Source organism: Bacillus cereus group sp. N12 (assembly GCF_016483575.1).
In the GTDB taxonomy this organism is placed as follows: Bacteria; Bacillota; Bacilli; order Bacillales; family Bacillaceae_G; genus Bacillus_A; species Bacillus_A toyonensis.
In genome coordinates this window covers 57672-115342 of sequence record NZ_JAEHBO010000006.1, presented here as the reverse complement: position 1 = coordinate 115342, position 57671 = coordinate 57672, and the positions used below count along the sequence as shown (strand labels likewise).

Here is a 57671-nt window from a genome sequence, read left to right as displayed (position 1 = left end):
TGTTGATCTAGTTTTATTGTATACAATGATTCAGTTTTTTGATATGTAAAAGATAACTTAGAAACAAACATTACATACATCGCCTATTCTCTACCGCTGCATTTCCTGACAAAAGAAACCATCGTCTGTTTTCCATTCTGCATATAATACGTCTTCAAATTTAGTAATTCCTTTTTGCTTTATTTGTTTATAAAGCCATCCTTCATCAAAACCTGCTTCCCTCAAATTATCCTTCACTACTTTCCCATCACTAATTAATGAAATCGGTAAGTATACAGGCTTATGTTTTAAACTTAAGTCATTTATAGTAGGAGATTCATATTTACTTTTTTTCAATACACTTATGTTTCCGTTAGGTTCCAATATCATATACTCAACTTCTCGAATTGAAAATATATCTTTTTGTTGCCTAAGCATTTGCTGTAATTGGTTAATATCCAAATGATTTGAACTTAGTTGTTCCCGGTCAATATATCCATTACGGATAATGATTGACGGAGAGCCTTCAAAAAAACTTCTCGTTCCTCTAAATTTTTGTGTTATTACTTCTATTGTATAAATTAACACTACCCATACAAGTACAGCATATAAAATAGACCATACTTTTATTTCCGGATCATATATAGTATTTCCAACCAATTCTCCGAGAACAATGGCAGAAATAAAATCAAAAGGTGTTAGCTGCGATATTTGTGTTTTACCTAATATTTTAGTAGCAATTAATAAAACAAAAAAACCAACAAAAAGTTCTATCGTTATTTGTCCAAGATGATTCATATATGTTCACCTTTCTGCTTTTCACTCAAATGCTATGTATCCAATTTAGTAAAAAACGGCACATTATCGCTATTATCATGTCCATTCACATCCAATAAATACAAAACAAAAAGAGTCTGATTCAAAATAATATTTGAACCAGACTCTTTCCTTTTTTTCACTTAGAATACACAATCTTTTTAATCGTTTCTCCGGAAAGAAAATATTCTTCTGCAAGTTGATGAATAGCAATTCCGCTTTTAAATGCTGCTTTAATCGCGTTATTTCTTTCATCTAATTGTTTTCTTCCTCCAGATCGTGTACCCCATTTATAATGTTTCGTTTCTTGTTTTGGAATGTAAATTGTTTCACCTTGTATATACTTTTGAATTTCAGCAATTAAACTTTCTGGTAAAACTGCCGCAGCTTTTACGTATTTCATCTCTGCTCGCCCCTTATTTTTTATGATTCATTTCAATAAGGTGCAAAGCCAAATATAAAAAATGATACGAGCTCATTTAGGCGATTGTATATTACTTGTCTACCTCACGCAAAGTATCGCCATTTCCATACTTGGCTTTGCATGAGACGTTGCAGTGTCTGGCAATTGAATTATAATCGCCATATAAACACCTCCTAATATACCTTTTGCATTTTATTATATGATAAATTTCCTCTCCTTGCATCTTCATGCTTTTTCAGCAATAAATAATTAATTTTGATATAATACTTTTTATTGAATCAAAAATCATTGTGAGGTTACATTATGAAGAAAAAAATTATCATTACAATCGTTACACTATTCTTTATTATCACGGCATTATTCGGAACATACAAATTGATGAACGCAAGAAGCTTTCAATTATTTGGAGATTTAACACAACGCGTAGAAACAAATGAAAAAGTGATCGCTTTAACTTTTGATGATGGCCCTACTAACAATGTAAAACAAATATTACCGTTACTGGATAAATACAATGCAAAAGCTACTTTCTTTGTTATCGGAAACGAATTAGAACACAATTTACCATTAGGAAAAGCAATTGTTCAATCAGGTCATCAACTTGGAAACCATACGTATTCTCATAACAGAATGGTTTTTAAAACACCTTCTTTTATTAAAGAAGAAATTGAAAAGACGAATTCGTTCATCCGCCAAACAGGATTTACAGACGAAATTGATTTTAGACCCCCTAACGGAAAAAAATTAATTGGGCTACCCTATTATTTAAATAAAAATAATATTGAAACGATTACGTGGGATCTTGAGCCTGATACTTTTTATAAATCTACAGCTGATAAAATTGACTACGTTAATAAAAATGTAAAACCAGGTTCTATCATTTTATTACACTCTATGTATGATAAATCTAATGAAAATTTACAGACCATTGAAGGTATTTTAGACTCTTTATCTAAAGAGGGATATCAATTCGTCACAGTAAATGAACTGCAAAAAAGAGCAAAATAAGGTGAAACTTTAATCAGTGGGGGGGACCCATCCCCCACTTAACTTCTTCGCTTTCGCTGAGTTTTGAGGTGGGGGTCTTACTGCCCGGCAAATAGAAGGATAAAAAAGGTAGCGTATCATATAACGATACGCTACCTTTCTTATTAAATAATTCCAAGTACATTTAGGAATACGATAATAATCGCAATTGGTGCGATATAGCGAAGTAAGAATAACCATAATACGAATAGTTTATAGCCTTTATTTTTACTTACACCAAGCTCTTTCATTAATACATCTTTCTTCATTTTTAAAGGAACAAAGATAGAAACTAATAGAACACCAAGCGGCATTAATACGTTACTAACTGCATAGTCCGATAAATCAAAAATAGTCTTTCCAAAAATCTTCAGATCACTTAATATACCAAATGATAATGCTGATGGTACTCCAACAACGAAGATTAATAATCCAACGATTAAAGCCATTTTTTCACGTTTCCCTTTACCTTTTGCAGTTAAAGATGCAACGCTAATTTCTAACATCGAAATTGCTGATGTAATAGTAGCAAAGAAGAATAGTAATAAGAAAACGATGAAGAATAATTTTCCGAACGCCATTTTACTGAAAATAGCTGGCAATACGATAAACAATAATCCTGGTCCTTGAGATGGTTCCATTCCAAATGCGAATACAACCGGGAATATCGCAAGTCCTGCAAGTAATGTAATAACGAGCGTTAAAGCTACAATAGAAAATGCTGAACGCGGTAAACTTTCTTCTTTCGGTAAGTATGAGCTATACGTTACCATAACGGCTACACCGACAGATAATGAGAAGAACGATTGCCCCATCGCATATAAAATAATTTCTGACGTTACGTTTGAGAAATCAGGTTGTAAGAAGAAGCGAACTCCTTCACCAGCACCGTCTAATGTAAGTGCACGAACAATTAAGACAAAGAATAAAACGAATAGTGCTGGCATGAAATATTTATTTACTTTTTCAACACCATTTTGTACACCTTTACTTACGATGAAAATAGTAATAAGGATGAATAATAGCTGTGACCCGACTGCTAAATACGGATTGGAAATGATTTCACCGAACGTAGCTTCGTACGCCCCATTTCCTTCCCACAGTCTACCTGTAATTGCATTCCATAAATATAATAAAATCCATCCTCCTACAACACTGTAGAAAGAAAGTAATATGAAACATGTTACAATTCCTAATTTACCTAACCACGGCCATAACGTTTTCGGTGCGATTTCTCTATACGCATCAACGGCCTCTTTTTGTGTACTTCTCCCAATAACGAATTCGGCTAATAATAGCGGTAAACCAATTAATAATGTGAAACCGATGAAAATAAGGAAGAATGCGCCGCCTCCTCCGATGCCGGCCATATATGGGAATTTCCAAATCGCCCCAAGACCAATTGCTGAACCTGCTGCAGCTAATACGAAACCTAATTTCGATGTCCATTGCTGTGAATTCATCTGTTAATCTCCTCTCTTTATCTTTTTCTGTTTTATAATTTGGTATTTATATTGTTCTATCAATACTTTTTTCGAATACGTTCACTTCCTCCCTAATAAAAAAACGTCCCTACGTAAATACGTAGGGACGACAAAAATATCGCGGTACCACCCTAGTTATGAAGATACAACAAAAGTAAGACCTAAATAAAAACGTCCCTACGTAAATACGTAGGGACGATAAAATATCGCGGTACCACCCTAGTTATGAAGCCACAGCAAAGTTAGGACCTATATAAAAAACGTCCCTACGTAAATACGTAGGGACGATAAATATCGCGGTACCACCCTAGTTGTGAAAAAATCTTCACCACTTTATTTGATAACGGTATAAACTACCGTCTTCCATTTCCTCATAATGTGAGATTTATGAAAGATGCTCCAGGACGAACTTCATGAATAATCTATATACTGATTCACACCAACCATCAGCTCTCTGAAATAGGGAGATTTTCACTACTATACCCTTTCATTGCCCAAATATTATTTTCCGAATTGATTACTATCATTTTTATCACACATTAAAAATAGTGTCAACTTATATTTTAAGTTTTTATGTCTTATATTCTATTTAAAAATTTGAAATATGACTTTTGTATGAATAGTATTTGAACTTATATGGTTTATACTGTATTAACTTCTCTAACAGGTTTATAGTAGTATACGGTAAAGTGAAACTTTAATCAGCGGAGGATGCCCCACTGATTAAAGTTTCACCAATTTTGCGTTTACTCGTAGTAGCAGGGCTTCCACTTAACTTCTTTCTCCAGCCTCATTTTGAGGTAGGAGTCTTACTGCCCTCAAAGAGCGAGATACATGCAAGGCAACATGAGTAGGAGGAACAAATTTTGTCTACTTCAAAAGTTTTAAAAGGTACTGCTTTACTAAGCGGTGCAACAATGATTTCACGTATTTTAGGTTTTATATACTTCTTCCCTTTTCAATTATTAGTTGGAACACAAGGGGTCGCTTTATACGGATATGCATATACTTGGTATGGTATTTTATTAAGCTTTTCAACTGCCGGTATTCCTATTGCCGTCTCCAAATTTGTTGCAAAACATAATGCACTCGGTGATTATAGTACAAGTAAAAAATTGTATAGCTCGAGCATAAAATTAATGCTATTTATGGGCTTTTTAGGATTTTTAATTTTATTTATTGGAGCGCCTTACATATCACAATTTATTATTCGCTCTAAAACGCCAAATCCACAATTTATCGCTGACGTAACACTTACAATGCGAGCATTAAGTTTCGCACTTATTATCGTACCGGCTATGAGTGTTACACGCGGCTATTTCCAAGGTTTTCAACATATGAAACCAAGTGCTGTTTCTCAAGTCGTAGAACAAATCGCACGCGTTGTTTTCATTTTAGTTGGTAGCTTCATCGTTTCCAAAATATTAGGAGGTTCCGTAGCCTCTTCTGTTGCTGTTGCTACATTCGGTGCTGTTATCGGGGCACTTGCCAGCGTCTCTATTTTAATGCTGTACTGGAAAAAGTATAACGGATTAAAGCCTCCTGAAGATGAATTAAAGTCAAGGGCATCCGATATTCCATTACGAAATATTTATATGGAATTACTTCGATATGCAATCCCAATTGTATTTGTGGGTATTGCAATTCCACTCTATACGTTAGTAGATCAATATACCGTAGCTGATGTCCTTAGAGCGATGGGAGAGCCTTTAGAAACCGCGAATGCAGTTTTCGCTTATATAACGAACTATGCACAAAAGTTAATTATGATTCCGGCTTCACTTGCAACTGGATTCTCATTAACAATTATTCCGGCTATAACGAAATCATTTACAAGCGGAAAACTAGAAGAATTACAAGAACAAATTTCAAAGATATTCCAAGTATTGTTATTCTTCACTATCCCAGCTGCATTTGGTCTTGCTAGCATCGCTTACGATGCATTCCGAATGATTTATGTAGATCCTAAAATTGCACTTGATGGATCACAATATTTAATTTCATTTGCACCTTCTGCTATATTAGGTGCGATTTTCACAGTTTCTGCAGCTATATTACAAGGCATTGATTATCAAAGAAAAACAATGATTGCATTCTCAATCGGTATTCTTGTGAAGATTGTAGTAAACATACCACTTTTACACTTATTCGGTGGACACGGTGCTGTACTTGGAACAATTCTCGGATACCTCGTTTCGAATATTATTATGTTGTATTGCATCATTAAGTTTGCGAAATTTAAAATTGGTGAAACGGTGAAAACAGTATTTCTTATTACGATATACTCCGCAGCAATGTCTGCTGTTGTAATTGCATTAAAAGCAATTATAAGCTGGATTATTCCTGGCCAATCTTATATCGAATCACTGCTCATTGTATTTATATGTGGTGCGGCAGGGGGGCTTGTTTACCTTTTATTCGTATTAACGAGTGGACTCGCTTCACATATTCTTGGTAATCGTATTCAACGTTTACCTGTACTAGGAAAATTAGTAAAATAAAAAAACAAAAGATGTAACTCGTTGTTACATCTTTTGTTTTTACTTTGCATATTGAATGCGTTTTTGTTGCTCCGCAATATTTAATTCTGGAGTATATTGTTTTACTAAATGTAATACCTCTCCCATTAACAATTCTAACTCTTTCACACTATTCTCTGGATGTCCTATTAAAATATTCGCCATACGCTCATATAAATTTTCAGGCTTAATCCCCATTCGTTCCACATTATATGGCATCCATTTAAATGCAGGATGATGCACGTACATGCGGTTCAGACCAAATAAGACTCCAAATATATTTCTTTGAACTTCACAAATAACATCATATAGCATAAGCCAATCTTTTCGTTTTAAAAGAGCCTCTCGATTATGCCAACGATTGCTTAACCAAAGGTTTTCTGCAATCATTTTTTGCGCCAATTCTTCTGGATACGCTTCAACTCTATCTTTTAGAGTATGTACTTTCACTTCTCCATACAAACTCACACCATCATGAATGGATGATACAATACATTGTTTCTCATAATTGATATCATACCGCTCTACAACTTCTGAAATAATTTTTTCTACGGTCACTGTTAAAAAATTACTAATCTCTAGTTTAATTCCTTCTTTCGTCAAATACGTCTCCGACCATTCTTCTTCCTCGTAAGGATAATATGATAAAATTTCTCCACCAATATGATTAATAGGCTCTTTACGATCCTCATCCTCTGGTGGTTCCGACCATAAAATATGTAATTCAATATCTGAATGTTCATCCTCTAATTTTCTAGCTACTGAACCTGCTAAAATAATAGCTTCGATTTTCGGGTTTTTTCTATAAATCTCCGACATTTCTATCGCTTTCTCTCTTAATCCCATTTCATTCCCCCCTAAAACTGCAGTACTCCCCTTACTCCTCATTTATCTATTTCGATATTGCATATTATATTACCTTTTCAAATTCACACTTAATCAAATTTCTACCCAATAACGCTGAACAACTTCACCAGTACGAGAAGAAACTATCTCATTTTCTAACACACCGCCAACCTTTTGAATCGTTTTAGCAGAACCGATATTGGATTTATCGCAAGTTATTAATACTTTCTGCAATCCTAATTTTTGCGCTTCAGTTAATGCAAGCTTTAGTTGTTTCGTAGCGTAACCGTGGCGACGTTTATTCGGATGGACACTATATCCAATATGACCGCTTTCCCTTAATAATTCTGGATTTAATCTATGTCTAATATTCACAAAACCTATAAGTTCCCCTTTTTCAAAACTTAAAAACTGACTAGATGGCACTCGATTCGCTTGTAAGTTTTCTCCTACTTCTTGTATACTCACTTTTTCAAACCATTCAGCTAGGGAATCAAAATTTTGTAAAGAGCTACTACCGTGTGGTTGTTCTCCTGCATGTAAAAAAGCCTCCCGATACTCTATAATTTGTTCACTATATTCATGCGTTGGTTTTAATAGTTTCATCGTGCTTTCCCCCTCTTAACCCCCTAAAACAAACCCCTTAATAGCTCTATTTCACCATTAAGGGGTTTCTATCATTTTTATTCAAATAACCCCATACTCAAATAACGTTCACCAGTATCAGGTGCAATACATAAAACTTTTTTACCAGCGCCTAGGCGCTTCGCTATCATAATTGCTGCGTACACAGAAGCTCCTGAAGACGGCCCTACTAATAAGCCTTCTTGTCTAGCTAAGTTTCTCATTGTCGTTAAAGCCTCTTCGTCTGCAATTTGAATAATTTCGTTATACACTTCTGTATTTAAGTTTTTCGGAATAAATCCTGGGCTTGTTCCTACTAGTTTATGAGGACCTGGTACACCACCTGATAAAACGGGAGATCCTTTCGGTTCCACTACTGCAATATATAAGTTTGGTAATTTCTCTTTTAACGTTTCACCAGTCCCTGTAATCGTTCCGCCTGTTCCTGCCGTTGCAACAAAAGCATCAAGCTCTCCATCCATTTGTTCGTAAATTTCAAGTGCAGTCGTATAACGGTGAATATTCGGATTAGCTGGATTTTCAAATTGTTGCGGGATAAAACTATTCGGTATTTGTTTTTGCAGTTCTAACGCCTTTGCAATCGCTCCTGGCATTCTTTGTTCTGCTGGTGTTAAAACTACTTCTGCCCCGTATGCTTTCAATAAATTAATACGCTCTTTTGACATATTGTCTGGCATAATTAAAATCGCTTTATACCCTTTAGCAGCTGCGTTCATCGCTAAACCAATTCCTGTATTCCCACTTGTCGGTTCAATAATTGTATCCCCTGGTTTAATGAGACCATTTTCTTCTGCAACATGAAGTAAATTATAAGCAGCACGGTCTTTCACACTACGTGATGGGTTAAACATTTCTAGTTTCACATACACATCCGCTGCGTCTTCCGGAATAAATTTAGATAATCGGACGACAGGTGTATCTCCTATTAATTCTGTTACGTTTTCACATAATTTCATAGTGCATCCCCTATTCTATCGTTTTCTTATCACTTGGTAATAACCATGAAGTAAGTCCAATTAACGGTAAACAACTACATAATATCATAATGAACTGAAGGCTATATATATCAGCTAATTTCCCAAGAACTACAGCACCTAATGCCCCAAGTCCAAACGCAAGACCTACGATTAATCCTGACACCATTCCCACTTTTCCAGGTACAAGCTCTTGCGCGTATACAACAATTACACTAAAACTACTTGAACTAATAAAACCGATACATAAAAATAAAGGTACGACCCACACAAGTGAGACATGTGGTAATAACAGTGCAAGTGGCGCTGAACCTAACATTGAAAATACGATGATGTTTTTCTTACCAAATCGATCTGCTAACGGTCCTCCGAAGAAAGTTCCTAACACACCAGCAATCATAAATGCGAATACGAAATACTGCGCATTTTTTATAGATAAACCGTAATGCTCAATTAAGTAAAATTGATAGAAATTCCCGATACCGGCACCGTACCAAGAGCGCACAAAAGTAAGAAAAACAAGAAGTATAATAACGAATTTAATGTGTGTACTTACAATTGCATTTTCCGCCTCAAGCGCAGCTCTCTTCTTCCTTCTTACAGCGCCGGTTGCTAATTCATTTTTGTACCAATTCGATACGAAAATTAATAATATAATTCCTACTGCTGCAAATGCTGTAAAACCTAAAGAACCAATTTGACCAAGCGGAACGAAAATTAGCGCTGTAAAAATGGGAGCTAAGGAATTCCCCGTGTTTCCCCCAACTTGATAAATCGCTTGCGCTAACCCTCGTTTTGCACCTGCCGCCATATACGCAACACGAGCGCCTTCTGGATGAAAGACTGCAGAACCTAAGCCAATAAATAAAACAGAAATAATAACAACTATAAAGTTCGGCGCAAATGCGAGTCCAATCATCCCAAGCATACTTGAAAACATGCCGAGTGGTAATAAAAATGGTGACGGCTTCTTATCTGAATACATACCAAACACCGGTTGCATAATCGATGACGTCATATTTAACGCAAATGCAATCCACCCTACTTGCATATAGGATAAATTCATCGTTTTTTCCAAAATAGGAAACAACGCCGGCACAACTGCTTGCATTGAATCATTTAAAAAATGTCCAAAGCTTATCGCAAATAATATTCGATATATTGTCGGTGTTTCTACTGTGTTTTTTTGCGAAACTGCCTGCATATGTGAATCTCCCCTTTCTGTACAAAATATTTATTTATTAAAGTAGGTGTAATAAATTCTGACTTTTGAAACATTTCTATTCTATACTGCTTTCATTTCTTTTTCCAGAAATATAACTTAACTTCCGTCATTGGCTTGAATCCTTGTAACTTTCAGCAGCAAAACATTACAGAAAAAGGCAACCCAATCACATACTGGGTTGCCTCTCAAATTAAATCGCAAAACGCTTATACTTTTCGTAATCACTCGTCTTACATTCTAGTTCAATTTTTGTACCTTCGTTTTCATAACTCGTAGATAAAACGTGCGCATGATTGTTGAAATAAGAAACTACCTGTCCTTGATCATACGGAATTAACATTTCACACTTCGTATACTCTTTATAAATATACGAGCGAATCATTTCTACAAGCTCTTCAATTCCAACATGCTTCTTCGCAGATAAATACACGCGGTCTTCTTGTACTTTTGGAATTTCAACATCTATCATATCTGATTTGTTATATGCATATATCGTTGGAATATTTTCTACTCCAATTTTCTTTAACGTTTCATTTGTAATATCAATTAATTGTTCATAATTTGGATTTGCGTAATCTACAACGTGAATAAGTAAGTCTGCTTCTGCTACTTCTTCTAACGTTGAACGGAACGCTTTCACAAGATGATGTGGTAATTTACTTACAAATCCAACCGTATCCGTTAATAAAAATGATTTATTATCTGGTAAATCAATATTTCGTACAGATGTTTCTAATGTCGCGAATAACATATCTTTTTCAAATACTTGTTTTTCTTCCGTACCATTATAAATTTCCAGCATTGCATTCATCGTCGTTGATTTTCCTGCGTTTGTATAGCCTACTAATGCTACAACTGGTACTTCATTTTTCTTACGTTGCTTTCGCTGCGTTTGACGCTGAGCAACAAGCGCTTCTAAGTCTTTATTTAAAACTGAAATTTGCTCTTCAATTTTACGACGGTCTAACTCTAATTTTTTCTCACCGACACCTTTATTTTTCGTACCAACACCTCCGCTCTGTCTTCCTAATGATTCACGAAGACCGATTAAACGAGGCATCATATACTGAAGATGCGCTACTTCTACTTGCAGCTGCGCTTCTTTCGTTTTCGCACGTTGCGCAAAAATATCTAAAATTAAAATGGTACGATCAATAACTTTACAGTCTAAATCTTCCTCTAAATTTCGAATTTGTGAAGGAGATAATTCGTCATTAAAGATTACCATATTCGCATCTACTTCATTTACATAGGCTGCTACTTCTTCAATCTTTCCTTTTCCAATATAATGTGATGGGTTTACTCGTTGTAAATTTTGCGTCACTTGCCCGATTACCTCTACATCACAAGCTTCTGCAAGATTCGTTAACTCTTCCATAGAATATACAAAATCATCTTCATTTCCTAAATTCACTCCAACTAAAACTGCTCTTTGTAATAATTCTTCCATATATTTATTCCTCCATTTCGATTACGTAAAATAAAAAACACAGGTCGCTGCCTGTGTTTTCGTAAACGGATAAGGGTTCACCAAAGAAATAGAAGAAAGTTATACTTCCATCCTATCTCATAGTCAATAAGTCTCAAGATCATATACGAATCCACAACAAGTGTTCACCTATACGATCCCAATCTAATTTTAAAGGCAAAACAAAAAGAGGGCGTATTCGTCCCTCCCTCTTTTTCACATATAAGCTTAATAAAGGGTTCCTTTAAAATAGGCAGACCAATCCCGTTCACTCTGTACACAGACAGAGCCTTTGAGCGCTATTCAATTATTGGCACAAAGTATTGAGACGTAATCTGATTAAGATCAAAGGAAGCCCCTCCGTTCATTTTAAGTTATATAAAGTGTAGCATAAGTAATTCGCTTTCACAAGGTTAACCCCCCTATAGAAACAGAAAGAAAATCTTTATATTTTTACTTTAATCGTCATTTTTTGCGTGTTCTTCTCACAAAAAAACTAACAACAGCAATGATCAATAGCAGACCTATGGATATGATAGCAACTTGCCACCAACTGAAACCACTCACCATTCCACCTTTTAAATTCACTTTCTTCGTCGGAACAGACTCTTTTGCAATATGACTTAAAGCCGCTTTGTCCACCCCTGCCTCATCCAATCTCTTCGTTCCACTACAACTATGTGTGTGTAATTGTTTTTCTGATCCCCTTTGAGAAGAAAACACTAAGTACTCTCCTCCCTCTACAAAGTGAAACACACAATCACAAGCATGAGATTTCTCTGGAAAAATAATAAGAATAAAGCTACAAATAATGACAACAGGCAACATGCGCAAAATTCTTTTCAAGGAGCCCCACTCCCTTCATTATCAATTTCAAAAGCTTCTCGTATATTATTTTTACGCTACTCGTCAAATTCCTCCAGAGTAAATTAAACAGTATCGTTTCCATACAATAAAAGTCTTTATTGACATTTTTTATAACCTGGTATTAGTATAAGGTTATAAAAAATAAGTTAGGAGATGTCCCTATGAATTCTAAATCTCGTATTACCGCAATTGGTACTTATGTTCCAAATCAAATATTGTCTAATAACGATTTAGAAAAAATGGTCCATACGAACGATGAATGGATTGTGCAAAGAACAGGCATGAAAGAAAGAAGAATTGCTAACGAAGACGAATACTCCTCACACTTAGCCATTAAAGCAGTCGAAAATTTGTGTACAACATATAAGAAAAACTTAGAAGATATTGACTGTATCATCGTTGCTACAACTACTGCTGACTATGTTTTTCCTAGTGTCGCTTGCCAAATACAACAATACTTCAACATACCTCATACACTAGCTTTTGATTTAAATGCGACTTGCGCTGGTTTCACATACGGACTGCATGTCGGTAATAGCTTAATCACTTCTGGATCACATCAAAAAGTACTCGTCATAGCGACAGAGACATTATCTAAAGTTACTGATTACACCGATAGAACGACCTGTATTTTGTTCGGTGATGGCGCTGGAGCTATTTTATTAGAAAGAGATGAAAACAAACCAAGCTTTATTGCTGCTCACATGGGAACAAACGGTAACGGTGGTATTCATCTATACAGAACAAACTTATCTACTACTATGAATGGCACACCACTACAAACAAATGAAAAAATCGTTCAAAACGGAAGAGAAATATATAAATGGGCTGTACGAACAGTACCATACGGCATAAAAGAACTATTACATACTGCAAATTTGCAAATAGATGATATAGACTGGTTCATACCACATAGTGCTAACTTAAGAATGATTGAATCTATTTGCGAAAAATCAAAAATATCTATTCAAAAAACATTAACGAGTGTGGAAGATATGGGGAATACATCTTCCGTCTCTATTCCACTCGCTTTAGATTTAGCTAGAAAAAAAGGAAGATTAAATAACGGAGATACACTTTTGCTATACGGATTTGGCGGTGGACTTACGCATTTAGGGCTTATTGTGGAGTGGGATTTAAGTTAAGTATTGAAAAAGAGGTTCTAATTAGTAACTAGAACCTCTTTCTCATTTAATTTCTCGCCCCTTTTCGAGACCATATCACAATAGGAATAAGCAATAATGCTAGCACTCCTCCCGCTAATGATAATGCGGCATAACTGGAATTCGCTACTATCATACCTGACATCGCTCCACCAGAAGCCCCAGCTAACGCAACAAATACATCTATTTTGCCTTGTGTTTTTGCACGTGTAGAAGGTATAGTTGCATCAACAATTTGAGCTGTGCCACTTATTAAACCGAGGTTCCAACCTAACCCAAGTAAAGACAGAGCAACAATTAATAATAGTAAAGAATCACTCGGCGCCATCGCAGCTATGACACCCGCCGCTAATAAAATTATTCCACCAGCTATACTCATCGTAGTTCGTCCGATTTTATCAATTAACATTCCTGTAACGAGAGACGGAAGATACATTGCACCTACATGAAAACCAATTACAAGCCCTACTGCACTTAAACCATGACCATGATGCCCCATATGAACTGGCGTCATCGTCATAATCGCAACCATCACTATTTGAGTAAGTATCATAACGATTGCTCCAACTGTAATACCTCGTTTGTTTTCTTTCACTTCTTCTGTTACTGGTTGCCCTTTATATGTATGTTCTCGTTTATATATTTCTATTATGTTAGCAATAATTAATGGATCTGGACGAAGCATAATAAAAAGGATAAGACCCGCCAGTATAAATGCCGCTGCTGATAATATAAACGGACCTGCAAGGTTAGGAATTCCGATTGAATGGGCAAAATCTCCCATTACGCCTACTAAGTTCGGTCCTGCAACTGCACCGAAAGTCGTCATAACCATCGTAATACTAATAGCAGTTGCTCGTTGTCTCTTATCTGCTAAATCGGTACCAGCATAACGAGCTTGTAGATTCGTCGCTGTACCTGCACCATATATGAGTAAAGAGACTAGTAATAAAATAATACTATTTGTTAAAGCAGCCAATACAACTCCAATAGCCCCTAGCCCCCCTACTATAAACCCTGTTGCAAGTCCTATTCGGCGACCATATTTTTGCGATAACTTCCCAACAAAGAAAGCCGCTACCGCAGACCCCATTGTAAACATAGCAGCCGGTAATCCTGCATGTGCATCTGTCCCAAGCATTTGCTGCGCAAGAAGTGCACCTACTGTAATTCCAGCAGCTAATCCCGCTCCACCGAACATTTGTGAAATACTTACGATTATTAATGTTCGTTTATATAATTTTTGTTGCTCTTCTTCTGTGTACATACGATTACGTATTGAAGCATCTGCTGTCTCTATCATTTCCTCACCCTCTCTATAAAACTAATACCTCTTGTTAATGTACTATAGAACAACAAAATTCCAAAATTTAAAATGCTACAGTTTATTTATTAATGTAAAGAACCCCACGGTTTATGTTTCGCTCATTACCGAGGGGCTCCCAAAATCACAGGGTAGATTTTCCTATATTTTACATTCAAACTTTCGACTATTTTACAACTACATCTTGATTATTTTCAAAGCCCTCTGCCTTACCTTCTTTCATTTCATAATAATAAGAAGGTAATTCTATACCATGCTCTAAGAAATAATCCTCAATTAATGAAATAATCACTTTCAATGTTTTCAAACGTGCATATAATTTATCATTACTCGCGATAATTTGCCATTTCGCATTTGGCTTATTTGTTTTTTCAAACATTTCTTCCATTACTTCAACATACTCGTCCCATTTTTCACGATTACGCCAATCTTCGTCTGTAATTTTCCATCTCTTCAAAGGATTATTCTCTCTATCTTTAAACCTTTTTAACTGTTCATCTTTGCTAATATGATAGAAGAACTTCCCTATTATGTAATAGTCATCTGTTAATAGTTTTTCAAAATCATTAATCTCATCATATGCTCTCATCCACTCTTCCTTTGTAGCAAATCCTTCCACACGCTCAACTAACACACGACCATACCATGAGCGATCAAAAATAGTAATTTGCCCGTACTGTGGAATTTTGCGCCAGAAACGTTGCAAATAATGGTAACGTTTTTCATGAGGTGCAGGCGCTCCAATTGGAGTTACTTGAAAACCACGCGGGTCAAGATGTTCCGTCACCCGCTTAATTGCCCCACCTTTACCAGCCGCATCCCAACCTTCCATAACGAGCATAACCGCGATTTTTTCTTCTTTTAAAATTTGCTGTAATGCTAATAAGCGCCTTTGATATTTTTCGAGTTTCTTATTGTACTTAGATTTTGATTCAATTTTTTTCGTTAAATCTACTTTAGCAAGATGCCCATTTTCCATAAAACAAATCCCCCTTGTTGTATGATAATATTATTTTAACATATTTTTGGTAAATTTTTCATATTACAAAAAACTGTGCAGGAAAATCTCTACACAGTTTTTCACTCTAACTTTACATCTACCTCGATATTCCCTTTTCTATTGCTCACAGCTTTCATAAAGAATATAGCAATTAAAACAACTGTAATAACCGTGCCTGCAATCGGAGATATGTTTAGTGGAATGTTAGAAGCGATTTTCACATTTTACAATCGAATGATTGGGGGAATCCCCCTTCTAGTAAAAAATAAGCAAATACTGTAAAGCCAATGATTACTACTGAAAATTATGTAGTTACAACTCCTATTGGTATTGTAAGCAGCGTAACATTTGAACTTTCTCTTACAGAACTGACAATTGAATATATACCTAAAATAAAACTAAGTATCGCAATACTTATATACACAATTACTGCATACCAAGGATTAAAGTCTAATAAGAGTCCAGAAATAACTATATACAAAAATAATAGTTGCAGAAAAACACTGCTCCCCATACTTATTAATATTCTCAACATACGCTTCCCCTTATGTTCACCATTCCTTTTTTTTCATTGCGTTTGATGTGTATTAGCATATGAATCAAATGTAATAATTCTTAACAATCACCCTTACATTAAATGGTATATCCTCTTATAAAGAGAAGATAATAACAAATAAATCCGTTACAGAATGGGAGTTCTCAAAAAATGAAACGAAAAATATTCTTTCTCTTTGTGCTTATTTGTGTAGTACTACCAATGCAAGCTAGCGCTTACACATTTCAATCGCTACCAATTGTGTTAAAGTCTAAACAATGGTATATCGAAATTGATAAATCTCATAACTCAAATGAACAAGTAATCCGGTCAAAACAAGGTGTATATGATACGTATAGTTTACTCGTAAAAAATATCGGTACTGATGTTTCAAATGTATCTGTAGAAATACTTGATAACACGCCTACATCTAAAGCTACCTTTACACCTACTACATCTGATGAAAACATCTCAAAAAGTCATACAAGCTTTGACCACATGGTATTTCCATTAGACTTTAATAGCCATAATTTTAAAGTCGTTATTACTTGGGAAGAAAAGAATTTCTCTTACAATGGTCATCCGGTAAATGAGGGTAAAAAAATGAAACAAACATTTGTATTTAATGAAGACTAAGCCTTATTTTAAGTATGGCTTAGTCTTTTTTTATGAAACCCGATTGGATCGCTTCTGTCACTTCTTTTGCAATTTCCATTTTCGTTGCTTTCTTGCAAATACATGTTTCCCATATATGTACAGAAGGCTCTTCATTAGAAAGATGCTTCAGTAATATGAGCCGTTCATACTCTAGTTTATTATCAACAGGAGTCACAATATATACAGTAAAATTCTTCGTATCAAATACCTGTTCTTTTACAACATATTCGCCTTGTAGTTCCGATTCTAAAAATTCGTTGAGGCAATCTACAACCATATAAAATAACTCCTTTCATTATTCATTCAAATTATTAATCAAACTTACGAATACTTGGGACAGATAGAGCAATTACAATTGTAAAGATTACGAATAATGCTAGCATTAATATAGTTACCTCTCCGCCTATTACATTCGCTAACCAACCAACAACTACATATCCTAATGGCAATAAAGCAAAAGAACCTAACATATCAAGGCTTGCTACTCTTCCGAAAGCTTCTTCCGGTACGAGCTCTTGTAAACTCGTTTCCCAAATGAGTCCAAATATCATCATACCGAATCCTTCAATTGCCATTAAGAATATTAAAGCAGGCGCCCAAGAAATAAAAGGCATAACTAATAGAGCGAAGCCGCTAATTAAAACACCTCCATAGGCCAGTAACCCTCTCTTGTGCCACCGCTCTTTCCCACCAAATATTAATGCGGCAATTACAGCACCGCCACCAGAAGATGCCATTCCCAGTCCGTAAACGTAAGCTTCAAAATGATGATGAATATTAAATAACCATGGAATTAATACGACGATAATGCCGGCATAACAAATATTTACGCAAGAAAAAACTAAGATTGTAATCCAAAGCCACGGATGACTTTTTAAAACTAAAACACCCTCCATAAACTCCTTTTTATAATCAACCTTACTCTTTTCAATCGATTTTATTTTTTTAAACTTAATTTCTTTTAAAAATAATAAACATAAAAATGATAATAAGTACGTTGCTGCATCTAATCCAAATCCTATCCCAGCAGATGCAACTGAAACGATTAATCCACCAAGTGCTGGTCCAATTAACCGTATGCCTTGATTACTCATTTGCGTTAATGCATTAGCTGCATTGCGAATTTCAGGTACGAATACTTTCGCCCTCACGGCAGAATATGCTGGCTGAAATATCCCTTCCATAAGTCCATATACGGCAACGAGGACATATAACAGCCTAATCGTTAACAAATCCGTAAATATAAGCGATGCAAGTAATAGCATTACTATACAGCGGATTATATCCGTAAATAACATTAATTTTACTCGATCAATTCGATCTACAACTAACCCTGCAAACGGTAAAGCAAGAATATTAGGTAGCATATACATTGCCATAGTCATCCCCATTACAACTGTTGAACCAGTTAGTGAGTAAACAACGACTGGCAAAATAACCATTGTTATAGAACTCCCTAAAGTTGAAAGCAATTGTCCAATCCACAAAAACTTAAAATGCCGTGATACTTTGACTGGCAACAGTAATTTTCCGACATATCCTAAACCTTTTTGGGTTTGTATTTCTCCCTGCATTTTCCTCACCTCTTTTCACTTAACTATAAACTCTATAATAAACATCTGAAAAATATTAATATTCTATTTTAAATTATAATATGAAACTACTATATTTATGGTAAAATTATCAAAAAAATACAAGGGAGAAAATATGGTCATGCCTTCCAATTCACCTAACATCGAGCACCAGATCTATACAATGTGTATGATCCAGCGTAACAATGAAATTTTACTTTTAAAACGTCCCAATCATCGAGGCTTTCCTGGCTATATAGCTCCTGGCGGAAAAGTAGATTTCCCAGAAAGTATCGTCCAAGCTGCTATACGAGAAGTGAAAGAAGAAACTGGACTACACGTTTCTAATTTAACTTTTAAAGGGGTAGACGAATATGTAAATCCTAAGGAGCATGTTCGATATATGGTATTCAACTATTGGACAGACTCATTTGAAGGCGAGCTTCTTATTAATCCTCCTGAGGGTGAATTAGTATGGGTGCCAATCGATACAGCACTCAATCTTCCTATGCAAGATTGGTTTAAAGAAAGATTCCCATTATTTTTTAAAAAAGGCACGTTTGAAATTCAACGTGTTTGGGACCGAGACTTAGATAAACAAGTCGCTATGACAATTACCCATACGTAAAAAAGCTTGGAATCCCTCCAAGCTTTTCTTACTTCACCTCTATTTTCTTAATCTCATAATCAATTTCTAAAAACTTAACTCCGAATATCCACATTTTATGGTGAGCAGTTAGCATGTGACCCTTTCCCTCTTTAATGATAAAAATCTCTGTTAACGGTAAACGGATTGTAAAGAAACCAGTATGTAGATAAATCCCCTCATCTCCCTTACTATTTTCTCTCAACTTACTAGTAATGATTAAATCATTGCTATCATTACATACTTTTAAAATACCTGTCATATTCGAATAAGGTAAAGGCAATGCGATATTCATATATGTCTCGTTCTTATGCGTATGTTTTGAATACAGAGCCAAAAAAATAGACTCTCCTGCTTCATTTTCCCTTAGCCAAGCCCTTACATTCTCTCTTCCATCTTTCTCATCATTTACACCTATGATAGAGCCATACATTGTTTCCCACTTATCGCCCATACCTAAATGTATTTGTCCTACTCGTTTACTCATTTTCGTATAACAAAATGCAAATGGACGGAACCAACGAGCCCATTTAATATTCGATTGTAACTCATACGCTGCTGTATTTTCATAAAAACGAATCATACTTAAAGGAACCTTCGTCACGTCAAATGACTCACTATGAAAATCATTTATTTTATCAACTAAACCGTTGTATTCCTTACTATCTACTAAATTTCCATTCTGTAAAAATGTCCCACCAATTCTCACGCTTCCTCTTAATCTACTCATTGGTTTCCCATAGTACTTATAATTTGGAGCACTCTTTTCAATCATCCAACCTACAAATGCTGGTAATGCTACTCCAATGCCATTTACCACACCGTGAATCCAAACCATTTGAGCAATTGTAATCGTCAGTACTTGTTTTAAATTTCCGTATGAATATATGAGTGAGAACATAATTGTAACCATGAGCGTACTAGACGAAATGATTAAGAGAACCTTTGCACGAATAGCATTAAATTTCGCTTTCCAAACGTAAATACCATATCCATAAATAGCACATAAATATATCACAACTGCAAAAAATTCTAATATCCTCGAATATGTAATTCCTATTGCAACTGTCATAGGTGAAATCATGATGATAAACATAATAGCATCATACACTTTACTTCTCTTTTCTCTTTTTCTCCCTATTAAACCAGCTGATAATGGCAATAAAAACGCCGAATAATGAAAATGTGCAGCTGTGAGTAAAACAATGTCAGAGCTAAAATGCATAATTGAAAGTTTTGCTACTGAAGCAAAAAACCAAAAACCACCTAAAAACAAATAAATAAACGCACTATCTATGACGGTCTCCTCTAACGGCTTCCATCCTCTTTCTAGCAATCTACTTACACCAAATAACGCAACAATTCCTGTATATACAAACCAAACTAGCGCAAATAAATAGTGATTTGTGACGAAAGCTAGCATTGCGCAAATTGCTGCGATTGGATATAAAAACGATACGAATTTATAAAATAATAAATACGATCCATTTCTTGTTCTTTTATCAATAATACAAAAAGACATCGGTATAAATAATAAAACAGATAATAATATAATTGCTTCAACAGGATTTATATTCGACCACTCACATATTAGAAAAACAACATAACAAGCAAGCCCAAATATTATATTTTTCATATCGTTTATTCCCTTTCTACAAATGTTCCCTTGTATGAAAAAAGCGAACCAATTAACGGGTTTCGTACTTGTACATGAATTCGAAAACACTTAAGTGTTTCATCATAACTTTCAACAATTTTTGCCTCACCATACAAAAATTTTGGTAACGGCATTTTTCTTCCAAACATATAAAACCATTGTTCCTTTGAAGAAATATGCATTGCCCCTAACTCATCGATATGAAAATGCAGTGTAGAAACGAGTAAATGTGGTTCGCCAAAATAATCTACAATTTCATTTTCGTTTTCATCCAATTGCATAACTGCGTTAAAATATCTTTTCTTATTATGAAAATAAAAAGTACGGTTCCACCTTACTAATTCTTGTCCATATTCATCTCGCTCAGCTATGTTTTGTATCGTAAATGGAATTTCCTCTCCTCGTTCCGAGAAAAACATTCGAAACTTCGATGCAATTTTCAATATAAATTTTACGAAAAAAGAGCCACCGTAAATTTCATCCATCTTTCCTTCCCCTGTAAAACTATTCTCTTCTGTAATCGCATAACGCTTCTGCAATTCAGGATGAAGATTTTTATAGGTATCCCCTAATAATCGTTCATACATATTAGCCATACACTTGTCCCTTTCTCGCCCTATTGCAATTTTTCGCGCTTGGTAAATCGAAACTATTTATATAACCGACAATTGATAACCCCATTAGAAGAACATTTAATGTAATCGGATTAAACGGCCCTGTAAAGCTTGCGATATTCGTAAATCCTGCCGCTAACGTTAAGGCTATTAACATAAAAATATGTACGACAAATACTTTTCGTTTTTGAAATGGCAACAACCATATGACACCAAAAATAATTTCTAGTAATCCAATTATTTTAAGTACAAAAATACTATGTTCAGTTGAACCAATCATCACAGATAGCATTTTTAGTTCTTCTGAATGAGTAAACACTAGTTTCGGTACTATTCCTTGATACATCCATACAAAAGCAAATAAAAAACATACGAGCCAATACGTCATTGTTCTTCTAATTAGTAACCTAGGATGAAGCCCCTTTTCTAACCATAATTTTAAGGCATCAAAACTCCAAGCAGTCGCCCAACCTAATAATGGACGAAACATATATGAATCAATCACATTTCCTATACGACCATATCTCGTATCATAATCATATTGCGTTTCAAAATGAATACACTCTTTATGCGGTGTATACTTCCAATAACCACGCCCTATTCGTATAAGTGATAATGTATTGTCTGTCCAAAATTTCAAAGAAGAAATCCGTTCACCAGTTTCTTTTCTTATTTCACCTATCGATTCCCCTTCTCCGCCTATTTCAAGCCCAAATCCTATCTTTGTTTTATATAAAAACTTCTGTGGTTCTCCCTCTTTTTTCTCTAAATACGAGATTTCAGTAAAACGAGCATCCCACTCTGTATGTAGGTCTGGTTCTTGCGTATATTCCCATAATTTCTCTATTGTTGTTTTCATTTCTGTCGCAACATAAATAGGCCTTTTTCTTTTCATACTCCGACCTCCTATACTCTATATTTTTAATGTACATGTAATATATGTATTTTGCTACATTTTTCACAAACTTCATCTCTAAAAAGAAAGAATTTTGAAAATATATATAAAACACTTGATTCCCTGAATAATTTAAATTATTATAAAACAAATGTTACCAACAACTTCATAAATCAAACACTCTCGCCTAAAACGTGAGATAGAGGTTGCAATACTTATGAGTATTCTAATGGAGACACAGAGATGTCTATGAAATTGGATGAAAGGAAGTGTTGCCGAAATTGATAAATTTCTCTGCATTTATCAATTGGGGCTGTTTTCGAATAGAAACAGAACTGTCATATGTACAGACGTGTACGTATGAAGAGCTATCTACAAAAAAGAGATATCATTTTCATGGTATTCCTTTTTTGGCGGTTTTTTTATTAGCTCCGTTTTCTGTTTCCCTTTTCCTGTAACAGCACCATCCTCACTTATTTGAGATGGTGTTTTTTGTTTTTCTCTCTGGTAACTACAGGAATATTGGGATTTATATATGTCCTAATCTATTCTTAAAAATGGACGAAAGAAGGAATTCGTAATGGAAACGATTGTACAAAAATTTGGTGGTACTTCTGTCGGAAGTGTTGAGCGCATTCAACATGTGGCAAATTTAATTATTGAAGAATATGAACGAGGACATAGTATCGTCTCTGTCGTTTCAGCAATGGGGAAAAGCACAGATAAACTTGTAGCACTTGCTAACGCTATTGCGGAAAATCCAAGCAAACGTGAAATGGATATGCTTCTATCTACAGGAGAACAAATAACTATTTCATTATTAACAATGGTACTACAAGCAAAAGGTTATAACGCAATTTCATTAACAGGATGGCAAGCTGGTATTACGACAGAATCTGTACACAGTAGTGCACGGATTACTGACATTAACGTTGAGCGTATTCAGTCTTATCTTACTGAAGGCACGATTGTTATCGTAGCTGGTTTCCAAGGAATCAGTGAAAAAAATGAAATTACAACGCTTGGACGTGGTGGCTCTGATACGACAGCTGTTGCATTAGCAGCGGCACTAAAAGCGAACAAATGTGATATTTATACGGATGTAACAGGCGTATACACGACGGATCCACGAGTTGTAAAGACAGCTTACAAATTAGATGAAATTTCTTATGATGAAATGTTAGAACTGGCAAACCTCGGCGCCGGCGTATTACATCCACGTGCTGTTGAATTTGCCAAAAATCATCATGTCGTTTTAGAAGTTCGCTCAAGTATGGAACAAGAAAACGGAACAATTGTAAAAGGAGAATGTAACATGGAACAACAATCAATCGTTAAAGGTATTGCTTTTGAAGATAATATTACACGTGTCACAGTGAAAGGATTAGAGCAAGGTTCACTTTCAACAATTTTCTCTACGTTAGCTAACGCACATATTAATGTAGATATTATTATTCAAAGTATTACAAATGAAGGAACTGTTCATCTTTCCTTCTCTATCCATTCTAATGACTTACAAGAAACACTAGAAGTATTGGAACAGAATCAAGAAGATCTTCACTATGAGTCTGTAGAACATGAAAATCATTTAGCAAAAGTATCAATTGTAGGATCTGGTATGGTATCTAATCCAGGTGTTGCTGCGAATATGTTCACTACTTTAAAAGAAGAAGATATTCATATTAAAATGGTAAGTACATCTGAAATTAAAGTGTCTGTCGTTATTGACCGCCTTCATTTAGTAACAGGTGTGGAAGCACTTCATCAATCATTTATGGCGAAAATTGAGCCTTTAGTGCAAATGAGCTAATTTAATATTTTTATTGTAACTTACAAAAACATATTAATCTATTTCTTTCCTATATAAATAAAAAGCTGTTTGCATAGATTTCAAGACTCTACGCAAACAGCTTTTTAATATATTATCGATATCCAAAAATCATTATAAAACAATGATATTATTCTTTAAACTCTTTCCTAGGAAATATAGTTGACTCTTCTTACTTCTTATCACACATATCGTTTCTCTCTTTCCCTTGAAAAAATGATCTATATTCATTGAAAATAATTTTCTTCACATCCGAGTAAAAGACCATCATGAATAGTGCAATTCCTAATACAACCACCTGTATTTTTTCATACTCAATGAACGCACTCATAATGAGCAAACCACATCCAATATAAAAACCAAACTCATTCTCTTTCTCAAAATCCGCCTCTTCTTCATCAATATGTATTTTCTCTTTAAAGCTTTGATTCCCTTTTATTAACTCATCTAGCGTAACGTTGTACATTTCGCTCAGTAAAATTAAATTATCAATGTCAGGGTAACTTTTATCATTTTCCCACTTATAAACCGCTTGCCTCGTCACACCAATTTTTTTAGCAACATCCTCTTGCGAAAACTCCTTTGATTCTCGTAGTTTTTTTAGCTGTTCTCCTATACTCATAACGCCCCCTCCTTTAACAAATTATTACATAAAAGGAGATAAAAAAGAAAGAAACTATTAGTAACACGCACTGTAAACCACTAGTTTACACAATAAAAAAAGGGAGAGTAACTCTATTTTCAAGCTACTCTCCCTCTCACTTATATTAATTAAAACAGATGAATGTTTTCTTTCTTACAAGCTTCACGTAAATCGTCAGGCCATACAGAAGATTGAACTTCACCGATATGTGCTTTGCGTAAAAAGTACATGCACATTCTTGATTGTCCAATACCACCACCAATTGTTAATGGTAGTACATCTTCTAAAATACCTTTATGGAAATCATACTCACGTTTGAAATCATCACCCGTTTTTGTTAATTGTTCATCAAGTGATTTACTATCAACACGAATTCCCATTGATGATAATTCGAATGAAGCTTGTAATACTGGGTGCCAGAATAAAATGTCACCGTTTAATTTCCAATCATCATAATCGGCTGCGCGTCCGTCATGCTTTTCACCTGAACGAAGTGCATCACCAATTCCGATAATGAAGACTGCACCGTGTTCTTTTGCAATTGCATGTTCACGGTCTTTCGGCGTTAATTCTGGATATTTATCTTCTAGCTCTTGGGAAGTAATGAAAACAACTTCTTCTGGTAAATACTTTCCAAGGAACGGATATTTTTCAAATAAGTGATCTTCCAAATCTTTGAATATTCCATAAATTGTTCGTACTGTTTCTTGTAAGTAATCTACAGTGCGCCATTCTTTTTGAACGATTTTTTCCCAATCCCATTGGTCGACGTAAATGGAATGTGTTGCATCAAGCTCTTCATCACGACGAATCGCGTTCATGTTTGTATATAAACCTTCACCAGCTTCATATCCATATTCATGTAGTGCAAATCGTTTCCACTTTGCTAGTGAATGAACAATTTCTAATTCTTCTCCTGAATGTAACATATCAAATTCAATTGGACGTTCTACACCGTTTAGATGATCGTTTAATCCTGATTTTTTTGTTACGAATAATGGTGCAGATACGCGGAATAGTTCAAGACGTTTTGCTAATTGGTCTTCGAAAAATGTTTTAACTTCCTTAATTGCGATTTGAGTCTCTCTTACTGTCATTAATGATTGATACATGGTGGTTTCCCCCTAAAATGTTTGGATGTTGTGAAAAGAAGCCAACAAAAAAAGCCCTTCTTCCCCAAAAAACTGGGACGAAAGGCTTTGGTTCCGCGGTACCACCCAAATTAGCAACAGAGGTTGCTCACTTATACAGTACGGAGATGAAGATCTCGATACTGTTCTTCTTGTAACGGCGAAGTGCCCGGCTAAGTCTACTTTCCTATAAAGGGTTTCGGTTAGCAACTCCAGGAGGTTCTTCATAATAGGCTTCGTATCAGGCTCACACCACCCCTGACTCGCTTAGACTACGTCCTACTACTACTCGTCCTTTCATAGTCGTTTTGTTGTCACATCTCTGAAACATTTTATTAATGATTATTCTATACAAAAAACAAAGAAAGTCAACAAAAAGTTTTAAAATATTTTTCAATTCTATATTTTACGGCTTTATTGATTGTTGTTAATTTAACATCTTTACTTCTTCTGCCTCGTCAATCCAAAAAATGTTTCACTAACCGAAACTAACGTATACACAACAATTAGTGTAATCGTTCGAAATATAGAATCCGCAGTATTTCTTATTATTTTCATTTTCTTTGTAATTCCTTTCAGTTTACTTGCAATTTCATGATATACTATAGCATTCAAGCAGTTTGTTTTTACTTAAAGCAAACATAGTCATTTATCAAGAGTATTTTCTAATTCATTGACTATTATCAAACAAGATTTTTATATAACGGAGTGATCATATGAGCAAAACGAAAGCGAAACCGAAAAAAGGTGTAGGACAAGGTACAGGAAGTAAAGGATGGAACCGTTGGCAATCAAGTGCAAAGAAAAAGAAAGCAGCAAAGCCATACAAAAGTAAAGGCACAAAGAAGTAATTTAAATACCATTTGATTTCTTTACTTTGTTCAAAACAAAATATAATTATTACAACAAAAAAACTATGCTCTCATAAATTTGAAAGCATAGCTTTTTTTATTTTAAATCATAAGAATTTCTCGAATTTCTTCCTCAGTTATGGAGGATAATTTCCCTTCTCCTGGCTCAATTACTTCAGCAATTAAATTTTTCTTCGTTTCTTGTAGTTCATGCATTTTCTCTTCAATTGTTCCGTGGGCTACTAACTTAATAACTTGCACCGTATTTTTTTGTCCCATTCTATATGCTCTATCTGCTGCTTGTTGTTCGACAGCTGGATTCCACCATAAATCATATAATATCACTGTATCTGCACCAGTTAAGTTAAGACCCGTACCACCAGCTTTTAAAGAAATAAGAAACAAATCGCCTTCACCTTCGTTAAACCGATTGCATAGCTCTACACGTTCCTGCGCTGGTGTACTCCCGTCTAAATAAAAGTATGGAATCGCTTGACGATTTAACTCACGACCAATAATGGAAAGCATCTTCGTAAATTGAGAAAAGATCAAAATTCTCTTCCCAGTACTTCTACATTCTTCTAAAATCTCTAACAGTTGTTCAAATTTAGCTGAACTGCCTTTGTAATCATCAACGAATAAAGCAGGATGATTACAAATTTGTCGTAATCTCGTTAAACCAGCTAAAATTCTAATTTTATTTTTACGTAACGTATCTTTGTCTAAATGTTTTAACGTTTCTTCCCTTAATTTCGCTAAATAAGCTGCATACAATCTCTTTTGGTCTGGTAATAACTCCGATGACTGTAAATGCTCTATTTTATCTGGCAACTCATTTAATACGTCCTCTTTTAATCGTCTTAATACGAATGGTTTCACTCGCTTCGCTATATCCTCACGCCTTAAATCACCGAACTCTTTTCTTCCTGGTAATAATTCTGGGAAGACGACATGGAAGATAGACCATAGCTCTTCTAACGAATTTTCTACAGGTGTTCCTGTTAATCCGAAACGATACTCCGCTTGAATCGTTTTCACCGCTTTTGCAGTTTGCGTTGTAGGGTTTTTAAACGCTTGTGCTTCATCAAGAAATAGTGTATGAAACGGCCTTTCATACAACCTTATATCTCTTCTCAGCAATGGATATGACGTAATTATGACATCAAATTCTGCTATATCTTTTAAAATTTTTCGGCGCTCTATTTGATTTCCATCTGCAATAACTGCTCTAATATGCGAGGCGAATTTTTTCAATTCACTCAGCCAATTATAGACGAGGGACGACGGAGAGACTACTAATATAGGCATGTTTTTCTCTCGAATTTCAGGCAAAACAGAGTCTATAAAAGCAATGCTTTGCAGTGTTTTCCCGAGTCCCATATCGTCTGCTAAAATGCCCCCAAAACGGTAATAGGCGAGTGTTTTCATCCACTCGAATCCATAAACTTGATACTCTCGCATTTCTGCATGTAAAGTATTTGGCACAGCAAATTTCAATTTTTTCGGGTTTTGAATATTTTCTACTAGCTCTTGAACAGAATCATCCAAACTTAAAACATTACCTTCGTGAAGTCCGTTCATCCATTTTACACTCTGGATAAGCGGAACATTCACTTCTTCCCCATGTAAAAATTCTTTCCGAATACCCGTTTCTTTTACAAATTGATTAATTTCATTAAACTCTTTACTCTCCAGTGATAATAAAGAACCGTTCGCTAATCGGTAATATTTCCGTTTCTCTTCAAGAGCTACTAATACTCCTTTAATTTCCGCCTCCGGTATTCCTTTTATATCAAAACGAAATGACAACCAGTCTATCCTCTCTTTTCGTCTAACTCTAATAAGAGGAGCTGTATCTCCTTTATGAATTCGTAATTTGATTGCTGTCGTCGCATAAATATCAAGTAAACCTTTTAATGTTGGAACGACGTGATATAAAAAATTGTACTCAGCTTCTTCATTATGCATAAAGTAACCGCCTTCCGTTTTCGCAAAGGCACTTTCACTCATAATATCTAAAATCTCTTTTTCCTTTTTCTCATCACGATTAAAAACAGACGGCTGTCCATCCTCTTCTAACGGATTAATTATGACGTTTCCATAGTGAAATTCAAGACCTGCTAACAAGCGATTTTTCACTCTATCTAAATATAATTTCACTTTTAATACGGGTGTTTCAACACGATCTGATACTACCTCATCTATTCGTACAGTTCCTAGCTTCATTAAACCTGGTACAACTTTCGCTACAAAATATTCCATCTTATCTGCCGGAATGTATAATTGGTTACTACTAGAGCGGTTCATCATTTTTTGTAATTCGATAAGCCGCTTGCAATCCTCAGCGTTCAACTGATACAGTTTCCCTCCAAATAGAGCATAACTATACGTATCCATTACCTCAACTCGTTGTAAGCCATCAATATAAAGCGTAAACCCACTGTTACTCCCTTTATTAAACTCAAAATGTAATGGAAGGAGTCCTTTTGAAATTTGTAAACCATGAAAAGATTGTCCATTTTGATTCAGTCTCACACACTCAACTTTAGAAAGTAAAGACAGCATATCCCCCCAAGACGCTGGCGGTATTAAAATCATGCTATCATCTTGTTTTGCATGTACTTCTAGCGTATCCTCATACATTTTTTCATTATGATGAATTTTAATAAGTTGCTGAATAATCGCATCTGTATCTTGTTTAAAGCTATGTACATCTGGTGTATATGTAAACTCATTGGAACAATTAAAAAGTTCTCTTCTCTCCACCTTAAAAAGAAATTCTCTAATCTGGTTTACGAAATACGTTTTGGCAAGTTTCAGCTGCATTCCTAGAAGCGCTCCACCTTGTTTCGTAACTACTGGTGTACAAATAAATTCAACATGAAGTATTTCACGTGTATCAAAACGATGTTGTTTACTTTTCGGTCTCAGTGGCTTGTCTGCAAACAACTGAAACATCCCACTTGTTAATTGATCATTTCCGCTCATGTGTTCACTACTAGCTCGGCGCATTCCACCCGTTTGCTGATTATAATTTATTTGTATCAATACTGCTGCAACATGTTGACAGTACGTTTGAAAAGACGCTAATGAAGGACAACTACATTTCGCAACAACATCACCCTTTTTAATTTTTTCGACTGTAACATGAAAATCTTCGTTTCCTTTTACTGTTGCCTCGCAAATTTCTTTATTTTCATCATAATGATTTATTATTACTTTATTTGATTTATAATAAGCTTCGCCTCTTTTATATGAGGTCTCTCCGCACACTTCTTTAATAATCGATTTATTTAATGTAAAACTCATTGCTTTGACACTTCCTTACTGTAAAACCATTTTCTCTTACTTAACATTTTACATGCTTCACGAGAAAATATAAAATGTTGGTTTAACAAAAAAGATACTTATTTATAAACGCCTCAGACTGTAAGCAAATAGAGTTTCAGCACTTGTCCCTAAACTCTTAAAACCGCCTATTATACAGGCGATTCTGAAAGGTTCCAGCATAGTATTTAAATATCTTCTACATTTTTCATGTAAAAGTTTTACTGGCCATCGCATCAATAATTTAAAAGATATGATTTTATGAAAAAGAGTGATAAAGGTTTTTCACACACACACCGTAGAGATGGATGTGCATATTTTGATGCAGGGGGCTTACTGTCTATAATAAGAGGATAAAGTAGATAATTTACATATTTTCATGCGTGCCCTTATATAAGACTGTTATTGCGGCTAGTAGAAGGATGATCCCCATACAAGCAGGTGCGGCATGCCCAAGTGAAACATAAATTTGACCTCCAATGATCGGCCCAACCATTCTTGCTAAAGCTTGAATAGATTGACTACCTCCTTGAATCCTTCCTTGTTCACTAGAATCGACAGACTTCGAGAGCATCCCATTGAATGAAGGTCCAAAGATGGAATCACCAAAACCAAATATAAACATTCCAGCGATAAGAAACGGATAAAATGAGAACAAAGCTGATGCTGCAATAAGACTATAACCTATAATCTCCGAAACCATTCCGAGAATTGCTATCTGTTTATCAGTAAGTTTTGTCAAAAGTTTTGGCATTATAAAACTTTGTGAAATGATATCTTGGAATCCCATAATTGAAAATATAAGTCCGATTAACGCAGGCTTCCAACTAAAAGTATCCATTGTAAATTGTGAAAAAATTGCCTGTAAAGATCCATTTGGTATCCAAAGTAAGAATGCTGAGACAAGTAGCCATTTTAAATTTTTCATGGAAAGTATATTTGCAAGTTGTGTAAATGGATTCAATCTTACAAAGGTAATCTCTTTCAATCTATTATTTTTGTCAAGGCTCTCAGGCATATATAAGATTCCATAAACAACATTTAATAAAGTTATGATTGCTCCAAAATACATAGGTACAGAATAACCAAACTTGGCAAGATATCCACCTATAGTTGGTCCAATAACAGTGCCTACTCCTACAACCGCACTTATCCATCCGAAGTATTTCGTTCTTTGTTCTGGAGGAATAATATCTGCAAAATATGCGAAGATAGTGCTTATGCTCCCTCCTGTTATACCTTCTATTATGCGTCCAGCAAATAGTATCCATAGAGCTCCTCCTATGCCAAAAACTAAGTACCCGATTGCGGAACCGAAAAGGCATACTAAAAGTAATGGACGACGACCATATTTATCACTCAAAGCTCCAAGTGCGGGAGCCGCAAAAAATACGCAGACTGCATAAACAGAAGTTAATAGCGTAACGACGACCGCTTGTTCTGCCGAATTACTTGTATACGGCTGCACTAAAAATGGAACGACAGGTATTATAATGCTGAATCCTATTCCACAAAGAAACACAGAGATAAGACCGAATAGTAAGGCGTGTTTATCTATGACTCTTTCCGTATTATGTTCATTATGTGATCTGAATTTGGACATTTACATTCTCACCCCAACAGTTATTTTTGTTTCCTTATCAACAAAACAATAACTCCATTTTGTTTCCCTGTCAACAAAATCACAACAATAAAAAAGCAATCCATCCTTGGACTGCCTTTCGTTTCATTTTTATTTTTTAAATAGATTACGACTTAATATGTACACCTTGTTTCTTTATTTCTGTATCTAAATGTCTACTATACTTTTCCACAAAGCTAAGTATACTATCAAATTCTTCCTCGGTTACTTGATCAAACACAACTTTATCCCGTTCTTCAAACTCTTTGTGCAGATCCTCATGTGTTTTATAAATTACTTTCCCTTGTTCAGTAAGCCTAAAATAGATTTCTTTCTTATTATCCGACTTCTGATAACTTTCGATAAGGCCTTTTTTTATAAGTTTTTTTGTTATTCTACTTATGGCACCGCGAGTCATATAAAAGGACTCCGCAAGTTTTGTCACGTTAGAATCTACATTTTTTTCAATGTATTCGATACAATGTACTTCAGAAGAATTATACCCCTTAAGACTGTCTTCCATCTTATCCTTATTAAGCCAAACAATCTTATTATATAAGTCCCTGAAACCCACTATGATCTTTTCTTCTTTATTCATGCCCTGTCCTCCTCCCCGTTGGTGCATTAACCATATTATATTTATTTTTTGCTTCTATTCCAACTCTAATGAAAAAAGAGAGTCAAAAGCGTGTTGAGCACCAAGAAACTCAATGTCATTTGAACAAGACTTTGTCTACAATCTGAAACACTTATCTCTTTTCATTCTACCTCCATCAACCGTTTTGCCTCAAAATACAACACTTGAATAAACTTCTTCGTGTTAATACGTATATGACCAGAAGCCGCTACTTCATCTTTCGTCATTTCTGTCATCCGTTTTCTAACTATAGTAAAATCAAAAAATTTCGGAGCATAGCTTTCAAATTTTGGATTCGAAAAGTCTGTTAACCCGAGGGAAGCTAAGTGATTTAACGATTGATAAATCGCCCTTCTTACCCTTTGCTCAGATGCTTTCTTCTCTTTATCAATATCCGTATCTAAAGCTACATCCCCTAATTTTCTTATTGTAATATGATGGAAAATATCTTTTAACGCAGGAAATCCAAATTCAAATGTTTGTGCCTTTTCCTGCCCATATAAATATTCCAACATACTAAGCAAGTCTTTGCTTCCGTTCTCTCCCGCAATACCGAGTTCTGATAATAAATAGCGCCCTGAATCCGCTATTTTCTTCCCTTCTTGTATTGGCTCATTTCGAACTTGCGGCTGTTCCCACTTAAAAACGTTATTCAATGATTTTTGAATATCATGTATAGAACGCTCCAAACGAATACGCTCCATTACTTTTCGTACAACAGATACAACTTCAATTTTATTCAGTGGCTTTGTAATATAATATTCTACTCCAAGTGTATACGCCTCACCTATAAGTTGCTTCGATTCAACTTGAGAAATCATAATGATCTTCCCAGTAAAAGCGGACGCAATATGACGAACTGTTTCAATTCCGTCTCGCATTGGCATTAATAAATCAATAAACAAAATATCTACTTTTTTAAAATTCAGTTGGTCCGCTTCAATAAAAGCTCCGTCTTCCGACTCTCCAATTACTTCCCCAAGATCTCCATCTTCAATAATTTGCGAAAGCATAGAACGGAAAACTTCATCATCATCTACGATATAATAAAACAACATTATTCCCCTTCCCGCTTTAAACTGCACTCCGGTAAACAAACGATAAACTTACACCCGCCGCCAGTTTCTCGGTCTTCTAATCTCACTTCTCCACCTAGCTCTGTTACCATTTCGTTTATGTAAGAAAGTCCAATACCTGTTGACGGTGTTCCCGTTTGATCATACTTTGAAGTAAACCCTGGCTTAAATACTAATTTCTTATACTTCTGTGCAATACCAGGACCATCGTCAATTACTTCAAAGAATATATGTTTATCTCGTTTATATAGCTTTATACTAATGAGACCTCTATCCTCAATTGCTTCCACTGCATTTGCAACTAAATTATTAAAAATTGATAGAACTGTATACACGTGATATGCAGCGTGCTCACCTTCTATATGTTTAGAAAAACGTATATCTTTTCCTAGCATTTCAGCATACTTCTCATTTATTCTTACAATTATTTCCGCTAATTCATGTCCTTCTACATACTCAGCCACATTTTTATCTAATAACAGTTTAGATAACCCTGCAAAAATCCTTTGATTATCCTTTTTTATTTCATGCACTTCTCCTGCTATTTTTAAAGCTGTTTTGCTATTTAAGTCATCGTTCGCTTGTAAGTTTCGATATAGTTGATATGCTTCTTGTGTAATTAACTCAGCATTTTGTAACGTTTTTTTCAAATGGACAGATTCCACATATAAATTAGAGAGATACATTAACATATTTTCATTTTCTTTTCGAACTTGGGATTCTTTTAATTTCGTTTCATATAAATTCATCATATTTAAAAAACCGAGCGCAAAGAAACTACGGAAAATAGCTATAATGATTAGTTTATTCACTTCAGAAACTGTTATTGTTGTGCCTAGTACGAGCATATGATAAAACGCAAGTTCTGACATACTTGCAATAATTTCAATTGAAATTCCAAGGCACCCAATAACAATTGGCTTCTGATGAAACTTATTTACCCTACAAAACGAAAAGAGGCTTCCATAAATAAAATAATAAAAGAACACAGGATAGCGCAAATAAAATGATTCTGTCATATGGAATGAACCTTGCAATACCCAGTCAAGACTTACACGGAATAAAACTACAGATATACCGACGAGAACACCTGCAGCAGCTGCTGGTATTCTTCTTAAAAATAGTAATAAAAAGAAGAAAAGCGGTGTCCCGAAGCTAACACGAAACATATCATTAAAAGGATGAAAATTAAGCTCTCCAGCAATTGGGACAACTACCATTAATATAATTAAAAGATACATATCTTTCTTCCATAATTGATTCCAATTCAAAGCTGCCACTTCCTATATATTTTTTCAAAATGTATAAGTAAAGCCCGTTTATTATTATAAACGGGCTTTTTCTCTATATACTAACCTTTTCTACCGCTTTTATTTGACGATACTCAGGCTTCCACATTGCTTCTTTCACTGCAATCTTAATATCGTTATCACTTAAATTCTCTCTAGCAACACCTTCTGCAACTGCAACTTTCGCTACTTCAATTGCAACTAGTTCAGAGATATTACGTAACTCTTCAACTTCTGGCAAAATAGGTGCTCCTGGCTGACTTGTATCTACCATACTTGCAACTGCTTCAGCTGCTGCTGCGAACATTCCATCCGTCATGACGCTTGCACGAACAACAATTGTACCAAGACCTAGTCCTGGGAAAATAAGTGCGTTATTTGACTGTCCAATCACATACGTTACACCGTTATATGTAACCGGTTCAAACGGACTTCCTGTTGCAACTAACGCTCTTCCTTCTGTCCACTCGATTAAATCTGCTGGTTTCGCTTCCGCAAGTGGTGTTGGATTCGACATTGGTAAAATAATTGGTCTTTCTACGTGAGAAGCCATTTCTTTAATAATCTCTTCTTTAAATGCGCCCGCAACTGTTGATGTTCCAATTAAAATTGTCGGTTTTACATATTTCACAACTTCAGCAAGCCCAATCACATCATTTTGTTTCCAATCACTTACTTCTGCTTCTTTTCTTGCATATGGAATTTGGAAATCAAGAAGATCTTCCATAGTATCTGTAACTAATCCGTTACGGTCAATACACCAGAAACGATTATAAGATTCTTCGTCTGATAAACCGACGCGAACCATTGCATCTCTTACTTGATCTGCGATACCGATTCCAGCCGTACCAGCACCAAACACAACAACACGGTGCTCACTTAGCGGTACACCAGAAGCTTTTACTGCCGATAATACAGCAGCAAGTGAAACTGCCCCTGTACCTTGAATATCATCATTAAATGTACAAACGTCATGACGATATTTATCTAAAATTTTTCGTGCATTTCGAGAACTGAAGTCTTCCCAATGTAGAAGCGCCTTCGGGAATTGTTTATTTACCGCTTGAACAAACGTATCAATAAATTCATCGTAAGCTTCCCCTGTTATACGAGGGTGACGATTTCCGATATAAAATGGATTGTTTAATAATTCCTCACGATTTGTACCTACATCTAAAATTACTGGTAATACACGGCTAGGATCGATTCCAACTGCGGCCGTATATACAGCTAATTTCCCAATTGCGATGTTAATTCCACCAACACCCCAATCACCAATTCCTAATATACCTTCTCCATCCGTTACAACGACTAAATCAATATTTTCAGCTGTTGCACCGATATTGGCAAATGCATCTTCAATACCTGATGGATCGTTAATTGATAAATAAATACCACGTGGTTTACGGTATTCATGACTATACCTTTGAATTGCTACACCTACAGTTGGTGTATATACAATCGGTAACATTTCACGTAAATGATCTGTTAATATACGATAAAATAATACTTCATTTCGATCATGTAACGCCGTTAAGTATACATTTTTTAATAAATCATCCGGCTGAGAACTAAATTGTTCATATGCTCGGCGTGCTTGTTCTTCTAATGTTAAAACCGCTGGCGGTAATAAACCTTTTAAACCTAACTCTTCTCTTTCCTCTTGTGTGAAAGCTACCCCTTTATTTAAAAGTGGTGTTGATAATACTTCTGCTCCTCTTAATGTTGTTTCTAATGCACCATTAGAAGCCACTGTAAACTTACTCATAACATCCCTACCTCTATTCATATATAGCATTTCTATATTGTAAACAAAAAAGAGGGGATTGTCCCCCTCTTCTTTTAATTTTTCTTTAAAAGAGTTGCTCCTGCAATCCCTGGATGTGTCATTTCAAATGGATCTAGAATTAACTCTAAATCTTCTTGTGACAATACACCATTTTTCACACAAAGTTCACGAACGGATTGACCTGTTGCAATTGCTTCTTTCGCAACACGAGCTGCTGCTTCATAACCGATATGAGGGTTCACGGCTGTAATAATTCCTACACTTTTCTCAACATACTCTTTTAAACGATCTTCATTCGCTTCAATTCCTTTTAAGCAATTATCTGTAAAGGCACGGAAACCGTTATTCATAACGCTAATAGATTGAAGTAAGTTGAAAACAAGTACTGGTTCCATAACATTTAATTCTAATTGTCCTGCTTCTGAAGCAAGGCAAATTGTATGATCGTTACCAATAACTTGGAACGCAATTTGGTTAATAACTTCTGGCATAACAGGGTTTACTTTCCCTGGCATAATAGAAGAACCTGGTTGACGAGCTGGTAACATAATTTCTGCTAAACCAACACGTGGACCTGATGCCATTAAGCGAAGGTCATTCGCGATTTTAGACATGTTCATCATACATACTTTTAGTGCTGCAGACACTTCTGTGTACGCATCAGTATTTTGCGTCGCGTCCACTAAATCTTCTGCACCAACAAGCGGTAATTCACTAATTGTAGCAAGATGTTTTACAACTGCTTCAATATACTCTGGATCTGCATTTAGGCCTGTACCAACTGCAGTTGCTCCCATATTTACTTCATATAAATGTTGACGTGATTGCTTAATACGTTTCATATCACGTTCAAGTACGCGAGAATACGCTTTAAACTCTTGTCCAAGACGAATTGGTACAGCATCTTGTAAATGCGTACGACCCATTTTAATAACATGGTCGAATTGTTCTGCTTTTAATTCAAATACATCATGCATATAACCCATCGTTTGTAATAAGCCTTCTAATGCATTTAATGTCGCGATATGAATCGCCGTTGGGAATGCATCGTTTGTTGATTGTGCCATATTCACATGGCTATTTGGACTAATATAATGATAGTCTCCCTTTTCCATTCCTAATAATTCAAGAGCACGATTGGCAATGACTTCATTTGCATTCATGTTCATTGAAGTACCTGCACCGCCCTGAATTGGGTCGACGATGAAATGATCGTGCCATTTTCCATCTAGAATTTCTTGAGCAGCTTCTGCGATCGCGCCGCCTTTATTCAATTCCAATCTACCTACATCTGTATTTGCAAGTGCTGCTGCTTTTTTTACAACTGCGAATGCTTGAATTAAACCTTCATGAATTTTGTAACCTGTAATTGGGAAGTTTTCTACTGCACGCATTGTTTGTACGCCGTAGTATGCATAATTTGGTACTTCTTTTTCACCTAAAAAATCTTTTTCAATTCGCACACCATTTTTAACTTCAGTTAATGTTGCCATGATTATTCACTCCTTAACGATTTCTTATGCTGCTTTTGTTTCTTTGACTGTTTCTACATATTGTTTTGCTTTCTCATTATCGAATTCGCCTTCCCACTTCGACATAACAATGGCCGCTAATGCATTTCCTAATACATTGACAGATGAGCGAATCATATCTAAAATGCGGTCAATTCCCGCAATTAACGCGATACCTTCTAGTGGTAACCCCATTGAACCTAACGTTGCTAATACAACAACGAACGATGCACCTGGAACTCCCGCCATACCTTTGGATGTTAACATGAGAACGAATAATAACGTTATTTGCTCCGTCAGTGACATGTGTACACCATACATTTGTGCAACAAACAATGCCGCTAACGCTTGATAAATAGCCGATCCAGTCAAGTTAAATGTATAACCTGTCGGAATTACGAAAGAGGCAACTGCCTTTGGACAACCGAACTCTTCCATTTTTCTCATTATATTAGGTAAAACAGCTTCTGAACTTGCTGTCGTAAATGAAAGAATAAGTTCTTCTTTTAAAATTTTTATTAATGTAAAAATGTTTACGCCAACCATTCGTGCATTAATACCTAATACAATCACAACGAATAGTATAACAGTTACGTATACAGCTAGCACTAGTTTTCCTAACGGAAGTAGTGTTGCTACACCAAATTTTGCAACCGTAACAGCAATTAATGCGAATACACCGAATGGTGCAAACTTCATAACTTGATTTGTAACCCAAAACATCGCTTCGAGTACACCTTCAAAAAAGTTAAAGACAGGCTTTCCTTTTTCTCCAATTGCCGCAACTCCTAAACCAAATAACACGGAGAAGAATATAATCGGTAATAAGTCACCTTGTGAGATAGATTCAAATACGTTTTTCGGTACAATATGAACAATCGTTTCAGCAAATCCTTTCTTCTCTGTTGCATCTGCAGTTTGTTTATAAGAAGAAATATCACTCTGCTGTAAATTACTCATATCAACGCCAGTACCTGGTTGGAATATATTCGCTGCAAGTAATCCCATTAAAATAGCAATCGTCGTAATAATTTCGAAATAAAGAATTGTCTTACCGCCCAGTTTCCCAAGCTTTTTCATATCTCCCACGCCAGCTACCGCAACAATTAATGCTGAAATAACAATTGGTACTACAATCATCTTAATTAAGTGAATAAATATATCCCCAATTGGTGTGATATAAGAAATCGCCGTTTTATTGCCATAAAAGACTGCCCCTACTACAATCCCTAAAACAAGCGCGACAAAAATTTGTGTTGCCAATCCGAATTTTTTCATTTATGTTCATCCCCTTCATGCGAACGCTTTCAATTTGAATTTATAAAAGCTACTCACACATCATATAAGCGAACCTACAAAATCATACAAAAACCTACAAGTTTGTCACAAAAAATTCAAATATTTTTCTTATATTTTTCATTGACACCATTTTGTTAAAAAATGATAAAATAAACTTGATAAGTAATCAGATTGTTTCGTATAATCAAAAAGATATATACTTAAAACAAATCAAAATGAAAAGGAGTGGATAGCATGAAAAGTTACGTGAAAAAATTCGTCCTATCTTCTTCTTTTCTTTTTCGTTTTCTTAAAAAGGAACAAAGGCATTCGCCTTTGTTCCTTTTTTATTGCGATCTATATAGGGGGAATTGTTATGAGGCCATATAAAAGAGTTTTAATAAAACTAAGCGGCGGCGCTCTTGCCGATCAAACTGGAAATAGCTTTAACTCCAAACGATTAGAACATATCGCAAACGAAATTTTATCCATTGTTGATTTAGGTATCGAAGTATCCATCGTTATCGGTGGCGGTAACATTTTCAGAGGTCATTTAGCTGAAGAATGGGGAATTGATCGTGTAGAAGCTGATAATATCGGTACGTTAGGTACGATTATTAATAGCTTAATGCTACGCGGTGTTTTAACTAGTAAAACAAATAAAGAAGTACGCGTTATGACTTCCATCCCTTTTAACGCAGTAGCTGAACCATATATTCGCTTGCGTGCAGTCCATCATTTAGATAACGGTTATGTCGTTATTTTTGGAGGCGGTAACGGGCAACCTTTCGTTACGACAGATTACCCAAGTGTACAGAGAGCAATCGAAATGAATAGTGACGCCATATTAGTCGCAAAACAAGGTGTCGACGGCGTTTTTACAAGTGATCCGAAGCATAACAAATCAGCAAAAATGTATCGAAAGCTGAACTATAACGATGTTGTTAGACAAAACATACAAGTCATGGACCAAGCCGCTTTATTGCTTGCTCGGGACTACAATTTACCAGCACATGTCTTTAACTTCGATGAGCCTGGGGTGATGAAGAAAATATGTTTAGGGGAACATGTGGGGACGTTGATTAATGATGATGTTTCGATGCTTGTGCATGAATAATAGTTATTTCTCATGAAAAGGGTGTCTATAAAAGACACCCTTTTTCATTAACCTTTATAAATAAAAATCAGCCAATCCCCCCAACTTCTCCTTACAATGCTCCCAAAATGATAACTTCTCAAAAAATTCTTTCGTCATTTCTTTCGAATCATGAAAATCTTGCGTTAACGCCTCATTCACTTCTGAGACGATAGATCCACCATGAATATACAAATTCATCTCATCATTAATATAGAAGCTACGTGCAGTAAAGTTCGTTGTACCGATAACAGTTAATTCATTATCAATTAACATTAACTTCCCATGAAACATTCCTTTTTTATACCCATATACAGTAATCCCATTATTAACAGCTTGACGTATGTATGGATACGCCGCTTCTTTTATAAGAGGTAGATCTGGTTTATATGACCAAAGTATTTTTACTGTAACACCACGCTTTTGTGCTGCGATTAAAGCATTCATTAACTCTTTATTTTTCGCTATAAAATACGGCGTCGTAATGACAACCGAATGCTTTGCTTGGTTTATTAACTCTACATATTTTTCGGCGACGTTATGCCCATTGTAACTGGCCATCGTATGTAACGTGTTCCCTTTACTAGCTTTATTCGTACTTCTCTTTATATTTTCTTTCGTATCTCGTTTCCAATCTAAAGCAAACTGTTCTTCTAAATCTTTTGCTCCTTCTCCTTTAAGCCGCACATGATAGTCACGCCAATATCCAAATCGCTTATCTTTTCCTAAGTACTCATCTCCTATATTAAAACCACCTGTATATCCAATCTCCCCATCAATTGTCGTAATACGGCGATGATTACGATGGTGAAGTGAATAAAATCCGAATGGCAATTCAGGTTTTCTACTATACGTAAAATGTACACCACTTTCCCGCAATTCATTTATCATCTTTCCTTCAAATGATAAATCATTAATGCGATCAACTGATAAATAGACGTTTACTCCTTCTTTTGCCTTCTCTTTTAATAAATTTAAAAACGTATGGCTACTTTTATCATCCGACAAAATAAAAAAATACGTGTAAATAGATTGCTTTGCTTCTCTTATGTCGGTAAATAACTGTTTATAAAACGACTTCCCTTTTACATATAATTGAAAATCACTATAATGAGGTGCATACTCTGTCGGCATGTTTTTCCCAGCTTCCATTTTCCTACCTAAGGTAACATCGATATGCATCCATATTAAAATAAAAACGAAAATAGCAATAACAATAGAAGTAACTCGCAATATTTTTTTAATCATTTTGATTTCCTTCCGATCATTTTCTTTCCACCTTTCTATTTTGTCATTCAAGTTTAGATTTCATGCTTCATACAAAAAAGGATGTGACTTAACGTCACATCCTTTTCACATTAAACAAAATTCCTCGCATCATTATTTCTTCCAAACTTATAAATAGCAATTAAGAAGAATGCGACCGCAAAGGCGAATAAGATTAAAATATTTAAATACAACTCAGAGAATGGAATTCCTTGTTGTATTTTTGATACTGTATCTAACAACCAGCGTTGTGGAAGAAAATCAGCTACTTTTTGTACCGCTTTCGGCATAATGTCATACGGAAAATAACATCCAGCCAGTAAACATGTCGGTACAATAATCATATTTTGCAGTGCATTTGCCGATGCTGAGTTTTTCGAAAAAGCGACAAGGACTAACGATATTCCAATCGCTATTAAAGCAAATAGCATGAGTACACCAATCATCACTATGAAAGGCATATTGATATTCGTATGAAATACATTCGTTAGGAATAAGATTGTAATTAGAATTTGTACTGTTAGTATCATCATATTTACCCCGACATTAGATAATATAAATTTCTTTCCATCTATCGGCGTTGATAATAGTCTAAAATACGTTCTATTTTCTTTTTCTTTTAAAATATAACCTGATAAGTTCGCTGCTGAAAATAGCATAAACATAATAAGATAACCCATCGTTTGGTTTGTCATATCTTTATTTTTCGAAGTATCTTCTAGCGTCTCCGTTTTCATTTTAAATGAACCTTTTTGATATCCTGCGTACATACTATCAAATGCACTTTGATCTGTTCCTGCTACTTTACTAATAGCTGCTACATTATCAATATAGTTGTATAAATAAGATTTTATAAATCCTGTTACTTGATCACCTTTAATCGATGAAATTTCAATATGCTCTGGTTTCCCTTCTCGAACACTTTCGGAAAAACCAGCCTCTAACGTAATCACACCATCAAGTTTTTTGGAAGTGAGTTTTTCTTCTACTTCAGACTCCTTAACCTTACTCACATTTACATGATTTAACCGTTCTAAAAATTTCACTGTATCATTTGCTATAAGTTGATTTTCTTTATTTATAACTCCGATATTTAACGTCCCTTGCCCCACATTCCCATACATTGAAAAGGAGATTAATGTTCCTATTATCGGCAAACTAATAATAATGAATAATCCTTTTTTATTTTTCAAAAGAACAGTTAGTGTTTTTTGTATAAGCCATAAAATATCTTTCATACTATAGCCCCTCCCGTCTGCGTAATGCAATAATCGCAATGATTAAAAAGAGTGCTGAAATTCCAAGGTTTAAAGATATTACCGGTAGTGCAGCTCCTACATCATCCGCATAAATAATTTTCATAACAGCTGTATTTGCCCACGTTAATGGTGATAAATTCGTAACGACATTTTCTTCTACTACAAAGTATGCTCCGCCAAAAATAGAAGCTAATTGCACTATAACTAAAACAATTGCTCTAGATGCTTCACCTGTATTCGTAATATAGCCGATCCCTAAACCGAAGCTAATTGCCAGAAAAACCTCTGTTAATAAAATAAGAAATATAATTCCAAGATGGTCGCCCCAATTCGCTTGAAAAACAAATTTACTAAATAACATGACGAGTAATATGCACAGGGCATTTGCTACTAGACTACCTAGCACCTTCCCAATGAAAATTTCAGCCTTACTTATAGGTGCAGCAATGAGACGATCTCCTGTTTTACGTATTCGTTCTCCTCGAATTAAAGAACTCGCTCCCATCGCAGCATATAGTGCAATCATCGTCGTCATTACAACCGCATAATAATCCATAGAACCTGGTTTTTTCGCAGCTTGTAAAGATGTTTCTTTTATATAATCATTATGACTTCCGTTTGAAATAACTGCGCTAACCTTACTAGGATCTACTTTTGCAACTTCGACCGCTACATTGTACTTATCAACAAATGTTGTAAGCATTCCCTCTACAATACTTCCCTCTATACTACTTCTGTCACTTCCGTAAAATTTCGCACCATCTTTATTTAACTCTACATAAGCAGCATATTTATTTTGCTTCACTGCCTCTTTCCCATCTATACCTTCAGAAGCTTTTTTAAAATGAATGCCCGATTTATCGACTTCTTTCGTAAATGTTTCAAATGATTGAGAAAACGTGCTACTCGCTTCGTCTTTGTATAGCACTTGAATATCTTTAATAGAATGACTATCACTATTAAATGCATTCGTTAACGCTGTTCCTAACACAAGCATAAGCACAATAGGAAATGCTAACATAAAAACTAAAGTTCTTACGTCCCTGAAATCTCTTTTAATATGCATAACTGCAATATTGAAGATGTTCAATTGATGAACCTCCCTTTACCTTTTCTTCATTTACCTTTTATTTATCTCGTAAGTTTCTTCCAGTCAACGTAAGGAATACTGTTTCTAAGTTCGGAGCCTGCTCCTCTAACGAACGAATTTCAATGTCATGATTAATGAAATGCTGAATAATTTTATTTAAATTATTTACTCCTGCATCCGAGTTTACCTTAATTACGTTCTCTTCAATTTGAACAGCTTTCACACCGTTTATCTCTTTTAATTTTTCTACATCTAAATTTTCTACTGATTTTACTTCAATCCAAATGTCTTTCGTATCGGTAATAATCGCTTTTAACTGTTCTTTCGTTCCTTCTGCAATTACTTTACCGTGATCAACAATTGCTATTTTCGTACAAATTTCTTCTACTTCTTCCATGTAGTGGCTCGTGTAAATAATGGTACTTCCCATTTCATTTAATTTTCGAACAGACTGGAGAATATAGTTTCTTGACTGTGGATCAATTCCAACTGTCGGCTCATCCATAATAATTAACTTCGGTCTATGAGCGATTGCACAAGCGATATTCAGTCTTCGTTTCATCCCACCAGAAAAGTTTTTCGGGTAACTTTTATGTTTATCACTAAGCCCTACAAATTGAAGTGCTTCCTCTACTCTCGCTTTTAGCTCGGCTCCTCGTAATCCATACAATCCAGCAAAGAATTTCACATTTTCATAGGCAGTTAACTCTTCATAAATCGCAATATCTTGCGGAACGATACCAATATTCATTTTCGCAAATCGATTATGTTTCTTTATATTTTTTCCTAGTATGCTAATTTCACCTTCATTACTTCTTAGCAAACCAGCAATCATATTAATCGTTGTACTCTTACCTGCACCATTTGATCCTAAAAAGCCAAATATTTCTCCTTCTTTAATAGATAAAGACATATTATCTACCGCGATGAAATCACCAAATTTTTTCGTTAAATTTTTAATTTCTAATGTATTCATCATTTCACCCCTATTTCGGTTTCTCTGCTTTTAGTATAAACAAAAAGAATGAACCTGCTCAGTGCAGAAGTTCATTCTTTTCACATGAGATTATTCACTTTTTTCATATGAGATGATTCATCCTCGTCCCATTCTTTTATATCGGCAGCAACATTGTTACTGAAAAACCACTTGTCCCATCCACAATAATTTTTCCATTTACAGATGCTGTTCGCTCCTCCATCCCCATAATACCGAGACCTTTTTTTACAAGTGCTGCACCTTTTCCGTTATCCTTCACTTGCACTTTCACCATCTTGTTAAGTACATGAATATCGATTGAAATGACTGTCGCATCAGCATATTTCATCGCATTTGTTAATGCCTCCGTAACATTTTCACCGATAATCTTCCACTGAATCGGTGAAATCATATCTAAATTCCCTTTATATACGAAAGGAATATTTACATCATGCTTACCGGCAAATTCCTCTATGAATAATTTCATACGATGAATACCAATTTGCTCAGTAGGTGGCTTCATATTTTTTAATGTAACCCGAATACTTTCAATGCCCTCTTTCGAAATATGAATTGCATTTTGTAATAACTCGGCAGATTTTTCTTTATCTATTTCAAGCAATCTCTTTGCTGCTTCCATTTGAATAAGCGCACCTGTCATCGAGTGACCGATTTTGTCATGAATTTCTTGAGATAGTCGATTTCTCTCTTCTAACTTAAACGTGTACTCTGATTGTCTTATGTATTCTTTATTTTCATGTAAGCTTTTCGTCAGTCGCTGCATATCTTTTCGCATCTTATCATTTTGTGATTCCAGCTTTACTACACGCGATATATACCGATTTGCCATAGTTAAAACGAGAAAAGAAAATGCAACAATTAATCCATACGTCATTCGAATATTTTCATCTGTAATAATAATAGGTATCATCATAATGATAAAAAGTTGCCATTTCTTCTCTATATAATGAAATGTCACTTCGTATACATTCAAAGGTAAAAACAAAATAAAAAACGGATGAACCTTCCATGTCAATAACATAACTACACCAATTGACACACAAGTTAATATTTTTTTGTACGTATCTTTTTTAAATATAGAGATCAGCACGTTTATAGAAAGATATAAAAGCAAAGTAAGTATAACCCACGGTAAGTTCGTAACGTTTGAATGGATGTAACTGAACACAATATATATAAAGACAATTAATTTACTTACAATTAACCAAAATTCCATATCATTAATCTACTTTCCCTGTTAAGTAATAAATCGCGATTTGTGTGCGATGTTCAAGTCCAGTTTTCCCTAAAACAGATGTAATATAATTTGCAATTGTTCCTTCGGATATGAAAAGTTGCTTCGAAATTTCTTTATTCGAGAAACCTTTCGCAATTAATGCGATAATACTAAGCTCCCTTTCTGTAAAAAGACTTTTATCTATTTTACATTCTTCCTCTTTACTTTCCATTAAATTAGATTTAATTTTATCAAGTACTACATCTTGCATAACAGTTTGACCGTTATACACTCCTTTTATCGCATCACGAATACGTTCCGGATCATTATTTTTTAATAAATAACCTTTTGCTCCGTTTTTTACTGCGTCCAATATATATTCATCATCATCAAACGTCGTTAAAATAAGTGACTTCGTTTTCGTCTCTTCACAAATTATTTTCGTCGCCTCTACCCCGTTCATGTTTGGCATACGAACATCTAAAAGCACAATATCGACTTCATGCTTCTTACAATATGCTACGGCTTCTTTTCCATCATTTACAGTAGCTAATACTTCAAACTCTTCGTATGTATTTAAAATAATTTTCATACCTTCTCTAATAAAAGAATTATCATCTGCTATTAATATTTTAATTTTCATGTTTGTTAGTATGGACGTCCTCCTACTAACATTCACATCCTTTCTCCGCGTAACATTTCCTCTTTGCTCATTATATACTCCTTTTTACCATTTTTTCACACCTTTTTTCATATAGCCTCCTTTCTAAAAATATATTATTCTTTTTTTACAACATGTGTAGGGTGACTTATCATTTCTTACGTCTATATAATAGAATGCGTCAAAAAGGAGGGAGAGACCCATTGAGGAAAAACAATTAATTGAAAAAGCACAGCAAGGAAGCGAACATGCTTTTCGTATCCTTGTGCAAACATATCGTCACTATATTTTCCAAGTTATCTTTTCTATTTTAAGACATGAAGAAGATGCGAAAGATGTTACACAAGAAGTATTCGTAAAAATTCACGCCTCTCTCCCAAATTATCAATTTCGCGGATTAAAAACGTGGATGGCGCGTATTGCCACCAATCACGCTATTGATTATAAAAGGAAGAAAGCTAGAGAACACGAAGAACTCTCCTTATGTAAAGAAACTGAGGAAAATATAAAATCCTCTCATAACATTGAAGCTTTACTATTGACGAAAGAGCAAAAATTACTCATTGCTCAAAAACTAAGAGAACTTCCTGAAAATTACCGTGATGTCGTTCTCTCGCATTATTTAGAAGAAAAAAGTTATCAAGAAATTGCTTTGCAGGAAAACATCGAAGTGAAAACAGTCGAAATGAAACTGTATCGGGCAAGAAAATGGATTAAAAAACATTGGAAGGAGGAAGAGTTTCTATGATGCATTATTCAAAAGAAGATTGGCGCAATTATACATTAGATTTTATAGAAAGCAATGAACGTGAATCTATGGAAGAACATCTTTTTGAATGTGATTATTGTTTAGCACTTTATATGGAAAGTATTGATGAACAACATGAAAACCTTCCAATGATAAATGATGATTCATTTACGAACGAAGTTATGACGCAAATTAATTTTGAAACACTACAGTCTAATGAATATATAAAAACAAACTCACTAAAACGCACAATTATTCACTACATAATTGCGACTGCGGCTACAATTATTTTTATGGTAAGTGGTTTATTCCAATATATTTTTACAGCGACATCAAATTTCGAGAAATCTTCAAAACATAACGAGTCTTCTATCTCACAACAAATTGTAAACAAATCGGTAGACACATCAACAAAGGACGGAGGTTCAAAGCATGAATAAAAACCCCTTTTTAGCACTTGTATTAGGGCTAATTCCTGGGCTTGGACATTTATATTTAAAGAAGTTTGGACGGTTTATTTTATATAGCGGAGGGGCTGTATTTCTATTTATCTTTGCAGCATTTTGCACAATAGCATTAGGAGAGCGTGATATTGCTTTTCTTTCTCTATTTTTACTAGTCGTGTTATGGGCGATCAATTTATTAGATTTAGTTATCACTATTATTAATCAATCGAAAAAACAAGCGGCCGGAGAATTTACAGAGTCCTCTAAAGAGAGCGAACGATTTTATATCATTCTTCTATCAATTATCCCTGGACTTGGTCATTTTCAATTAGGACTTATGCAACGTGGCCTTACATTTTTAGTAGCTTGTACAGGAATCGGAAGTATGATCATTTTCGTTGCCCTTTTAACATCTCAAGAAAGTTTCCTTATCTTTCTCGTGACGTTACCTGTTTTATGGATTTATAATTTCTTCGATGTTGTTCAACAACTACAGAAAAAAGAACGCGGAGAGCAACTAGATGACCGTACTATTTTTGAAGAGTTTGAAGAGCACCGAGAACAAGGAAAGAAAAATAAAACATTCGCTTCCATTTTAGCGATGTTTCCTGGAGCAGGACATATGTATTTAGGCTTACAGCGCCGTGGTCTTCAGCTTATGGCAGCCTTTTTACTATCCATTTATTTGCTCGACTTATTAAGACTTTCTGCGTTTTTATTTTTAGTACCAATCATTTGGTTCTATAGCTTTTTTGATGCGTTACAGCAAACTGCAAAATACGGAAAAGAACGTGTTAATGACGAACCTATCATAGATTATTTTATAAATCATCAAAGATGGATCGGTATCGGATTAATTGTATTAGGTGGTTATTATTTATTAGATCAAACAGTCCTTCCTATTTTGAATGACTATTTTGCAACTATATTTAATATTCATCTTAGCGAACTATATTATCGCTATTTCCAAACGTCTATCGTTGCTCTCCTTTTAATTGGCGGCGGCTTTAAATTGTTACTTGGAAATAAAGAAAATAAAGGTGGTACAAACGAATGAGAACATGGCGCGTTGGAACATTCTCAATGGGGCTTTCCATTATTACATTAGGTTGCTTCTTACTATTTTCAGTCATTAAAGGCACCCAAGTATTGGATACATTAACAGCATGGTGGCCTGTTTTACTTATTATACTTGGCGCTGAAATTTTACTATACCTTCTATTTTCTAAAAAGGAACAATCATTTATTAAATATGATATTTTTAGTATTTTCTTTATCGGCGTTTTAGGAAGTGTTGGAATTGCTTTTTACTGTTTATTATCTACTGGATTACTAGACGAAGTTCGTCATTCTATGAATACAACGAGGCAAACGAGTAATATTCCAGACGGACCACTTGATATACCTGAATCTATCAAAAAAATCGTAGTAGATGCAGGACATCAGCCTCTAACCATAGAGGGAAATAATACAAATCAAATTCATCTTTTGGGAACGTATGAAATGACGACGAAAGCAAATGAAAAACTCAATTTAAAACGAGATGATTTCCTTTCCGTTCAAACGGCTGGAGAAACGATGCATATCACATTAAAATCATTACCTGTTCAGCATACGTTATTTAACTCGGCACCACAGGTGAAACCAACGCTTGTTCTTCCGCAAAATAAAAATGTGGAAATCCGTGCTTCAAATAACGAACTATCTCTTTATCCAGGTCAATTACAAAATAATTGGTTTGTACAAGAAAGCTCAAGAGTGTCTGTCCATCTTGCAAAAGAGAGTGATGTATCTTTAACAGCAGTAACAAATCAAAAAGAAACACATGGAAACACACCTTGGGAACAAGTTGAAGATTTAACGAAAAAAGAAAATAATACTTCAGAAGAAAATCCAGAATTAATCGACCGAGAACATTGGTATAAAAATTCAATTAAAACTGGAAATGGAACGTACAAATTAAATATTGAGAAAGCTTATAATTTGAATATGAACGTTATCGAAAAATAAGAAAAACCTTCCACAAATGTGGAAGGTTTTTCTCATATAATCGCTTTAATTCCTTCTAAAATTAAGCCAATCATAAATCCGCAAACAGCCCCGTTCACTCGAATCCACTGCAAATCTTTACCGACGTTATTTTCGATCATTTCAATTAATGTTTTATCGTCTAGTTTATCAAGGTTTTCTTGTACAAGTTTTCCAATTTTCGAATGATTCTTTTCAACAAGTGTGACAACTTGCTTTTGTAACCAATCTTCTATTTTTTGAACAGTTTGTTCATCTTCTTTTATTTTATTCATTTGTGTTTGTAAAAATGGAATAACATATTTATCCGTAAATTCTTCATTTTTCACAAAAATAATTGCCCTTTGTTGTACTTGCTCTAGCATCTCTTTAATTTTGTCAGTAGCATCCCAATTGGCAATCCATTTTTCTTTCCAATCTTCTAATTCCTGCAGTAAAGCTTCATTTTCTTTTACATTTATAATTTCTTGGCGAATTTTTGATAAGATAAGTTGTCTTGTGCCATTATCTGCATCTTGTAAGCTGTTAATATTGCTAATAATAAATTTCTGCAAAATGCCCCCAATTTTATCTTCATCTACAATATTCATAAACGATTTCAAAGTAAACTGTAAGAATCCATCTACTTTTATGTTTTCCATCGCCTTCATACCTAAGCTTCCAAGCTGGTAACGAGCTTCATCTTGCGCTGTCCAATCTTTCACTTTTACTAATATGTAATCAAGTGTCTTTTCATCATATTCTTGCACAACTAATTGATCAACAAGCACTTGTAAGATGTTACTCGTATTAATTGTATGCAAATATGCTTTAAGTTCTTTTTCAATAATAACAGCTAACTTTTCTGTATCTATTGAAACAATCGCTTTTTCAGCAATCGTTACAATTCCCTTTTTCACAGCATCAGAATGCATTTCTCTCTCAGTAATTTGTAGCACCATTTGCGCTAACTGCATTTCTTTTACTTTATTCGTAATACTTTCTTTCGTCAGCCACTCATTTTCTAGCGTGTGAATGAGCCCTTTCGTTACTCGTTTACGGTTTTTAGGTAACAAAGCTGTATGCGGAATTGGGATTCCCATCGGATGACGAAATAATGCTGTAACCGCGAACCAATCCGCAAGTCCGCCAACTAACCCAGCTTCAAATCCCCCTTGTATAATCTCTCCAGCTATCGTTCCTTGAAAAGGGATAGAAGCAGCAAAACCTACTCCCATAACCCCAAGCGAAATACCCGCTATATATTTAGTCTGTAATGACATCGTATACACACATCCTCTTATTATGTAAAATAAAGCTGTTTTGTTATATTTATTCGATATTAGTAATCCTTCATATCTATACTATAAAGAACTATTGTGAAAATAACAAAGATTTTTATGTACATGAAAAAATGAGGCTACAACTAGCCTCATTTTCCTTATATTATTAATCCCAAACCTTTCTTATAATACCCATTCATCACATCTTCTGGAACCATGCTCCCACCAGTTCCCCACACAATATGAGTACCTTTTTTCACCGTCTCTGTTAACTGTTGCTTTTGTAAATACTCGTTTTCATTTTTACATACATTCACTGGCCCAACCATACCAGCTAATGCAGAAGGCTCTAAATTAATATTTTCCTTATCAGCCAGTTCTTTTAATAATCTATATAACTCTTCATCACTTACTGTGTAATTTCCACTCAAAAATGGTTCCATCGTTTTACCGACAAATCCAGACGGTCTTCCTACTGCCAGTCCGTCCGCGTCTGTTATATTATCAATCCCGATATCTTGAACGGCGATTTTATCATGAAGTCCTGTCATTAACCCGAGTAACATACATGGAGAATGTGTTGGCTCTGCAAAGAAACAATGGACGTTGTCTTTATACAATAACTTTAAACCAAATGCTACTCCGCCAGGTCCCCCACCTACTCCACACGGAAGATAAACGAATAAAGGATGTTCTTCATCTACTATAATCTCTAACTCTTCTAATTGCTTTTGTAAACGAGATGCTGCTACTGCGTATCCTAAAAATAAATCATGTGAGTTTTCATCATCTACAAAATGACAGCTAGGATCTGCATCTGCTTGCTGACGCCCCTCTTCTACTGCTTTACTATAATCAGCTTCATATTCAATAACATTTACACCTTTATTTCTTAATAAATCTTTTTTCCATTCTTTTGCGTCTGCTGACATATGGACAGTTACGTTAAAACCTAGTTTCGCACTCATAATCCCAATACTTAGCCCTAAATTACCTGTAGAACCTACCGCAATTGAGTATTTTGCAAAAAACTCTCTACATGTATCACTATCTAAAATAGAATAATTATCTTCCTCTGTTAACATTCCATGCTGCAGAGCTAATTGTTCAGCATGTTTCAACACTTCATAAATCCCGCCCCTAGCTTTAATTGATCCTGATATTGGAAGATGACTATCACATTTTAATAGTAATTTTCCTAGTATAGGTTGCCCGTAATTTTTCTCTAAAGACTGTTTCATTGAAGGTATCTTCACTAAAGGCGATTCTATAATACCATTCGTTTCTTGCGTTTCAGGAAAAACTTTCGCAATATATGGTGCAAAACGCTTTAATCTCTCTTCCGCGTCTTTGACATCTTCTTCATTAAGTGATGAAGCTTTTATTGCTGTTTCATACTTTTCTATATTCGGGTTTATCCAAAGTACTTCTTCTGTTGCAATAAGCTTGTTAACTAATGGATACTCTGCTTTTAATACCTCTATTTCCTTCATTCCGTTTCCTCCTCATATCCTTGTAGCTTGCTATACAATAAATTATAATTAATTTAATTTTAATATAGTTTAACATAAAAAATAATTTTAGTTAATTTTAATTTAATTTATTTAAATATAATTTAATAATCGTTAAGGAGAATGTTTTATGGAAAATATAGATATTGGTAAAAAAATTGAAAAGCAAAGAAAAGAAAAAGGTTTAACTAGTAAAGAACTAGCAAATATGGCTGAAATTACACCATCTATGTTAAGTCAAATTGAGCGTGGTTCTGCTAACCCTTCCATTCAAACGTTAAAGGTACTCGCAAAGGCACTGGATGTTCCAACATTTAGTTTTCTGCTTGAAGAAACAAATACTGACGATTTAATCGTGCGCTCTCATAAACGTAAAAAAATGATTATCGATAATTTATCATATGAAATGCTATCACCTGATTTCACAGGTAATTTAGCAACAGCAATTATGACTGTTCCTCCAAATACTTCTTCATCAGATAATGTTCTAGAACATAAAGGTGAAGAATTAGCCTTCGTATTAGACGGAACAATTACATTGTATTTAAATGAAGAAGAGTACACATTAGAAACTGGTGATAGTGTAAAAATACCTGCTTATTTAAAGCATAAATGGGTAAATCAATTCGAGAAAAATGCGATTGTCTTATTTTCTGTTACCCCGCCGATTTTTTAATATATAAAATAAAAATAGCCACGCACGGATACTCTCCGTACATGGCTATTTTTATTTTTTCGGCATGAACAAAATGCCTAAACTAATAACACAAAAACTAAGTATTTGCTGTATTGACAAGCCAAATAGAACCGAATTTTGTTCACTAATAAGCGAAATAACAATATGAGCAGTCCCCTCACAAATTAGAAAAACACTTATATTTTTTCCAGTTCCTAATCTTTCATTTTTCATCCATAACAAACCAATTACACAAAGGGCGAGGATGATCTCGTATACGAAAATTGGATGATATAAAAATGTAGATTCATATATTTTCATTCCCCATGGTAGTGTCGTTTGTACACCTACTTCTCGATGGAATAGAAAATAAAAGATACTGCTCACGCACAATGCAAAAGGCAATGCATCAAGTAAAATACGAAGCGAAAATTGCTCTTTTTTACTTTTCCAAACAATATATGCACTCGCAATTATGCCCCCTATTAAAATGTGCTGCATGCTTCCTACAGCTAGTAATGCTTGCAATGGCGACCTAAAAGCCCATACTGGATTTAAAATTGCCGGTGCAAATTTCCATACAAATACGATAATAAGAAACGCATTTGTTACAGCATCCATCATTTTTTCATACGGTACATTTTGATGCTTCATCTTTCGTTTCATCAGCATAAATCCAAATAGACTTCCAATTATAAGAGATACGGGTTGTAACCTCATGATCCACTCCATCACTGCAAAATCCCCTCTTAACCCTCAATTAATTTTTGAAATTTCTTTTCTAATTGATCTGGAGGTAATACCCCTCGTACATGATCTATTATAATTCCATCTTTATTAACAAAAAATGTCGTTGGTAAAGAAAATACTTTATAATCTAATCCAGCTACTCCATCCATATCTAGAAGAACTGGAAACTCAAATCCATAGCGATCCGCAAATGCAGTTGCTTCTTGTACTGGGTCACTAACAGTTGCATTTACTGCAAAGATTTCAATATCCTTTTTATATTTGTCATAAAAACGAACTAAGTCAGGTGCCTCCATTTCACATGGTCCACACCACGATGCCCAAAAATTAATAATATATGGTTTTCCCTTCGCATCATTTAGCGAATACAACTTTCCATCTAATCCTTTTAATGTTATATTTGGTGCTTTAAATCCTATTTGTGGTAATACTTCTTTCTCTTTTAACTCCGCTTGTTTCGCTTTTCTTTCCTTTTCTTCTTTCTTTGAGTTATAAAAGTTAACACCCGCCCAAACGAGTGCTCCTACTAATATAATAGCAATTAGTTTCTTCACTTTTCTTCCTCCTCATTTTTTAAAATCCTGTAAATCCACCAAATAGGCGAATAAAGAACGCTGTAATTTTCGTCATTTGATTTGTATACAATAAAACACCTGTTACAATCATCATTCCGCCGCCAATTTTCATCATGACATTGGCATATGTAACAATCCACTTTACCTTTCCGATAAAGAATGCCATCACGAAAAATGGAACTGCAAATCCAAGCGTATACGCTGTAATATAAAGAAGTGCCCCTTCAGGATTCGTCGCACCAAGCATGAGTACAGCTGAAAATATCGGCCCAACACATGGCGTCCATCCCGCTGCATATGTCATACCGACTAAAATCGAACGAATATATCCAGTCGATTTACTTCTATACTGCACCTTTTTCTCTGCCATAAGCCACTTTGGCTGAAACAATCCAGTCATAAATAACCCCATCAAAACAATAAAAACCCCACCAATTTGTTGAATCAATTTTTGGTTAGATGAGAATGTTATTCCAATCCAGCTTACCGACAAACCTAACGCATAAAATATAACTGAAAATCCAATCATAAAAAATACGGTATGTATAATCGCTGATTTTTGCATAATCCCACGATTCTCTTTTAAATCTTGAATAGAAACACCTGTAATATAAGATAAATAAGATGGATATAGCGGTAAAGAGCATGGCGATATAAATGACAATACTCCCGCCCCAGCTACAAGCCAAATTGTTAAATCTGCTGCGTTCATTTTATTCCCCCTAAAAACACTACATCGAGTAGTGTTAATTGTTAAAAAAAGAGGCTATATGCACTCTCCGACAATAAGTACAATCGACATACAGAATAAACCTAGTGTTACATATACCGAATTTGTATGTAATGGTATAGTAAGCTTCACAACTTTTTCATTTAACACTTGCTCAATTCGTAAATTTATTGCTGTTTTTGCAAATGAAGCTGTCACACATCGATTTTCCATTGTCTTTATTTTAATTAATTTTAATAACGCGCTACCTAACTCGAATGAGGATTTCATTTTTTGCATCGCATATTTATCTGCTGCTAACTCTTGATACGTATGGTATCGCTGTAGCAGCCCTTTTAGTATCGGGATGTACAACATTCCTTCTGCTAATAACGTAAAACAAAATAATTTTAGTGGATCCCGATTGTTTTGATGATATTCTTCATGAAAAACAATCGCATCAATTTCTTCCTCTGAAAACGTGTGAAGTATCCCTTCTGACATGATAACTTTCGGACGAAATAATCCAATTGTAAATGCTGCAATTTCCTCGGTCGGTAATATATATATTTGTTTTCCTTTTCTAATAAAAGGTACAAGTACTTTGTGTAATTTTTTACTATAGAAAAATTGCCGCCAAATTCTTTTGCACACTATCAGTACAGTAAGTAATAATAATCCAGCTATTATGATACGAATCAACGATAGTTCTTTCATATGTTTTTCTAACTGAAACAAGCAAAACTTTGAAAGAAAGAACGCCTTATTTTGAAAAAGAAATGGATATGTAACGTAATACGTTAACATACAAAAAAAGAGAGTACTAACAATTACTGCTAACAATACGATTTTACGCATTTGCCATTTCATTTTATCGATCCTCTTTTTTTAACTGACTCAATTTATCTTCTAATTTTTTTAGTAAAGTCGGATCAGCCTGCTCTAACTCATCTAACATATGATTTACAACTAAATCTCCAAATTCCCCCATTAATTCCTGCGTCATTTTCTTCGTTTGATTGGATAAGAATTCTTCTTTTGTTTGTACAGCATGATATATGCCACTTCTTCTCACAGTCTGTTTTTCTAAGTGTAGTTTCTCTACTAACCTGTTCATAACTGTCATAACAGTATTAAAGTTCACCGGTGATTCTTCACTTAATTTCTGCTGTACTTCTTTAATGGTAATACCTTCAGTGGACCAAACAATCTCCATTATTTTCGCTTCAAGCGGTCCAAAGAAGTGATTTAACCCTTGCTCATTTAACTTATAATTTTGAGTAAACATAGTATGGCTCCTTTCACACTACAGATTGTAGTACAAATTAAATGAAAGGTCAAACACGAATAGTATAAACTGCTATCCACTAATTATGAACATCCATTCATTGTAAACCTAACTTCTCTCCAAATGTATCAAAGAGATACTGCTCTAATATTTGTACACTAAACTTCTCATTACGCCCAAGTGCAAATAATTCCCGATTTTTCGCTACGATAGTGTCTAACGGAATAGCTACATTATCCACTATTTTTGTAATTTCAATTATATTACTTTTCACATTGACTTCCGTTTTAAATTCAACGTTCTCCAATACTATATGTGAACGTCTTCCTGATGCAAAAAAAGTAAAGTTAGGATTTTTAACGACGCCAATTTCACTCTCTAATGCATATAAATAATGAAAAATTATATCTCTATGTCCATCTTTTATTATTTTTTCATCCTTCTCATCATCTAAGTATTCTTTCAACTTCGTTGTAAATTCAAATCGAAAATCCACTTTTTTCACGCTCCTTTTTTCATTCTATACCGAATAAATATATTAATATAATTTTACCATATTGCAATACAAGTTCCTATAAAAAGTAAAAAATACGTTTGTAAAATCCCTAGTATTTCCGACGCCTTTATAAAATATATACACTAATTCAATATTAATTAATGAGTCGTTATATCCATTTAACCATATTGTTTCCATATTTTGAAACAATAGTATGCAATATTATATATCAATAAACTGTTT

53 protein-coding genes, 1 riboswitch and 2 other annotated features are annotated in these 57671 nt (G+C 34.8%); of the genes, 13 read left to right on the top strand and 40 right to left on the bottom strand.

Annotated elements, in window-relative coordinates:
• Positions 1–90: 90 nt before the first annotated feature.
• Entirely contained in the window at positions 91–777 is a 687-nt protein-coding gene (locus JDS92_RS05470; protein WP_001015969.1) for a DUF421 domain-containing protein, read from the bottom strand.
• 157 nt (positions 778–934) lie between these two features.
• Positions 935–1198, bottom strand: coding sequence for a CD3324 family protein (locus JDS92_RS05465; RefSeq protein WP_000878303.1), 264 nt, complete (start codon positions 1196–1198; stop codon positions 935–937).
• 324 nt (positions 1199–1522) lie between these two features.
• On the opposite strand from JDS92_RS05465, the gene JDS92_RS05460 reads away from it, so the two are divergent.
• Positions 1523–2227, top strand: a complete 705-nt coding sequence (locus JDS92_RS05460) for a polysaccharide deacetylase family protein (RefSeq protein ID WP_199631622.1) — start codon at positions 1523–1525, stop codon at positions 2225–2227.
• 143 nt (positions 2228–2370) lie between these two features.
• Here the strand turns inward: JDS92_RS05460 and JDS92_RS05455 are convergent, their stop codons facing one another.
• Positions 2371–3708, bottom strand: coding sequence for a sodium-dependent transporter (locus tag JDS92_RS05455; RefSeq protein WP_001088192.1), 1338 nt, complete (start codon positions 3706–3708; stop codon positions 2371–2373).
• 298 nt (positions 3709–4006) lie between these two features.
• Positions 4007–4229, bottom strand: a binding site (T-box leader).
• Between the two features lie 366 nt (positions 4230–4595).
• Between JDS92_RS05455 and JDS92_RS05450 the strand changes: the two genes are divergently transcribed.
• Positions 4596–6230: a putative polysaccharide biosynthesis protein gene (locus JDS92_RS05450; RefSeq protein WP_199631621.1), complete on the top strand. Its 1635-nt coding sequence runs from the start codon at positions 4596–4598 to the stop codon at positions 6228–6230.
• 39 nt (positions 6231–6269) lie between these two features.
• Here JDS92_RS05450 and JDS92_RS05445 read toward each other — a convergent pair whose 3' ends face one another.
• The 6 genes from JDS92_RS05445 to JDS92_RS05420 all read right to left on the bottom strand — a co-directional run bounded on the left by JDS92_RS05445 (position 6270) and on the right by JDS92_RS05420 (position 12252).
• Positions 6270–7094, bottom strand: a complete 825-nt coding sequence (locus tag JDS92_RS05445) for a DUF4037 domain-containing protein (protein WP_000524268.1) — start codon at positions 7092–7094, stop codon at positions 6270–6272.
• Between the two features lie 93 nt (positions 7095–7187).
• The gene (locus JDS92_RS05440; protein ID WP_199631620.1) at positions 7188–7700 is read right to left on the bottom strand and encodes a GNAT family N-acetyltransferase; all 513 of its coding nucleotides are present in this window, start codon (positions 7698–7700) and stop codon (positions 7188–7190) included.
• Positions 7701–7777: 77 nt separating this feature from the next.
• Positions 7778–8695, bottom strand: coding sequence for a cysteine synthase A (cysK, locus tag JDS92_RS05435; RefSeq protein ID WP_000762271.1), 918 nt, complete (start codon positions 8693–8695; stop codon positions 7778–7780).
• A 10-nt stretch (positions 8696–8705) separates the two neighbouring features.
• Complete coding sequence (locus tag JDS92_RS05430) at positions 8706–9917, bottom strand: MFS transporter (RefSeq protein WP_001149432.1); 1212 nt, start codon at positions 9915–9917, stop codon at positions 8706–8708.
• Between the two features lie 211 nt (positions 9918–10128).
• Positions 10129–11388, bottom strand: a complete 1260-nt coding sequence (gene hflX / locus JDS92_RS05425; protein WP_000391892.1) for a GTPase HflX — start codon at positions 11386–11388, stop codon at positions 10129–10131.
• Positions 11389–11871: 483 nt separating this feature from the next.
• Positions 11872–12252 carry a hypothetical protein gene (locus JDS92_RS05420; protein WP_199631619.1) on the bottom strand — a complete coding sequence of 127 codons (381 nt, stop codon included), beginning with the start codon at positions 12250–12252 and terminating at the stop codon, positions 11872–11874.
• A gap of 182 nt (positions 12253–12434) precedes the next feature.
• Here JDS92_RS05420 and JDS92_RS05415 point away from each other — a divergent pair, with 182 nt between their 5' ends.
• Positions 12435–13418: a ketoacyl-ACP synthase III gene (locus JDS92_RS05415; protein ID WP_097958992.1), complete on the top strand. Its 984-nt coding sequence runs from the start codon at positions 12435–12437 to the stop codon at positions 13416–13418.
• 46 nt (positions 13419–13464) lie between these two features.
• Here the strand turns inward: JDS92_RS05415 and JDS92_RS05410 are convergent, their stop codons facing one another.
• On the bottom strand, positions 13465–14739 hold the full coding sequence (locus JDS92_RS05410; RefSeq protein ID WP_199631618.1) for an MFS transporter: 1275 nt from the start codon (positions 14737–14739) through the stop codon (positions 13465–13467).
• 187 nt (positions 14740–14926) lie between these two features.
• A complete protein-coding gene (locus JDS92_RS05405; RefSeq protein ID WP_097958990.1) occupies positions 14927–15739 on the bottom strand; it encodes a polyphosphate kinase 2 family protein in 813 nt (270 codons plus the stop codon).
• A 727-nt stretch (positions 15740–16466) separates the two neighbouring features.
• Between JDS92_RS05405 and JDS92_RS05400 the strand changes: the two genes are divergently transcribed.
• Positions 16467–16931, top strand: coding sequence for a hypothetical protein (locus JDS92_RS05400; protein WP_000823157.1), 465 nt, complete (start codon positions 16467–16469; stop codon positions 16929–16931).
• A gap of 19 nt (positions 16932–16950) precedes the next feature.
• Here the strand turns inward: JDS92_RS05400 and JDS92_RS05395 are convergent, their stop codons facing one another.
• Complete coding sequence (locus JDS92_RS05395) at positions 16951–17229, bottom strand: hypothetical protein (protein ID WP_000259572.1); 279 nt, start codon at positions 17227–17229, stop codon at positions 16951–16953.
• Between the two features lie 34 nt (positions 17230–17263).
• Positions 17264–18526, bottom strand: a complete 1263-nt coding sequence (locus JDS92_RS05390; RefSeq protein WP_199631617.1) for an MFS transporter — start codon at positions 18524–18526, stop codon at positions 17264–17266.
• Positions 18527–18665: 139 nt separating this feature from the next.
• Between JDS92_RS05390 and JDS92_RS05385 the strand changes: the two genes are divergently transcribed.
• Positions 18666–19151 carry an 8-oxo-dGTP diphosphatase gene (locus JDS92_RS05385; protein WP_097954141.1) on the top strand — a complete coding sequence of 162 codons (486 nt, stop codon included), beginning with the start codon at positions 18666–18668 and terminating at the stop codon, positions 19149–19151.
• 28 nt (positions 19152–19179) lie between these two features.
• Here JDS92_RS05385 and JDS92_RS05380 read toward each other — a convergent pair whose 3' ends face one another.
• From JDS92_RS05380 to JDS92_RS05370, 3 genes are read right to left on the bottom strand one after another with little or no spacing between them, the layout of a single operon-like run.
• Positions 19180–20805 carry a YndJ family protein gene (locus JDS92_RS05380; RefSeq protein ID WP_098711711.1) on the bottom strand — a complete coding sequence of 542 codons (1626 nt, stop codon included), beginning with the start codon at positions 20803–20805 and terminating at the stop codon, positions 19180–19182.
• A gap of 5 nt (positions 20806–20810) precedes the next feature.
• Positions 20811–21422, bottom strand: coding sequence for a DUF4166 domain-containing protein (locus JDS92_RS05375; protein WP_000002649.1), 612 nt, complete (start codon positions 21420–21422; stop codon positions 20811–20813).
• Positions 21415–22335 carry a DoxX-like family protein gene (locus JDS92_RS05370; protein ID WP_199631616.1) on the bottom strand — a complete coding sequence of 307 codons (921 nt, stop codon included), beginning with the start codon at positions 22333–22335 and terminating at the stop codon, positions 21415–21417. The genes JDS92_RS05375 and JDS92_RS05370 overlap by 8 nt, the downstream gene beginning before the upstream one ends.
• 192 nt (positions 22336–22527) lie before the next feature.
• Positions 22528–22714: riboswitch (Lysine riboswitch) on the top strand.
• A 201-nt stretch (positions 22715–22915) separates the two neighbouring features.
• Here JDS92_RS05370 and JDS92_RS05365 point away from each other — a divergent pair.
• On the top strand, positions 22916–24145 hold the full coding sequence (locus tag JDS92_RS05365; protein ID WP_199631615.1) for an aspartate kinase: 1230 nt from the start codon (positions 22916–22918) through the stop codon (positions 24143–24145).
• A 190-nt stretch (positions 24146–24335) separates the two neighbouring features.
• On the opposite strand, the gene JDS92_RS05360 is transcribed toward JDS92_RS05365, so the two are convergent.
• Complete coding sequence (locus tag JDS92_RS05360; protein WP_000021945.1) at positions 24336–24785, bottom strand: helix-turn-helix domain-containing protein; 450 nt, start codon at positions 24783–24785, stop codon at positions 24336–24338.
• Positions 24786–24934: 149 nt separating this feature from the next.
• Positions 24935–25918 carry an aspartate--ammonia ligase gene (gene asnA, locus JDS92_RS05355; protein ID WP_000284901.1) on the bottom strand — a complete coding sequence of 328 codons (984 nt, stop codon included), beginning with the start codon at positions 25916–25918 and terminating at the stop codon, positions 24935–24937.
• A gap of 70 nt (positions 25919–25988) precedes the next feature.
• Positions 25989–26246, bottom strand: a binding site (T-box leader).
• Positions 26247–26652: 406 nt separating this feature from the next.
• Here asnA and JDS92_RS05350 point away from each other — a divergent pair.
• Positions 26653–26787, top strand: coding sequence for a DUF3934 domain-containing protein (locus JDS92_RS05350; RefSeq protein WP_000047591.1), 135 nt, complete (start codon positions 26653–26655; stop codon positions 26785–26787).
• A 102-nt stretch (positions 26788–26889) separates the two neighbouring features.
• On the opposite strand, the gene JDS92_RS05345 is transcribed toward JDS92_RS05350, so the two are convergent.
• The 8 genes from JDS92_RS05345 to JDS92_RS05310 all read right to left on the bottom strand — a co-directional run bounded on the left by JDS92_RS05345 (position 26890) and on the right by JDS92_RS05310 (position 39315).
• Positions 26890–30096, bottom strand: coding sequence for a DEAD/DEAH box helicase (locus JDS92_RS05345; RefSeq protein WP_199631614.1), 3207 nt, complete (start codon positions 30094–30096; stop codon positions 26890–26892).
• A 385-nt stretch (positions 30097–30481) separates the two neighbouring features.
• Complete coding sequence (locus JDS92_RS05340; RefSeq protein WP_199631613.1) at positions 30482–31717, bottom strand: MFS transporter; 1236 nt, start codon at positions 31715–31717, stop codon at positions 30482–30484.
• Between the two features lie 145 nt (positions 31718–31862).
• Entirely contained in the window at positions 31863–32333 is a 471-nt protein-coding gene (locus tag JDS92_RS05335; RefSeq protein WP_199631612.1) for a MarR family transcriptional regulator, read from the bottom strand.
• 161 nt (positions 32334–32494) lie between these two features.
• The gene (locus tag JDS92_RS05330) at positions 32495–33427 is read right to left on the bottom strand and encodes a response regulator (RefSeq protein WP_097958981.1); all 933 of its coding nucleotides are present in this window, start codon (positions 33425–33427) and stop codon (positions 32495–32497) included.
• 2 nt (positions 33428–33429) lie between these two features.
• The gene (locus JDS92_RS05325; RefSeq protein WP_002043043.1) at positions 33430–34728 is read right to left on the bottom strand and encodes a sensor histidine kinase; all 1299 of its coding nucleotides are present in this window, start codon (positions 34726–34728) and stop codon (positions 33430–33432) included.
• 64 nt (positions 34729–34792) lie between these two features.
• Positions 34793–36505, bottom strand: coding sequence for an oxaloacetate-decarboxylating malate dehydrogenase (gene malS / locus JDS92_RS05320; protein WP_199631611.1), 1713 nt, complete (start codon positions 36503–36505; stop codon positions 34793–34795).
• A 74-nt stretch (positions 36506–36579) separates the two neighbouring features.
• Positions 36580–38019 (bottom strand): aspartate ammonia-lyase, encoded by a 1440-nt coding sequence (gene aspA, locus JDS92_RS05315; RefSeq protein WP_199631610.1) that lies wholly within the window; start codon positions 38017–38019, stop codon positions 36580–36582.
• A 24-nt stretch (positions 38020–38043) separates the two neighbouring features.
• The gene (locus JDS92_RS05310; RefSeq protein WP_000713298.1) at positions 38044–39315 is read right to left on the bottom strand and encodes a cation:dicarboxylate symporter family transporter; all 1272 of its coding nucleotides are present in this window, start codon (positions 39313–39315) and stop codon (positions 38044–38046) included.
• Between the two features lie 376 nt (positions 39316–39691).
• Here JDS92_RS05310 and pyrH point away from each other — a divergent pair, with 376 nt between their 5' ends.
• Positions 39692–40432: a UMP kinase gene (gene pyrH / locus JDS92_RS05305; protein WP_001248057.1), complete on the top strand. Its 741-nt coding sequence runs from the start codon at positions 39692–39694 to the stop codon at positions 40430–40432.
• Between the two features lie 54 nt (positions 40433–40486).
• Here pyrH and cls read toward each other — a convergent pair whose 3' ends face one another.
• The 6 genes from cls to JDS92_RS05275 all read right to left on the bottom strand — a co-directional run bounded on the left by cls (position 40487) and on the right by JDS92_RS05275 (position 46921).
• Positions 40487–41698: a cardiolipin synthase gene (gene cls / locus JDS92_RS05300; protein ID WP_141555988.1), complete on the bottom strand. Its 1212-nt coding sequence runs from the start codon at positions 41696–41698 to the stop codon at positions 40487–40489.
• Between the two features lie 110 nt (positions 41699–41808).
• Positions 41809–42954: an ABC transporter permease gene (locus tag JDS92_RS05295; protein ID WP_097957156.1), complete on the bottom strand. Its 1146-nt coding sequence runs from the start codon at positions 42952–42954 to the stop codon at positions 41809–41811.
• 1 nt (position 42955) lies between these two features.
• Positions 42956–44065 (bottom strand): ABC transporter permease, encoded by a 1110-nt coding sequence (locus JDS92_RS05290; protein WP_199631609.1) that lies wholly within the window; start codon positions 44063–44065, stop codon positions 42956–42958.
• Positions 44066–44102: 37 nt separating this feature from the next.
• A complete protein-coding gene (locus JDS92_RS05285; protein WP_064449823.1) occupies positions 44103–45041 on the bottom strand; it encodes an ABC transporter ATP-binding protein in 939 nt (312 codons plus the stop codon).
• Between the two features lie 136 nt (positions 45042–45177).
• A complete protein-coding gene (locus tag JDS92_RS05280; protein ID WP_199631608.1) occupies positions 45178–46278 on the bottom strand; it encodes a sensor histidine kinase in 1101 nt (366 codons plus the stop codon).
• Positions 46279–46282: 4 nt separating this feature from the next.
• Entirely contained in the window at positions 46283–46921 is a 639-nt protein-coding gene (locus tag JDS92_RS05275) for a response regulator transcription factor (protein ID WP_000694087.1), read from the bottom strand.
• A 283-nt stretch (positions 46922–47204) separates the two neighbouring features.
• On the opposite strand from JDS92_RS05275, the gene JDS92_RS05270 reads away from it, so the two are divergent.
• Genes JDS92_RS05270 through exsE form a run of 4 tightly spaced genes read left to right on the top strand, consistent with a single transcriptional unit; the run spans position 47205 to position 50143 of the window.
• Complete coding sequence (locus tag JDS92_RS05270; RefSeq protein WP_237672308.1) at positions 47205–47687, top strand: RNA polymerase sigma factor; 483 nt, start codon at positions 47205–47207, stop codon at positions 47685–47687.
• Complete coding sequence (locus JDS92_RS05265) at positions 47684–48127, top strand: hypothetical protein (RefSeq protein ID WP_000972343.1); 444 nt, start codon at positions 47684–47686, stop codon at positions 48125–48127. Before JDS92_RS05270 ends, JDS92_RS05265 begins: the two co-directional genes overlap by 4 nt.
• A complete protein-coding gene (locus tag JDS92_RS05260) occupies positions 48120–49190 on the top strand; it encodes a hypothetical protein (RefSeq protein WP_001039103.1) in 1071 nt (356 codons plus the stop codon). Before JDS92_RS05265 ends, JDS92_RS05260 begins: the two co-directional genes overlap by 8 nt.
• Positions 49187–50143, top strand: a complete 957-nt coding sequence (gene exsE / locus JDS92_RS05255; protein ID WP_001261438.1) for an exosporium protein ExsE — start codon at positions 49187–49189, stop codon at positions 50141–50143. The genes JDS92_RS05260 and exsE overlap by 4 nt, the downstream gene beginning before the upstream one ends.
• Before the next feature lie 32 nt (positions 50144–50175).
• On the opposite strand, the gene JDS92_RS05250 is transcribed toward exsE, so the two are convergent.
• On the bottom strand, positions 50176–51423 hold the full coding sequence (locus JDS92_RS05250; RefSeq protein WP_199631607.1) for a DUF445 domain-containing protein: 1248 nt from the start codon (positions 51421–51423) through the stop codon (positions 50176–50178).
• Between the two features lie 158 nt (positions 51424–51581).
• Complete coding sequence (locus JDS92_RS05245) at positions 51582–52916, bottom strand: D-serine ammonia-lyase (protein ID WP_199631606.1); 1335 nt, start codon at positions 52914–52916, stop codon at positions 51582–51584.
• Positions 52917–53064: 148 nt separating this feature from the next.
• Here JDS92_RS05245 and JDS92_RS05240 point away from each other — a divergent pair, with 148 nt between their 5' ends.
• Entirely contained in the window at positions 53065–53610 is a 546-nt protein-coding gene (locus tag JDS92_RS05240; protein ID WP_098912052.1) for a helix-turn-helix domain-containing protein, read from the top strand.
• A gap of 51 nt (positions 53611–53661) precedes the next feature.
• On the opposite strand, the gene JDS92_RS05235 is transcribed toward JDS92_RS05240, so the two are convergent.
• The 6 genes from JDS92_RS05235 to JDS92_RS05210 form a co-directional block, all read right to left on the bottom strand.
• Positions 53662–54342, bottom strand: coding sequence for a prolipoprotein diacylglyceryl transferase family protein (locus tag JDS92_RS05235; RefSeq protein WP_087970120.1), 681 nt, complete (start codon positions 54340–54342; stop codon positions 53662–53664).
• Between the two features lie 17 nt (positions 54343–54359).
• Positions 54360–54914 (bottom strand): TlpA family protein disulfide reductase, encoded by a 555-nt coding sequence (locus JDS92_RS05230; RefSeq protein WP_098912053.1) that lies wholly within the window; start codon positions 54912–54914, stop codon positions 54360–54362.
• Positions 54915–54933: 19 nt separating this feature from the next.
• Entirely contained in the window at positions 54934–55647 is a 714-nt protein-coding gene (ccdA, locus tag JDS92_RS05225; RefSeq protein ID WP_000990445.1) for a cytochrome c-type biogenesis protein CcdA, read from the bottom strand.
• A 54-nt stretch (positions 55648–55701) separates the two neighbouring features.
• Entirely contained in the window at positions 55702–56514 is an 813-nt protein-coding gene (locus JDS92_RS05220) for a M56 family metallopeptidase (protein ID WP_087970121.1), read from the bottom strand.
• A gap of 1 nt (position 56515) precedes the next feature.
• Positions 56516–56932, bottom strand: coding sequence for a BlaI/MecI/CopY family transcriptional regulator (locus JDS92_RS05215; RefSeq protein WP_000495072.1), 417 nt, complete (start codon positions 56930–56932; stop codon positions 56516–56518).
• Positions 56933–57029: 97 nt separating this feature from the next.
• Complete coding sequence (locus tag JDS92_RS05210; protein WP_140158541.1) at positions 57030–57428, bottom strand: DUF3942 family protein; 399 nt, start codon at positions 57426–57428, stop codon at positions 57030–57032.
• Positions 57429–57671: the final 243 nt, after the last annotated feature.

Bases quoted from the DNA above. Each gene is read 5' to 3' on its own strand.
- JDS92_RS05285 (WP_064449823.1), bottom strand. From the start codon at position 45,041: ATGAATACATTAGAAATTAAAAATTTAACGAAAAAATTTGGTGATTTC.
- pyrH (WP_001248057.1), top strand. From the start codon at position 39,692: ATGAGGCCATATAAAAGAGTTTTAATAAAACTAAGCGGCGGCGCTCTT.
- cysK (WP_000762271.1), bottom strand. From the start codon at position 8,695: ATGAAATTATGTGAAAACGTAACAGAATTAATAGGAGATACACCTGTC.
- exsE (WP_001261438.1), top strand. From the start codon at position 49,187: ATGAGAACATGGCGCGTTGGAACATTCTCAATGGGGCTTTCCATTATT.
- JDS92_RS05340 (WP_199631613.1), bottom strand. From the start codon at position 31,717: ATGTCCAAATTCAGATCACATAATGAACATAATACGGAAAGAGTCATA.
- JDS92_RS05235 (WP_087970120.1), bottom strand. From the start codon at position 54,342: ATGGAGTGGATCATGAGGTTACAACCCGTATCTCTTATAATTGGAAGT.
- malS (WP_199631611.1), bottom strand. From the start codon at position 36,505: ATGAGTAAGTTTACAGTGGCTTCTAATGGTGCATTAGAAACAACATTA.
- JDS92_RS05415 (WP_097958992.1), top strand. From the start codon at position 12,435: ATGAATTCTAAATCTCGTATTACCGCAATTGGTACTTATGTTCCAAAT.
- JDS92_RS05430 (WP_001149432.1), bottom strand. From the start codon at position 9,917: ATGCAGGCAGTTTCGCAAAAAAACACAGTAGAAACACCGACAATATAT.
- JDS92_RS05405 (WP_097958990.1), bottom strand. From the start codon at position 15,739: ATGGAAAATGGGCATCTTGCTAAAGTAGATTTAACGAAAAAAATTGAA.
- JDS92_RS05250 (WP_199631607.1), bottom strand. From the start codon at position 51,423: ATGTCATTACAGACTAAATATATAGCGGGTATTTCGCTTGGGGTTATG.
- ccdA (WP_000990445.1), bottom strand. From the start codon at position 55,647: ATGAACGCAGCAGATTTAACAATTTGGCTTGTAGCTGGGGCGGGAGTA.
- JDS92_RS05460 (WP_199631622.1), top strand. From the start codon at position 1,523: ATGAAGAAAAAAATTATCATTACAATCGTTACACTATTCTTTATTATC.
- JDS92_RS05350 (WP_000047591.1), top strand. From the start codon at position 26,653: ATGAGCAAAACGAAAGCGAAACCGAAAAAAGGTGTAGGACAAGGTACA.
- JDS92_RS05455 (WP_001088192.1), bottom strand. From the start codon at position 3,708: ATGAATTCACAGCAATGGACATCGAAATTAGGTTTCGTATTAGCTGCA.
- cls (WP_141555988.1), bottom strand. From the start codon at position 41,698: ATGATTAAAAAAATATTGCGAGTTACTTCTATTGTTATTGCTATTTTC.
- hflX (WP_000391892.1), bottom strand. From the start codon at position 11,388: ATGGAAGAATTATTACAAAGAGCAGTTTTAGTTGGAGTGAATTTAGGA.
- JDS92_RS05215 (WP_000495072.1), bottom strand. From the start codon at position 56,932: ATGTTTACTCAAAATTATAAGTTAAATGAGCAAGGGTTAAATCACTTC.
- JDS92_RS05380 (WP_098711711.1), bottom strand. From the start codon at position 20,805: ATGAAAAATATAATATTTGGGCTTGCTTGTTATGTTGTTTTTCTAATA.
- JDS92_RS05465 (WP_000878303.1), bottom strand. From the start codon at position 1,198: ATGAAATACGTAAAAGCTGCGGCAGTTTTACCAGAAAGTTTAATTGCT.
- JDS92_RS05445 (WP_000524268.1), bottom strand. From the start codon at position 7,094: ATGGGATTAAGAGAGAAAGCGATAGAAATGTCGGAGATTTATAGAAAA.
- aspA (WP_199631610.1), bottom strand. From the start codon at position 38,019: ATGGCAACATTAACTGAAGTTAAAAATGGTGTGCGAATTGAAAAAGAT.
- JDS92_RS05260 (WP_001039103.1), top strand. From the start codon at position 48,120: ATGAATAAAAACCCCTTTTTAGCACTTGTATTAGGGCTAATTCCTGGG.
- JDS92_RS05245 (WP_199631606.1), bottom strand. From the start codon at position 52,916: ATGAAGGAAATAGAGGTATTAAAAGCAGAGTATCCATTAGTTAACAAG.
- JDS92_RS05395 (WP_000259572.1), bottom strand. From the start codon at position 17,229: ATGGTTGTAGATTGCCTCAACGAATTTTTAGAATCGGAACTACAAGGC.
- JDS92_RS05410 (WP_199631618.1), bottom strand. From the start codon at position 14,739: ATGATAGAGACAGCAGATGCTTCAATACGTAATCGTATGTACACAGAA.
- JDS92_RS05335 (WP_199631612.1), bottom strand. From the start codon at position 32,333: ATGAATAAAGAAGAAAAGATCATAGTGGGTTTCAGGGACTTATATAAT.
- JDS92_RS05345 (WP_199631614.1), bottom strand. From the start codon at position 30,096: ATGAGTTTTACATTAAATAAATCGATTATTAAAGAAGTGTGCGGAGAG.
- JDS92_RS05280 (WP_199631608.1), bottom strand. From the start codon at position 46,278: ATGGAATTTTGGTTAATTGTAAGTAAATTAATTGTCTTTATATATATT.
- JDS92_RS05440 (WP_199631620.1), bottom strand. From the start codon at position 7,700: ATGAAACTATTAAAACCAACGCATGAATATAGTGAACAAATTATAGAG.
- JDS92_RS05400 (WP_000823157.1), top strand. From the start codon at position 16,467: ATGAAACGAAAAATATTCTTTCTCTTTGTGCTTATTTGTGTAGTACTA.
- JDS92_RS05385 (WP_097954141.1), top strand. From the start codon at position 18,666: ATGCCTTCCAATTCACCTAACATCGAGCACCAGATCTATACAATGTGT.
- JDS92_RS05275 (WP_000694087.1), bottom strand. From the start codon at position 46,921: ATGAAAATTAAAATATTAATAGCAGATGATAATTCTTTTATTAGAGAA.
- asnA (WP_000284901.1), bottom strand. From the start codon at position 25,918: ATGTATCAATCATTAATGACAGTAAGAGAGACTCAAATCGCAATTAAG.
- JDS92_RS05295 (WP_097957156.1), bottom strand. From the start codon at position 42,954: ATGAAAGATATTTTATGGCTTATACAAAAAACACTAACTGTTCTTTTG.
- JDS92_RS05390 (WP_199631617.1), bottom strand. From the start codon at position 18,526: ATGCAGGGAGAAATACAAACCCAAAAAGGTTTAGGATATGTCGGAAAA.
- JDS92_RS05220 (WP_087970121.1), bottom strand. From the start codon at position 56,514: ATGAAATGGCAAATGCGTAAAATCGTATTGTTAGCAGTAATTGTTAGT.
- JDS92_RS05470 (WP_001015969.1), bottom strand. From the start codon at position 777: ATGAATCATCTTGGACAAATAACGATAGAACTTTTTGTTGGTTTTTTT.
- JDS92_RS05360 (WP_000021945.1), bottom strand. From the start codon at position 24,785: ATGAGTATAGGAGAACAGCTAAAAAAACTACGAGAATCAAAGGAGTTT.
- JDS92_RS05265 (WP_000972343.1), top strand. From the start codon at position 47,684: ATGATGCATTATTCAAAAGAAGATTGGCGCAATTATACATTAGATTTT.
- JDS92_RS05240 (WP_098912052.1), top strand. From the start codon at position 53,065: ATGGAAAATATAGATATTGGTAAAAAAATTGAAAAGCAAAGAAAAGAA.
- JDS92_RS05365 (WP_199631615.1), top strand. From the start codon at position 22,916: ATGGAAACGATTGTACAAAAATTTGGTGGTACTTCTGTCGGAAGTGTT.
- JDS92_RS05310 (WP_000713298.1), bottom strand. From the start codon at position 39,315: ATGAAAAAATTCGGATTGGCAACACAAATTTTTGTCGCGCTTGTTTTA.
- JDS92_RS05370 (WP_199631616.1), bottom strand. From the start codon at position 22,335: ATGAAAAGAAAAAGGCCTATTTATGTTGCGACAGAAATGAAAACAACA.
- JDS92_RS05375 (WP_000002649.1), bottom strand. From the start codon at position 21,422: ATGGCTAATATGTATGAACGATTATTAGGGGATACCTATAAAAATCTT.